The following is a 55359-nucleotide window of genomic DNA, read 5'->3' as shown; positions in this document are numbered from 1 at the left end:
GGTGCAGCCACCAGCGCGAGGCGCCGCCCATCGCACGGTGCTTCGCCGTCTCGTCGTCGAGCACATAGACCGGGATCACCGCCCCTTCCTCTACCGCGGCGACGAGCGCGGGTTGATCGGCAAGGCGGAGGTCGCGGCGGAACCAGAGCAGGACGGGTGCAGTCATGGGCGCAGAAACGCGCAAGTCCCTTCGAAGGCGACCTGTCCGCTGGAACAGGGGGCATGGACCCGATCGGCGCGTGCGGGCGTTACGCTGCCGTCATCAATTCAGGGGGTCCCATGGCATTCAAATCGGCGGCGATGGTCGTCAACACCAAGTCCCGCCACGGCCAGGACTGGTTCGACCGCGCCTGCGCCCGCTTCGGCGAGCAGGACATGCCCGTCGACGCCCATGCGGTCGACGATCCCGATCGGCTGGAGGCAGTGCTGGACGAAGTACTGGCCAAGAAGCCCGAGCTGGTGATCCTCGGCGGCGGCGACGGCACGATCAGCGGACTGGTCGACACGCTGGTCGGCATGGGCGTGACCCTGGGCGTGCTGCCGCTCGGCACCGCGAACAGCTTCGCCCGCTCGCTCGGCATCCCGCTCGACGTCGACGGCGCGATCGATGCGATCCTGCAGGGCAAGCCGAAGCGGATCGACCTCGGCATGATCGACGACGATTATTATGCCAGCACCGCCGCGATCGGCCTCTCTCCGCAGATCGCCGAAACCGTGCCGCACAACGCCAAGCGCTGGTTCGGGCGGATGGGCTATCTCAGCTGGGCAGCGCTGCAGTTCGTGAAGTTCAAGCCGTTCACGGTGATCGTCGGCGAAGGCAAGGACGCCAAGCGGCTGCGCGCGGTGGAGGTGCGGATCTCGAACGGGCCGTTTCATGGCGGCACCGAACTGGTCGACGAGGCCGGCGTCGCCTCGGGCGAGATCGTGGTTCAGGTGGTGAAGGGCCCGACCAAGTCCCGACTGGTACGCAACTGGGCGGCCTCGGTGCTGCGGCTCGAAGCGCGCAAGGAGGATACCGTGACCTTCCGGGGCACGTCGCTGCGGGTAGCGACCGAGCCGTCGCTGCCGATCTCGATCGACGGCGAGGTGCTGGCCACGACGCCAGTTACCGCGAAGGTGGCGCCGGCGGTGATCGATGTGATGGTGCCGGTGGACGCCTAAACCTAAGCCAGTCCCCCTCACCCTTCCCACCGCCTTCGGCGGCGGGCCCCTTCCCTCTCCCACAAGGGGAGAGGGAATTCAGGTGCCGCTTCTCCCTCTCCCCTGGTGGGAGAGGGAGGGAGCGCCGAAGGCGCGGAAGGGTGAGGGGGACTTGGTCTGGATTACCCCAGCCGCGCCAGCGCCGCCGCCAGCCGCTCGGCCTCGGCCGCCTTCTCGGCATGATCCGCCCGCGCCTTCTCGACCGCCTCGGGCTTGGCCCGCTCGACGAAGCTCGGATTGCCGAGGCGCCCGGCAAGCCCGTCACGCTCCTTCTCGGCTGCTGCGATCGCCTTGGTCAGTCGCGCGCGCTCGGCCTCCAGGTCGACCACGTCGCCCAGCGGCATCACGAAGGTCGCTTCGTCGACAACGAGCTGCAGCGCGCCGCCCGCAGGGGCATCCCCCTGCGCCTGGTCGACGCGACCAAGCCGCGCCAGCGCCGCTTCCTGCCGCGCCAGACGCGCGACCGTCTCGGCCGACGCATCGCGGACGTGCAGCGCCAGACGCGCACCCGGCGGCACGTTGAGCTCGGTTCGCGCCGCGCGGATCTCGCTCACCAGTCGGATCAGCCAGTCGATCTCCTGCGCCGCCGACGGATCGAGCGCCCGCGCATCGGCCATCGGCCACTTCGCCACGATCAGGTCATGGTCGCGCGGACCCATCTTCGACCACAGCTCTTCGGTGATGAAGGGCATAAACGGGTGGAGCATGACGAGGATCTGGTCGAGCGCCCAGCCGGCAACCGCGCGGGTCTCTTCCGCATCGGCGGCGGCAACGCCCTCGCCCTGCAGCACCGGCTTGATCAGCTCGAGATACCAGTCGCAGAAGCGGCTCCAGACGAACTGGTAGATGCTGTTCGCAGCCTCGTCGAAGCGCAGATCGGCCAGCGCCAGGTCCAGCGCCTGCACCGTCGCAATGGTTTCCGCGAAAATCCAGCGATTTACCGCCAGTTCCGCAGTCGGTGCCTCAAGATGCTTGCTCGCGACGATGCCGTTGGACTGGCAGAAGCGCGCGGCGTTCCACAGCTTGGTCGCGAAGTTGCGATAGCCCTCGAGCCGCTTCTCATCCATCTTGATGTCGCGGCCTTGGCTTTCCATCGCCGCCATGAAGAAGCGCAGCGCATCGGCGCCGTACTTGTCGATCATGCCCAGCGGATCGACCGTGTTGCCCTTCGACTTGGACATCTTCTGGCCGTCCGCAGCACGGACGAGACCGTGCAAATACAGGGTCTTGAACGGCACTTCCTTCATGAAGTGCAAACCCTGCATCATCATCCGCGCATCCCAGAAGAACAGGATGTCGAAGCCGGAAATGAGCACGTCGTTCGAGTAGCGCCCGCCAAGCGTGGGATCGCCATTCTCGGGCCAGCCAAGCGTCGCGAACGGCCACAGCGCTGAGGAGAACCAGGTGTCGAGCACGTCGGGATCGCGAGTGAGCGCAACACCCTCGCCCGCCTGCGCCTGCGCCTCTTCCTCGGTCTCGGCGACATAGGCGTTGCCGTCGGCATCGAACCAGGCCGGGATGCGATGGCCCCACCAGAGCTGACGGCTGACGCACCAGGGCTGGATGTTCTCCATCCAGTTGAAATAGGTCTTTTCCCAGCTCTTCGGCACGATCCTGGTCGCGCCGGAGCGGACCGCCTCGATCGCCGGCTTGGCGAGCGTCGCGGCGTCAACATACCATTGGTCGGTCAGCCACGGCTCGATCACTTGGCCCGAGCGATCGCCATAGGGCGTCTGGATGGTGCGGGGCTCGGCGTCGTGCTCGGCGCCTTCCTTGTCGATAAAGGGCACGAGGAAGCCCTCGTCCTTCAGCCGCGCCACGATCGCCTTGCGCGCTTCGAAGCGATCGAGCCCGACCAGCTCGGCGGGGACCACCCCGTCCTGCGTCTGGCAGATCGCCGCCTTGGCATCGAGCATGTTGAGCATCTCGCCGGCCTTGATGCCGGCGCGAACACCCACTTCGAAGTCGTTGAAATCATGGCCCGGCGTGATCTTCACCGCGCCCGAGCCGAGCGCCGGATCGGCATGCTCGTCGCCGACGATCGGGATCAGGCGGCCGGTGATCGGCAGCTGGACCTGCTTACCGATCAGCGCCTTGTAGCGTTCGTCCTCCGGATGCACGGCGACCGCCATGTCGGCCAGCATCGTCTCGGGCCGCGTCGTCGCGACCTGGATGAAGCCCGAGCCGTCCGCCAGCGGATAGCGCAGGTGCCAGAAATTGCCGCGGACTTCCTTGGTCTCGACCTCGAGGTCCGAAATCGCGGTGCCGAGGCCCGGATCCCAGTTTACCAGGCGCTTGTCGCGGTAGAGCAGGCCCTGACGGTGGAGCTCGACGAACACCTTGAGGACCGCCTTGGAGAAACCCTCGTCCATGGTGAAGCGCTCGTTCGCCCAGTCCATCGAGCAGCCGAGCCGGCGCAGCTGGCGGGTGATCTGGCCGCCGCTCTCCGCCTTCCACTCCCACACCTTGTCGACGAAGGCCTCGCGGGTGAAGTCGGTGCGCTTGCTTCCCGCGGCGTTGAGCTGGCGCTCGACCACCATCTGCGTGGCGATGCCGGCATGATCGGTGCCGACCACCCAGCGCGCATCCTTGCCCTTCAGCCGCGCGTGGCGGACGAGGATGTCCTGCAGCGTGTTGTCGAGCGCGTGGCCGATGTGCAGGCTGCCAGTCACGTTGGGCGGCGGGTTGACGATCGTCCAGGGCTCGGAGCCGGTGCGCTCGGGGCGGAACAGGCCTTCGTCTTCCCAATGGGCGTACCAGCGGGATTCGATTTCGGCGGGGTCGAAGGTCTTGGGGAGTTCGGTCATGATGCAGGGGCTTTAGCGTCGCCCCTGCCCCGCGCACAACCCTTGGCCGTCAGCTCAGCTGAGGTTGCTGAGCACCTTGTCGACGCGGTCCAGCGTGAACGGCTTGGAGAGCACCGGCCGGTCGCGGTGCGAATGTGCGATGCTGTCGTCGGCGCCACCGGTCGCGAGCACGAAGGGAATGCCGAGTTCGGCGAGCTTGTCGGCGATCGGCCAGCTCTGCTCGCCGCCGCGCAGATTGACGTCGAGGATCGCCGCATCAATGCCGCCCGCCCCGATCCGGTCGAGCGCCTCGGCAACATTGTCGGCGGTGCCCGCCGGCACCCGGTCGAGCGCGTCGAGGAAATCCTCGAGCATCATGGCGATCAATGGCTCGTCTTCGACGATGAGAATGTTACGCGGACCCTGCATGCTGCCCCCTTTGCAGGAAAAGTTGTTTCGTGCCAAGCACTTATTTGGCCACCAGGATCTCCTGAACCGCTTCTGCAAGTTGTTGCACGGAAAAGGGTTTAGGCAGAAAGGCGACATTGTCCAGATCGATCGAACGTCGCAATTGTTCCTCCGCATAGCCGGACATGAACAGGATCGGCAGGTCGGGCCAGCGCTCGCGGACCTTGCGCGCCATGCTCGGCCCGTCCATCACCGGCATCACGACGTCGGAGACGAGCAGGTCCGGCTTGTCCATCGTCTCAATCGTTTCAAGCGCGACCTCGCCATTTTCGGCGGTGACCACCGAATAGCCCTGCCGGGTCAGCGCGCGCTCGGCGATCGCGCGGACCATGTCCTCGTCCTCGACGACGAGGATCGTGCCGGTGCCCCACAGATCGGCCGGCTTTTCCTTGACCACCGGCAGCTTGGCCACCGCGGCCTCTGGCGCGGTATGGACCGGCAGGTAGATGGTGAACGCCGCCCCGCCGCCTGGATTGTTCTCGGCGAAGATATAGCCGCCCGACTGCTTGATGATGCCGTAGACGGTCGAGAGGCCCAGCCCGGTGCCCTTGCCCACTTCCTTGGTGGTGAAGAAGGGCTCCCAGATCTTGGGCAGTATCTCGGGCGGAATTCCGGTGCCGGTGTCGGAGATGCGCAGCGCGGTATAGTCGCCGATCGGCAGCACGTCGTCGTCCATCCGCCGGACATCGGCCGAGGAGACCGACAGCGTCTCGATCGTCAGCGAACCGCCGCCGCTCGGATTCTTGCTGAGCATCGAATCGCGGGCGTTGACCGCGAGGTTGACGACCACCTGCTCCAGCTGCCCCGGATCAGCGCGCACCGGCCCCAGGTTGCGGCCATGCTTGACGTCGAGCGACACCGTCTCGCCGAGCAGCCGCTTGAGCAGGTTGGACACCTCGGAGATGATGTCGGGCAGCTGCAGCACCTGCGGGCGCAGCGTCTGCTGGCGCGAGAAGGCGAGCAGCTGGCGGGTCAGGCTGGCGGCGCGGTTCGAATTGGCGCGGATCTGCTGGATGTCATCATAGTCGCTGTCGCCGGGCGAATGGCGCATCAGCATCAGGTCGCAGTGCCCGATGATCGCGGTGAGGATGTTGTTGAAATCGTGCGCGACACCGCCGGCGAGCTGGCCCACGGCCTGCATCTTGGTCGCCTGGGCGATCTGGCGCTTGAGCTTGCCCTCCTCGCCCGAGTCCCGCAGGCTGAGCAACACCGCGGCATCGCCCAGCCCGCGCGCACCGGCGATGGTGATCGCCACCGGCTCTTCCGAGGCATCCTTCAGCCGGACGGTGATTTCCAGCGATTGCGGCGCGCCGCCGGCGAAGCGGCGCACGGCATCCGCCAGCGTCGCCTTGTCCTCCCGCACGACCAGATCGCCCGGATAGAGCGGCGGGGCGGCGGGGTTCACGCGCGCGGTGCGGACGAACGCGTCGTTCATCGTCAGGAAGCGGCCGTCGCGGTCGATCAGCGCGAGGCCGGTGGGCAACAGCGAGATCAGCGAATGGACGTGCGCCGATGCGCTGCCGGCCAGCGCGGGGCTCGCGATCGCGGTGGGCTCCTCGTCGAGCAGCGCGACGAGCAGCGGTGCCTCGTCGCCTTCGAGGAACGGGATCTGGAGGACGCGCAGCGGCGTGCCTTCCATGCCTTCGCGCTGGAACCGCACCTGGCCGATCGAATCCGTGATCAGCAACCCGGCAAAATCACGACCGTCGGTGACGGCATCGGCGCTACCGAGCGCCCGGTGGCGGAACACCCGATTGGCCGATCGGACGCGGCCATCGGGCGCCACCAGCACCACCATCACCCCTGCCCCACCCAGCCGGTCGCCGGTAGGTCCCGCGAGCAGCCCCTGCACCTGCACGGCAAGATCGAGCGCATGGATGCCGATGAAGCGCCAAACCAGCGACTCGTCGCCGACACGTGCGACCCGGACCGCCACTTGTGCCCCGAACACTTGCACATCGTTGCAACGGCTCTCGCCGTCGCGCCAGGCCGCACGGGCACAGGCACCAAGCGCCCGCTCCCCCTCCTCGCCGATCGGCAAATTGGGCGGGGTCGGCCAGCCGCCGAACAATGCCTCGTACCGCGGATTGGCGCATACCATCCGGCCACTGCGGTCGGTCACCGCCAGCGCATCATCGCTGGCCGAGGCGAGTGCATGGGCGATCGCCCAATCGGTGTAGCGTTCGATGCTGGTCGTCGGCGAGCGGAACAGCCGCCCCAACGCCAGCATCACCCCGGCGGCCAGCAGCGCCGCGGCGAGAAAACCCATCGCGATCGCGCGATCGTTGAGGCTGGTGAGGATGATGCCCGCCGCTGCAACACCGGTCACCACCACCGCCACGATCGGTAGCAGCAGCGACGGCTTGGGCAATTCGGCGTCGGGCAGACTAGCCATGGTGCACCGATGTTCCGTCCCCGGCCCAGCGTCAAGCGCCCATTCGCCCGTGCGCCGCGCACGGCGCGCCTTTGCTCAAGTAAACCGGATTGCAGCGGCAAAAGGGCGCCCGCGTGCCTCGAAATATATCGATATCGAAACAAATGGCGCTGCAACATGGGCAGTATCAAATCGCCGTGCCACGCTGACGTTACGGGGGACGCAAGCGCAGCATTGCCGCGGCTGCGCGCGACAGGGCCATCGATCGCATCGGGAACGGAGCGTTCGATGTGCACCGGCTGTTCGGCGCGCCTCTATCCTTGCGACCTCGCCGCGCGTCCGCCGCCAACTATAGCTGGGACAGGGACCATGTACGACCTCACGCAGACGACATTTCTCTTTTCCTATTTCGTAAACGCCGGCGCGCAGGTGACCGGCACCGCGCCGCAGATCGCCGCCTTTCTGGATCTCGCGCTCGATCACGGCGGCAAATGGAGCAACGGCGCCCAGACCTTCTCGGTCAGCGGGCTGCTCGACAAAATCGGTGACCAGTTGATTGGACAGGACTGGAAGGTCGCCTGGGGACCGGCGGTCTACCAAAGCCGGCAGGATGCCCGCGCCGACAATGCGATGGCCGTACTCCATAGTGCCTCGCAAGACCTCTACGTCGTGGCAATCGCCGGCACCGATCCCAACGACGCCTATGACTGGCTCAAGGAGGATTTCCCCGTCGGCCCCAACGACATGGTAGATTTCCCGCTCGCCGACCCGGCGATCCCGCCCGTGGGTCACAAGGCCGATGCAAGCCGATCGCAGGTCTCGCTGGGCACGGCGCGTGGGCTCCACCATCTGCTCGAAAACTTGGTCGATCAGGACGGCAACAAGGCGTCGCTGATCGCCTATCTGCAGACGCTGGCACCGAGCGGAAACGGCACGCCTCGGATCATTTTCGCCGGCCATAGCCTCGGCGGCGCGCTGTCCGCCGCCTTGCCGTTGCAGGTCCTGTCGATGATCGAGGACTGGACGTGGACGGGCCAGGGAGGCGTGGTCAACATCCTGCCAACCGCCGGGCCGACGCCCGGCAACGCGGTGTTCGCCGAGGCCTGGGGGGCGGCTTTCCCGGCCGCGCCGGTCGCGGGCCTCAATGCCGGCAACCAGGTATCGGCGCTCAACGTCCCCATCGCCAACGACAAGGATCTCGTTCCTCACGCCTGGACCGCCATCTACGCTACGACGCCGGACAGCGCCGATCCCTTCTATTTCTTCGATTTCAGGCCGCTGGCGCAGACGCTGCAATCGCTCACGGTGACGATCGGCCCAGGCCTGTGCGACGTCGTGCATCACTTCGCCACGCGCGCGCAGACCGACGGCAACGGCGCCAACGCCGCCGTGCTGCCCGGACGCACGTGGCTGCCTGCCAGCTTCCCGATCAGCTATTTCGACAAGGATACCGGGACTTTCAGCTCCTATTCCCTCCCGACCGGCGAGGTCATCGACCCCTTCACGCTGCTGAAGGTCGTCGGCAACGTCCATGTCTGGGGTTATTTCCCGTTCTTCGGGATCAAGGCCACGGACCTGCCCTTCCCGACGGCCGTGGAGGAGGGCCAGAGCGTGTTCGGGAAAGCGCAGGTGATCGCACCCGAAGCGGTGTAGCGAAAGCGGCGGCAGCCGCGGTCAGTCGATTGCGGCTGCCGCGGCTCGCGCGCGCTGTCGCCGCCGCCACTTGCCGGCGATCCACCAGCGCCAGAGCAGCGCGCTGCCGACATACCCCAGCAGCGCCAGCGCGGCGGTGAGCGTCAGCAGCCCTACCAGAATCGCAGGGCCCAGATCCTGCAACAGCCAGTCGAGCCAGCTCGGGCCCGCGGCCGACGTAACGGCCACACCGGGGCCGAGGATCTTGCTGCCGAGCCAATAGGCGGCGAGCCACAGCGGCGGCGTCGTCAACGGATTGGTGAAGAACGTGGTAGCCGCCGCCGCCGGGATGTTGGCACGCAGCGGCAGCGCGAGGAATGCCGAGGCCGGGATCTGCCCCATCGGCACGAGAATGCCGGTGACCATGCCGAGCGCGACGCCACGCGGTACCGATCGACGGGTAAAGCGCCACAGCGAACTGTGCATCACCCGGCTTGCAACCGGCTTCAGCCAGCGATTGGTCTCGATCGATTCTCGGCTGGGGATCGCCTTGTCCGCCAGGCGACGCAGGCGGCCCGGCGCAGCCATCTCATCCGCGGTCACGGAGGATGCGCGACTGTTCGCGCTTCCAGTCGCGTTCCTTGATGGTCTCGCGCTTGTCATGCGTCTTCTTGCCCTTCGCCAGCGCCAGCTCGACCTTCGCGCGCCCCTTGCCGTTGAAATAGACCGACAGCGGGACCAGCGTCATGCCCTCGCGGGCAACGGCGCCATGCAGCTTGTTTATCTCGCGCTCGTGAAGGAGCAATTTACGCGGCCGCTTAGCCTCGTGATTGAAGCGGTTGCCGTGGCTGAACTCGGGGATATTGGCGTTGACCAGCCACACCGCCTCGTCCTTCACTTCGGCATAAGCCTCGGCGATCGAGCCCTCGCCGAAGCGCAGCGACTTGACCTCGGTGCCGGTCAGCACCAGGCCGGCTTCATAGGTCTGCTCGATGAAATAGTCGAAGCGGGCGCGCCGGTTCTCGGCGACGGTTTTGACTTTGTCGAAGGTAGCGGGACGCGGACGGGCCATAAGAGGGCGGGATGTAGGGATGCTCGGCCCGGAGCGCCAGACGTTTGTTGGCGCCCCGGCACGAAGCTCAGATCAGCCCGGCGAATTCCAGCGCGGCGTCGACCGCCTTGCGGCTCGCCTCGCCCGCCTCGGTCATCGGCAGGCGGAGTTCCTGCGGGAAGCCCGGACGCACCCGACTCATCGCATACTTGACCGGGCCCGGCGAGGCATCGGTGAACATCGCGATGTGGAGCGGGTAGAGCTTGTCGTGGAGCGCCAGCGCGCGCGCATTGTCGCCCGCCGCCCATGCTGCCTGGAAGTCGGCGCACAGCTTCGGCGCGACATTGGCGGTCACCGACACGCAGCCGACGCCGCCCATTGCGTTGAACGCCAGCGCCGTCTCGTCATTGCCCGAGAGCTGGACGAAGTCGGTGCCGCAGCCCGCACGCTGCTCGGAGACGCGGCTGAGGCTGCCGGTCGCATCCTTCACGCCGACGAACGTCTCGGGAAAGGCCTTCACGATCCGCGCCATGGTGGCCGGCTGGATGTCGGTGACGGTGCGGCCGGGCACGTTGTACAGCACGATCGGCAGGTCGGTCGCCTCGGCCACCGCGGCGAAGTGGCGGAAGATGCCTTCCTGGCTCGGGCGGTTGTAATAGGGCGGCACCATCAGCGCGGCATCCGCGCCGGCATCCTTTGCGGCATGGACATTGTCGATCGCCACCTTGGTGTCGTTCGAGCCGGCGCCAGCGAGAATCTTCACCCGGCCTTTCGCCTGATCGGCACAGACCCGCACGATGTGGAAATGCTCGTCCTTGGGCATGGTCGCGGCCTCGCCGGTGGTGCCGCAGGGCACCATCGCCGACGAGCCTTCGGTAATCTGCCATTCGACGAGCGCGCGGAAATCCTCCTCCGCGAACGCGCCGCTACGGAACGGCGTGACGAGCGCAGGGATCGATCCAGAAAACATCGCGCGGAATCATCCTCTTTTTTCGGTAGAAACGGGGTGGCAGATACGGGCGGATCTCCTATCATGTCCAGATGGTCGGTACGGTACTCAAAGGCGCGTTGGTGTTCGCCGGTGTTTCGGGACTGGCGGCCTCCTCGCAGGTGACCCCTGCGATGCTGGCGGCCCTGGCAGGCGGCTTCGTGCCCCACGCACAGGCCCAGTTCGATCCGGTGAGTAGCGCGCTGGTCGAATGGAAGCGCCTGCAGCAGTCGGACAATTACGCCTTTTCCGACTATGCCAATTTCCTCCTCGCGCACCCCGGCTGGCCCGGCGAGAAGAGCCGGCGCGCGGCCGCCGAGACGATCCTCGACAGCGGCGCGACCATGCCGGACCTGGCCGTCCGCTTCTTCACCCGCTTCCCGCCGATCACGCCTGCCGGACGCCTGCGCTATGCCGAGGCGCTCGCCGCCACCGGACGCCGCGCCGAGGCAGAGGACCAGGCACGCCGCGCCTGGCGCGCCGGCATCCTGCGCACCGTCGACGAGAGCAAGCTGCTCACGACCTTCGGCACCGCGCTGCGACCTGCCGATCACGACGCCCGCGAGGACATGCTGCTCTGGCAGGGCGCGACCAGCATCGCGACGCGGCAGCTGGTCTATACCTCGCCCGAGCTCCGCCCGGTGTTCGACGCGCGGATCGCCTATCGCACCAACGCCTATGATGCGGCGACCAAGGCGAGCCTGGCGGAGGCGCGCGGTGGCGCCGACCATGGCTATATCGCCGATCGCGCGCGCTGGTTGGGGCAGACCGGCCAGACGCAGCTGATGCGGTCGTACCTCGCCCAGCCGCGCCGCATGGCCGGCTTCCCGGGCGATCCGGAAAAATGGTACGAGGTGCTGCTTTCGGCCGCACGCGGCGCGCTGGCGGACGGGCAATACGACCTTGCCTACCGCATCGCCTCGCAGGTCGACGACGCCTTCCCCTCGGGCACCGACGTCAGCGAGCTCTCGCTCGGCGTGCGCGACGATTATACCAGCCTCACCTGGCTCGCGGGCACGGTGGCGCTCTACAATCTCGGGCGGCCGAACGATGCCGTGGGCATGTTCGCCCGCTATGGTCATGGCTCCAAGACGCCGGGCACGCAATCGAAGGGTCTGTACTGGGCGGGTCGCGCTGCCGAGGCGGCGGGCAACGCCACCAGCGCGCGCACCTATTACGCCAGCGCCGGCGGCTTCCCGGACCTGTTCTACGGCCAGCTCGCGGTCGAGCGGCTCGGCCAGCCGCTGCGGGGCCCGCGCGACCTCACCGGCAAGACGGCCTCCCCCGGCGCCCGCGAGGCTTTCTACCGCAGCGAGCTCGTCCGCGCCGCCCAGCTGCTCGGCCAGATGGGCAACCGCAGCGACCAAAGCCTGTTCCTCCGCAAGATCGCCGAGGATGCGACCACCGAGGACGACCACCTCCTTGCCGCCGATCTCAGCCGCACGCTCGGCCGTCCGGACCTGGGGGTGATGGTCGGGCGGAGTGCGCTCCAGAACGGGCTGTCCGACTATAGCGCCGCGGGCTATCCGTCGGTGAAGGTGCCCGAGGGGCAGCGCGATTACTGGACGATCATTCACGCGATCGCCCGCCAGGAAAGCCAGTTCAACCGCGACGCGGTCAGCCGCGCGGGCGCCCGCGGGCTGATGCAGCTGATGCCCGGCACCGCGCGCGAGACCTCGCTCAAGATCGGCAGAAGCTATGATCCCAGCGCGCTCAACGCCGACACCGACTACAATATCGAGCTGGGCTCGAACTATTTCCAGCGGATGCTGAACTACTATGGCGGCTGCTATCCGCTGGCGGTCGCCGCTTACAATGCCGGCCCCGGCAACGTGAACAAGTGGCTCAACGCCTATGGCGACCCGCGCCTGCCCGGCGGCGACATGGTCCGCTGGATTGAGCAGATCCCGATCTTCGAGACCAAGAACTATGTCCAGCGCGTGCTGGAAAATGCCGTCGTGTACGACCTGATGAATCCCTCCTATGCGCGCAGCAAGGGGACGGCAAACCTCAGCTGGTATCTGGGCAAGAGCCGGCCGGGCTGATAGCGCGGGCTGATCATGAACGATCGCCCCAACTATATCACCCCCGCCGGCTATGCCGCGCTCAAGGCCGAGTACGACCAGCTGTTCGGGCAGGAACGCCCCAAGCTGGTCGAGACGATTTCTTGGGCGGCGGGCAATGGCGATCGCTCGGAAAATGGCGATTACATCTATGGCCGCAAGCGGCTGCGCGAGATCGATCGGCGGCTGGGTTTCCTCGCCCGGCGGATGAAGGCAGCCAAGGTTGTCGATCCCAGCCGGCAGGAGGATCGCAGCGGCGTGTTCTTCGGCGCCTGCGTGACCATCGCCGACGAGGACGACAACCACCGCACACTCACCCTGGTCGGCGACGACGAAGCCGATGCCGCCAAGGGCTTGGTCGGCTGGAACGCACCGCTCGCCCGGGCACTGCGCGGCGCGCGGATCGGCGACCTGCGCCGCGTGACCCTGCCCGCGGGCGAGCGCGAATATGAAGTGATGGCGATTACCTACCCCTGACGCGCCGGGGTCTGCCGGGTTTGCGGCGGACCGTGCCCCCGCCCCGCTCCGCATCTGTCCCGGACTGCTACAGATACTCCCGGCCCGACATCATGGGCGTGTACAAAGGGAGCATATGGCGCAGCAGCGAATCCTGGTTTCGGGACGGGTACAGGGGGTCGGCTATCGCGACTGGGTAGTGCGCACCGCGCAGCGCGGCGGGCTAACCGGTTGGGTGCGCAATCTGCGGGACGGGCGTGTGGAGGTGCTCGCCGCGGGTGAAGACACCGCGCTAGGCCTCTTCGTCGAGGCATGCCGCGAAGGCCCTACCATGGCGCGGGTCGAGCATGTCGAAAGCGTCGCCGTGCCCGAGGACAAGCCGCACAAGGGCTTCACCAAGCGGTTCACCGCCTGATCCAAGCGGATCAGGGTTCGGCCAGCGCGCTGCAATCGCCGCCGAGATGCTGGCCGAACATTGGGGTTTCGGTGCCCAGTTCCGCCGCCGGGTTCTTGCCGATCTGGTAGCGGACGATGCGGCCGTTGCCGGCATCGGCATCCACCAGCCAGGCATCCTGGCCTTCGACCTTCGCACTGCCGACCACCTTGAGGGTGAAATGCCCAAGACCCTTGTCGTACTGGAAGAAGGGCAATTCGTAGCTCTGCCCCTCGGCAAGCGGCAGCGCGGCGAAGGTCAGCCCCCATAGATTGCCGTCCCACACCGCGCCGGGGGCCGAGACCTGCGTATCGGCCTTGTCCGGCCGCGTCACCTGGATCGTCGTGCCGTCATAGCGGACGCGGACATGCTCCACGCCGTCGCGGCGGCTATCCATGCGCAGCGGCCGCAGGTCGCTACGCCGCAGCACGAAATGGTCGCGCATGTCGAACTTGCCGTCGCCGACGCGCTGGTGGACGATGATTTCCCAGACGGGGTTGCCGCCGTCCGTCGCGGCGCGGACACGCTGCCAAGTCTCGCCGATCGGCTTGCCCTCGCGGGTGAGCGCATAACAGGCGCTGCCTTCGCGGAGCCGGGAGCCGTCGGGCACCGCTGCCTCCGGCAACGGCATGGCGGCGATCAGCATCAGTGCAAGCATCCTACGGCTCCCCTCTGGTCGAGGGCCGTACTATAGCAGCAATACACCGCGGAAAAGCAAGCGCCGGATCGAGCCGGTAGGGCTCGATCCGGCGCGTTCAGGCTCAGCGCGTCAGCTTCTTGTAGGCCAGCGCGGTCGGACGATCGGCGGCGTCGCCCAGGCGACGGCGCTTGTCTTCCTCATAGGCTTCGAAGTTACCCTCGAACCATTCGACATGGCTGTTGCCTTCGAAGGCGAGGATATGGGTGGCGAGACGATCGAGGAAGAAGCGATCGTGGCTGATCACCACGGCGCAGCCCGCGAAATTCTCGATCGCCTCTTCCAGCGCGCCCAGCGTTTCCACGTCGAGATCGTTGGTCGGTTCGTCGAGCAGCAGCACGTTGCCGCCGCGCTTCAGCATCTTGGCGATGTTGACGCGGTTGCGCTCACCACCCGAAAGCTTGCCGACGATCTTCTGCTGATCCGCGCCCTTGAAGTTGAACGCGCCGACATAGGCACGCGTCGACTGGTCGTGGCCGTTGATCTTCATGTAATCGAGGCCGTCGGAGATTTCCTGCCAGACGTTCTTGCTGTCGTCGAGGTGGTCGCGGCTCTGGTCGACATAGCCGAGGCGCACGGTCGAGCCGATGTCGATCTCGCCCGAATCCGGCGTTTCCTGGCCGGTGAGCAGCTTGAACAGCGTCGACTTGCCCGCGCCGTTCGGCCCGATCACGCCGACGATGCCGCCCGGCGGCAGCATGAACGAGAGGTTCTCGAACAGCAGCTTGTCGCCATACGCCTTGGAGATGTTCTTGGCCTCGATCACCTTGCCGCCCAGGCGCTCGGGCACCTGGATGACGATCTGGGCCTTGCCGGGCGTGCGGTTCTCCTGGCTGGCGACCAGCTGCTCGAACTTGGCGATACGCGCCTTCGACTTGGTCTGGCGGGCCTTGGCGCCCTGCCGGATCCATTCGAGCTCGTCCTTGATCGCCTTCTGGCGGCCGGTGGCCTCGCGGTCTTCCTGCTCGAGGCGCTTGGCCTTCTTCTCGAGATAGGTCGAGTAGTTGCCTTCGTACGGGAAGTACTTGCCGCGATCGATCTCGAGGATCCATTCGACGACATTGTCCAGGAAGTAGCGGTCGTGGGTGATCATCAGCACCGCGCCGGCATATTCCTTGAGGTGGTTTTCCAGCCAGTTGACGCTTTCGGCGTCGAGGTGGTTGGTCGGTTCGTCGAGCAGCAGGATCGACGGCTTCTGGATCAGCAGGCGGGTGAGCGCGATGCGGCGCTTTTCACCGCCCGACAGGTTCTCGACCGGCCAGTCCGACGGCGGGCAGCGCAGTGCTTCCATCGCGATCTCGAGCTGGTTGTCCAGGCTCCAGCCGTCGACCGCGTCGATCTTGGCCTGGAGATCGCCCATCTCCTCCATCAGCGCGTCGAAATCGGTGTCCTCCTTGGGATCGCCCATCTCGGCCGAAATGGCGTTGAAGCGATCGACCATGTCGGCCACTTCGCGCGCGCCGTCCTTGACGTTCTCGAGCACGTTCTTGGTCGGGTCGAGCTGCGGCTCCTGCGGCAGATAGCCGACGGTGATGTTCTCGCCCGGCCATGCCTCGCCGGCGAAATCCTTGTCGATGCCGGCCATGATCTTCATGAGCGTCGACTTACCCGCGCCGTTCGGACCGACGATGCCGATCTTGGCGCCCTGGTAGAATTGCAGGTTGATGTTGTTGAGCACCGGCTTGGGGGCGCCGGGGAAGGTTTTGGTCATGTCCTTCATGACGAAGGCGTACTGCGCAGCCACGGTGGCGGATCTCCGTTGCGAGAATTCTAAATGCTGGAAAGACGCGTGGCATGTAGCGATGCGGGCGCGCGTTGGCAACGCGGGGGTTCGCGGAGGGACTGTGTCTCACGGAGACCAACAAATGGTCTGGAATCCCTCCACCCCAACCCCCTCCTCCGAGGAGGAGGAGCTTAAACATGCTTCACAAACCGCTCATCCCCCATTGCAATCGTTCCACCGCTGGTTAGCATCCGCAGCATGACCAAGCGCCTCCTGCTTGCGGCCGCTGCCGCGCTAGCCCTTCCCCTTCCCGCCGTCGCCCAGACTGCCGACCAGGTTGCCAAGGTGCGCGACGCCGCGCTGCAGGACACTGTCGCCTGGGACGTGGTCGAAGGCCTCACCACCGAGATTGGCCAGCGCCTCGCCGCCACGGAGGCCGAGGCGCGCGCCCGCGCCTGGGCCGTCAAGAAGCTCACTGCGCTGGGCTTCCAGAACGTCCATATCGAAACCTACCGGATGCCGGTCTGGGTCCGCGGCGTGGAAACGGCCGAAGTGCTCGGCGGCGCCGCGCAGAAGCTGACTATCGCCGCGCTCGGCTATTCAGGCTCGACGGGCGCGCAGCCGCTGGAGGCAGAGGTGGTCTATTTCGCCTCGCTTGCCGAGCTCCAGGCCGCGCCCGCCGGCAGCCTCAAGGGCAAGATCGCCTTTATCGACCATGCGATGGTGCCGACCCAGGATGGCTCGCAGTACGGCTATTACGGCGCCGTCCGCCGCGCCGGCCCGAGCATCGCCGCGACCAAGGGTGCGGCCGCGGTGCTGATCCGCTCGATCGGTACCGACCATCACCGCAATCCGCACACCGGCGTCACCACCTGGGCGAAGGGCGTCTCGCCGATTGCCGCCGCCGCGCTCTCGGTACCCGATGCCGAGCAGCTGGTGCGCCTCGTCAAGCGCGGCCCGGTCAAGCTGCGACTGAGCGTCACGCCGCAGTTCAAGGGCGAGGCCGAGTCCGGCAACGTGATCGCCGACATTCCCGGCAGCGATCCCAGCGCGGGCATCATCGTCGTCGGCGGCCATCTCGACAGCTGGGACCTCGGCACCGGCGCGATCGACGACGCCTCGGGCGTGGCGATCACCACTGCCGCAGCACTCCAGGCCGCCAAGCTCGGCCAGCCGCGCCGCACGATCCGCGTCGTCTGGTTCGGCGCGGAGGAAGTCGGCGGCTTCGGCGGCGCGGCCTATGCCAAGGCGCATGCCAAGGAGCGCCATGTGCTCGCGATGGAATCCGATTTCGGCGCCGACCGCGTCTGGAAGTTCGAGACCAACCTGCCGCAAGGCGCCAAGGCGATCGGCGACCGGCTGGAAACCGCGCTCTACCCGCTCGGCATCGAGCGCGGCCGCGGCACCGCGCATGGCGGCACCGATGTCGAGGGCATCCTGGCGCTCGGGGTCGGCACGATCGGGCTCAACCAGGACGGGCTGCGCTATTTCGACCTGCACCATACGCCCGACGACACGCTCGACAAGATCGATCCCGCGCAGCTGCGCCAGAACGTCGCCGCCTGGGCTTCGATGCTGGCGATCGCGGCCAACGCACCCGAGGATATCGCCGCTGTCCCCGCCGAAAAGGAAGAGTGAGGGCACGTCCCGAATTCGGGCGGAAACATGGCAAAGTCACGGCGATGCGACATATTTGCGTTTGACGCGTTGCTCGCCGTGCCCCATGCAGCGGGCTGACGCGCGGCCTCTTTCGGTTGCGCAACGAATTTGAACGTAGGAGCAACCGGATGACCAAGCTTCGCCTGATGGCCGCGGCAGCCCTGCTGACGTCGCTTGCGGCATGCGGCGGCGGCGAAGGCAATCTGTCCGACGGTGCGAACGTCGCGCCCGAGGCCAATGCGATGATCTACCAGAACGACGCCGAGGATCGCGCCAATGCCGAGGCCGAGGCGATGATCGGCAACGCCGCGCCCGACAACGGTGCCGATATGCCGGCCGCCAACGCGCAATAAGCCGTACCGGCCGAACCGATCAGGGGCGTTCCTCCAGGGGCGCCCCTTTTTCGTGGCTCAATAGCCGGCTTCGATCGCCATCCGCACGGCATCCGCCGCGGTGCGGACGCCTAGCGCGCGGAACATCGCCGCGCGGTGCATCTTGATCGTCCGCTCGGTCAGGCCGAGGTCATAGGCGATCTGCTTGTTGAGCTTGCCCGCCGCCATCGCGATCAGCACCGAGCGCTGGCGCGGCGACAGTGCGCCGATCTTGTCGCGGGCGATCGTGGCGCGGTGGGCGGTGCCGTCCTTCGGCCCCTCGACTTCCATCTGCGAGCCGAGGAAATATTCGAGCTCGCCATCCTCGCCGAAGATCGGCGCCACCAGCAGCGCGTTGCGGAACGGCGTGCCGTCCTTCTTGTAGTTGAGGATCTCCACCATCACCGGCCGCTTCTCGCGCACCCCGGCGCTGAGCGCTTCGCTGAGCCACGGCTCGGTCTTGTCGCCGGCAAGGAAGCGGCAATTGCGGCCGAGGATCTCGTCGCGTCGATAGCCGGTCAGCGCCACGAAGGCGTCGTTGCAATCGATGATGGGATTGTCGGGGAGTCTGGGGTTGCTGAGCACCGCGGCGACGGCGCTTCCGGCGATCATGTCGGTCAGTGGCATTGGTCGGCTTTCCGCATCCTTTTGGGGCCGCAAATCTGCATACCCTTTTGTCCATGTTCCCGGTTTCCCCCGGGTTCCTCATGTGGAGGACACTCGATGCCGGCGCGCCACGCAAATGCTGCCGGTGAAACGAAAGGTAGGCCCGATGAACTTCTTCTGCAACGATATAGAACGGGCCGACAACGAACCTGCGCAGGAAATGGTCCCCGAGGAAGTGCAGGAAGCGGTCCGCACCCTGCTCCGCTGGGTCGGCGAGGACCCGGAGCGCGAAGGGCTGCGCGACACGCCGATGCGCCATGCCAAGGCCTGGCGCGAATATTGCGCCGGCTATGACGAGGACCCCGGCATGCACCTCGCCCGCACCTTTGAGGAAGTGGCGGGCTATGACGAGATCGTGCTGCTGAAGGACATTCCCTTCCAGTCGCACTGCGAGCACCATCTCGCGCCGATCACCGGCAAGGCATCGATCGCCTATCTGCCGAAGGACCGGGTGGTCGGCATCTCGAAGCTCGCCCGCGTGCTCCACGGCTATGCCCGTCGCCTGCAGATCCAGGAGCGGCTGACCGCCGAGATCGCCCAGGCAATCTGGACGCATCTCAAGCCCGCCGGCGTAGCGGTGGTGATCGAGGCGCAGCATGGCTGCATGACCGGGCGCGGGGTGAAGACCCACGGCGTCGGCATGGTCACCAGCAGGATGCTGGGCTGTTTCCTCGAGGATCGCAGCAGCCGGGCCGAGCTGATGTCGCTGATGGGCTATTGAGCGGGATCGCGACGATGGACGTCGTGATCCTCGGCGCCGGCATCGCCGGCCTCGCCTGTGCCGATCAGCTGCGTGCCGCCGGGCACCGGGTGACGCTGTTCGACAAGGGTCGCGGGCCCGGCGGGCGGATGTCGACCCGGCGGGTGGAGGTCGATGGCCAAACGCTCCAGTTCGATCACGGTGCGCAATATTTCACGGTCCGCGATGACCGCTTCCGGCGCCTCGTGCAGGATTGGCAGGCGCAAGGCGTGGCCAGCCCGTGGAGCGAGGCCGGCCCCGACGCCTGGGTCGGCACACCGACGATGAACGCGCCGGTGCGCCACATGGCGTCGGCGCATAAGGTGCATTTCGGCCATCATGTCGTCGGGCTCACCCGCAACGCGCAGGGCTGGCACGTGCGGCTCCAAGAGCAGCAGCACGGGCCGTTCGACGCCGCGATCGTCGCGCTGCCGGCCGAGCAGGCCGCCGCGATCCTCGGCACGCATGACCTGATGATGGCGGCCGACGCGATGGCGGCGCGCTCGCAGCCCTGCTGGACGGCGATGATCGCGTTCGAGGGGCGCGTGCCGATCGCCGCGGACAGCATCCGCCAGCACGGAATCATCGGCTGGGCGGCACGCGACGGTGCCAAGCCTGGGCGCCACGATGGCGAGACCTGGGTGGTGCAGGGCCATGGTTCCTGGTCGACCCAGCATCTCGAAGACGCCGCCGACACCGTGGCGCAGGCACTGCTCGACGCGCTGCTCGCACATGCCGAGGGCGATGTGCCGGCGGTCCGCTATCTCGCCGCGCATCGCTGGCGCTTCGCGATGACGCCGGGGATCGACAAGGGCGCCTTGTGGAACGGCGCGCTCCAGCTGGGCGCCTGCGGCGACTGGCTGCAGGGGCCGCGCGTCGAGCTGGCCTGGCTCTCCGGCCACCGGCTAGGCACGATGATCGGCAGCGCGGCCGCCGCCGCTTGATCAGAGGAGGGCAAGCGCCAGCGTCAGGGCGCCGAGCCCGGTGGAAAGCTGGAGGCGCAGCGCGATCCAGCCGTTCACACTCTGCCGCTTGCGGGCCAGCGCCAAGTCGACGATCGGCGAGAGCAGAATCGCCGCACCCAGCGCCAGCAGCGCCTCTTGGGTGGTCCAGCCGAGCAGCCGGAGCAGCATCAGCCCCCAGGCGATCAGCGACGGCACCACCGCGACAGCGAACAGCGTCGGAGATGCCTTGCCGCGCGCGACGCCCTGCCCCCACCACAGCCCGCCGAGAAAGCTGAAGATCAGCGCGGCATAGCCGAAGCCAGCGTCGAGCAGGACCGAGCGGTGCATCGGCAGCAGCACCAGGCCGGCGACACAGCCGATCAGCGGCAACAGTCCGGCATAGCCGAGCATCCGCGCGGCGGGGGCGAGCGAGGCATGGTTTTCCATTACATCGGGATCGCTCGGGCGCCGCCAGTGCTCAACCTGTCCGAAAAGACATCGCGTGCGCAGGCGACCCCTGCCCCACATGACCGTGCATGGCCCGGCTGATCCTCATCCTCGGCGACCAGCTCAGCGCTGGCCTTTCCTCGCTCGCCGACGCCGATCCGGCCGAGGACGTGGTGCTGATGGCTGAGGTCGCCGAAGAGGCGGGGTACGTCCCGCACCACAAGAAGAAGCTCGCCTTCGTCTTCTCGGCAATGCGGCACTTCGCTGAGGAATTGCGCGCCGAGGGCTGGCAGGTCCGCTACACCCGTCTCGACGATCCGGAGAATGCCGGCAGCCTCGTCGGCGAGATCGAGCGTGCTCGCGGGCAACTCGACGGGGAAGAGATCCTCTGCACCGAACCGGGGGAGTGGCGCCTCCGCCACGCTCTCGCGGCGGTGTCCGGTCTCACTCTGCTTCCCGATACGCGCTTCCTGATCGACCCCGCCGGCTTCCGCGCCTGGGCGCAGGGTCGCCGCCAGCTGCGGATGGAGTATTTCTACCGCGACATGCGCCGCCGCACCCGGCTGCTGATGGACGGCGACCAGCCCGCCGGCGGCGAATGGAACTATGATCACGACAATCGCGGCACGCCGCCCCCGGGCACCAAGCCGCCGGCGCTTCCGGCGTTCGAGCCCGATGCGATCACCCGCGAGGTGCTCGACCTGGTCGCGCGCCGCTTCCCCGACAATTTCGGCGACCTGCAGCCCTTCGCGCTCGCCGTCACCCGCGTCGACGCCGAGAAGGCCCGCGACCATTTCCTCGCCCACGCCCTGCCCCGCTTCGGCGACTATCAGGACGCGATGCGCCGCGGTGAGCCAGTCCTCTTCCACGCCCACCTCGCGCTGTACATGAACATCGGCCTGCTCGATCCGCTCGATCTCTGCCGCCGCGCCGAGGCCGAATGGCGCGCCGGGCGGGTTCCGATCAACTCGGCCGAGGGCTTCATCCGCCAGATCCTCGGCTGGCGCGAATATGTGCGGAGCATCTACTGGCTGCATATGCCCCGCTATGCCGAGGCCAACGCGCTGGAAGCCCACCGTCCGCTCCCCGACTTCTACTGGACCGCCGAGACGGACATGGCCTGCATCCGCGACGCGGTGGAGCAGACCCGCGCGCATGCCTATGCCCATCATATCCAGCGGCTGATGGTCACTGGCAATTTCGCACTGCTCGCCGGCATCGACCCATACCTGGTCCATGTCTGGTACATGGCGGTCTATGCCGATGCCTATGAATGGGTGGAGATGCCCAACACCATCGGCATGGCGCTGTTCGCGGATGGCGGGATCATGGGCTCCAAGCCCTATGCGGCGAGCGGCGCCTATATCGATCGCATGTCCGATTACTGCGCCGGCTGCCGCTACAAGGTGAAGCTGAAGGCGGGGCCGGACGCCTGCCCGTTCAACTATCTCTACTGGGACTTCATCGCCCGCCACCGCGACCGCTTCGCGCGCAACCAGCGGATGGGACCGATCGTCCGCAACCTCGACCGCATGACGGAGGAGCGCAAGGCCGAGATTGCCGACGATGCCGCGCGCTTCCTCGACGCGCTGGTGCCCGCTGGGAGCCGCTGGAATGGCTGAACCGCTCACCGTCTGGTACGATGGCGGCTGCCCCCTGTGCATCCGCGAGATCGCGCTGATGCGTCGGCTCGATCACCGCGGGCGGCTCCGCTTCGTCGACGTCAGCGACGACACCAGCAGCTGCCCGCTCGACCGGGGCGACCTGCTCGCGCGCTTCCATGTCAGCGACGCGCAGGGTCGCTTCTATAGCGGCGCGGCGGCGTTCGCGGCGATGTGGCGCGCGGTCCCGCTGCTGCGGCCCTTGGGCTTGCTGGCGCTGCTGCCCGGGGCCACCTGGGCACTCGAACGGCTCTATCGCGCCTTTCTGCGCGTTCGACCCAGACTCCAGCGCTGGATGCGCGAAAGGGAACGGCATGGCGGATGATAGTGGATATGACGGCCGCTCGCGTGCGGTGCCCAAGGGGCGGCTCGCCCGCTTCGGGGTGATGGGGCGGCTGGCCGGCGGCGTGGCCGGCAACGTGCTGGCGGAGGGCGCCAAGCGGCTGGTCGCCGGCGAGCGCCCGCAGCTGCGCGACCTCGTCCTCACCCCCGGCAACGTCGCCCGCGCCACCGAGCAGCTGGCCCAGCTGCGCGGCGCGGCGATGAAGCTGGGGCAGATGATCTCGCTCGACGCCGGCGACGTGCTGCCCGACGAACTTACCCAGATCCTCGCCCGCCTCCGCGACCGCGCCCATCACATGCCCCCTGCCCAGCTCCAGCAGGTGCTGGCCAAGGAATGGGGTGCCGACTGGCGCCGCCGCTTCGCGCTGTTCGAGGCGCATCCGATGGCGGCGGCTTCGATCGGCCAGGTCCACCGCGCCCGGCTGCCCGACGGGCGGATGCTGGCGATCAAGGTGCAATATCCCGGTGTGCGCGAGAGCATCGACGCCGATGTCGACAATGTCGCGACCCTGCTCCGCCTCTCCGGCCTACTGCCAAAGGGTCTCGACATCGCGCCGCTGCTCGGCGAGGCCAAGCGCCAGCTGCACGACGAGGCGGATTATGTCCGCGAGGCGGGGATGATGACGCGCTATGCCGATCACCTCGCCGGTGACGACCGCTATCTGGTGCCGCGCCCGGTGCCCGAACTGTCGACCACCAACGTGCTGGCGATGGACTATATCGCCGCCAAGCCAATCGAGACTGTCGAAGCGGCCGACCAGGACGAACGCAACCGCGTCACAACCGCGCTGATCGATCTGGTGCTGCAGGAGCTGTTCGCCTTCGCCTTCATCCAGACCGATCCCAACTTCGCCAACTATCGCTACCAGCCCGAATCCGGGCGACTGGTGCTGCTCGATTTTGGTGCAGCCATGCCGGTTTCGGAAGCTATTGCATATGGATATCGGAGCCTTCTGAAAGCTGGACTTAACAGTGATCGTGCTTCCGTACGCGATGCCGCACTGGAGCTCGGCTTTTTCAGCCCGGCCGCGCTGGAGCGCCACCCGGCCGTGATCGACCGCATGATCGGACTGATCCTCGAACAGACCGACCGTGCCGACGATTTCGACTTCGGCGACCGCAGCTTCCTCCAGGCGGTCAGGGGTGAAGGCATGCAGATGGTCGAGGATCGCGCGGTATGGCACGTGCCCCCGGCCGACACGCTGTTCGTCCAGCGCAAGATCAGCGGCATGGCACTGCTCGCCGCCCGGCTCAAGGCACGCGTGTCGCTGCGCGGGCTGGTCGAAGCGCGTCTCGCTCAATAGGGGATGTGCGCGCCGTCCCAGGCAAACAGCCCGCCGCTATCCTCAGGCATCAGCTTGCTGAGAACCTCCAGCAGATATCCGGCACTTCTCTTTGCATCGAATAGCTTTTCTGGAACAACCCCACGCTGGAACGGTGCCGAGAGGCCGGTATCGACCGTACCCGGATGCAGCGCCGCGACCACCGCGTGCGGGTGCGTCCGCCGCAGCTCGATCGCGAGGTTGACCATCAGCATGTTGAGCGCCGCCTTGGACGCGCGATAGCTGTGCCAGCCGCCGAGCCGGTTGTCGGCGATCGACCCGACCCGCGCCGACAATGCCGCGATCACGCCCCGGCGATCGCGGGGCAGCAGCGGCGCGAAGTGCTTGGCGATCAGCGCCGGTCCGATGGTGTTGACCGCGAACAGCTCCGCCATCGCCGCGCCGTCCAGCGCCCGCAGCGCCTTTTCCGGCGACGGGCCGCCGGAGCGGTGCAACATGCCCGTCGCCACGAACACCAGGTCCACCTGCCCCTCCACGGCGGCGGCCGCGGTGGCGATGCTCGCCTCGTCGGTCAGGTCGAAGGCGAACGGCACCAGCTTCGCGTCCGTCGATGCGCCAGGGCGGCGGCTGCCTGCATAAATCCGCGCGATCGAAGGATCGGCGGCGAGCTGCGCCACGATCGCGCCGCCGATCCCGCCCGAAGCCCCGAACACCACTGCCTGTTTTTCCATAGGCACCACCGTCTGCGCCTCATCACCGCCTCGCAACCTGTCCGCGGGGCCGCCGCTGAGCCCATGCGTGGTGCGGATGCGACCGCCTGCCCTTTTTGCGCCGCGAAATCATGGCTAGGACGAATGCGTGATGCGTGCCCTTCTCCTTGCCTTTCCGCTCCTGCTCGCGAACGCCGAGGATCCGCCGATCCCGCCGACGATCAAGGCGATGCTCGACGCCGCGATGAGCTCTGGCAACGAGGCGGATGTTGCCGTCATCGTTAAATACGCCAAGACCGCCGATCCGGCGAGCGCGCCGCTGGTCGCCAAGATTGCCGGCGAGTGGCGCTCCAGCCGCCGCGAGGTGGCTCAACAGGCGCTGCGCGAGGCGCATTTCCTGCAGCTGGTGAAGGGCCATGTCGAACTCGGCGGCTATGTGCAGACCGGCAATTCGGAGAATATCGGCGTCACCGCGGCCGCCGAGGTGAAGCGCGAAGGCATCGAATGGCGCCACAAGGTCCGCGTCCAGGCCGATTATCAGGAGAGCCTGGGCCTCACCACGCGCGAGCGCTACCTCGCTGCTTACGAGCCCAACTGGAAGTTCGACAGCCGCGCCTATATGTACGGCGCCGCGCAATATGAAAGCGATCGCTTCTCCGGCTTCGGCGACCGCGTCTCGCTGTCAGCCGGTGCCGGCTACAGCGCGATCAAGAGCTCGGCGATCAAGCTCGATGTCGAACTCGGCCCTGCCTATCGTTATACCCGCTTCATCGGCGCGCCGAGCGAGAACAATATCGCCGCGCGCGGCTCGCTCGATTTCTCGTGGCGCCTATCGCGCGGCATGACGGTAACGCAGCAGGCTTCGGCCTATGTCGAAAAGGACAACAGCACCGTCGCGACCAAGTCGGCGCTGCTGGCCAAGCTGATCGGGCCGCTTTCGGCGCAGTTCAGCTATACGGTGCAGTATGAAAGCGCGCCGCCGCTCGGCCGCCTGACCACCGACACCACCAGCCGCGCGGCGCTCGTCGTCGATTTCTGACGGCTGCGCCGCCGGGGGTGTTCAACTGCCCCGGTTCCGCGCTACCACGGCCCCATGACCATGCTATCCGCGATCGAACGGACGGCGATCGAGCGCGCACAAGCCGCGCCGATGCTGGAGAGGACCTTGGAGTGGGCGGCGATCAACAGCGGCACCCGCAACCTGGCGGGGCTGTCCGCCATGGCGGCGACGCTGGCGGACGCCTTTTCGGTGTTGCCGGGTGCGCTGGAGCTTGTCGCGCCCGAGCCGGTGGAGACGGTAACACCCGGCGGTGTCGTCGAGCCGCTTGCCCATGGCCGCCACCTGCTGCTGACGGTGCGACCCGAGGCACCGGTGCAATTGCTGCTTACCGGCCATATGGACACGGTGTTCGCCGCCGATCACCCCTTCCAGCAAGCGCAGTGGCTCGCCGATGGCAGCCTCAACGCGCCGGGTGCCGCCGACATGAAGGGCGGCCTTGCGCTGATGCTCGCAGCACTCGAAGCGGCCGAGGCAAGCCCGCTGGCCGAACGCTTCGGCTATACGGTGCTGATCAATTCGGACGAGGAGACGGGGTCGCTCTCCTCCCGCGCGCTGATCGCCAAGGTCGCGCAGGGCAAGACGGCCGCGCTCACCTATGAGCCCGCGCTGCCCGACGGGACGCTTGCGGGCGCCCGCGGCGGCACGGGCAATTTCTCGCTCGTCGTCCATGGCCGCAGCGCGCATGCGGGCCGCAACCCCGAAGAGGGCCGCAATGCGCTCGTCGCCGCAGCGGCGCTGGCGGTGCTGCTGGCCGACGCCAAGGCGCCCGGCCTGTCGGTGAACCCGGCGCGGATCGATGGCGGCGGCCCCAACAATGTCGTGCCGGACCTCGCTATCCTGCGGGTGAACTTCCGCCCTGGCGATGCCGCCGCGACCGCCCGCGCCCAAGCCGCGCTCGATGCTGCGATCGCACAGGTGTCGGCCGCGCACGAGGTCCGCATCGAGCTGCATGGCAGCTTCAACCGCCCGCCCAAGCCGATCGACCCCGCCGCCGCGCGCCTGTTTGATCTCGTCCGCGATGCCGGCGCCGATCTCGGCATCCCGATCGCCTGGAAGGCGACCGGCGGCGTGTGCGACGGCAACAACATCGCCGCCTGCGGGGTGCCGGTGGTCGACACCATGGGCGCCCGCGGCGGCGCCATCCATTCCACGGAGGAATTTCTGATCCCCGAAAGCCTGCCCGAGCGCGCCGCGCTCTCGGTCCTCACTCTCCTCCGCCTTGCCGAGCGGGGCCGGCAATGAGCAGCTTCCGCATCCGCGCCGCACGCGACGAGGATCTTCAGCATTTGTATGAAATGGCGAAGCTAACTGGTGGCGGGTTCACCAATTTGCCGCCGGACAAGCCCGCCCTGCGCGCCAAGCTCGATCGCAGCCACGCCGCCTTCGCGCGCGGCGAGGATGCCGAAGTCGCCGACGACCTGTTCGTGCTGATCCTCGAAAATGTCGAGACCGGCGACGTGCGCGGCACTTGCCAGATCTTTACCCGGGTGGGCGACAAATGGCCCTTCTACAGCTACCGCATCGGCACGGTCACCAAGCATAGCCAGGAACTTAAACGTACCTTCCGTGCCGAAATCTTAAGTCTCGTCAACGATCTGGAAGGCTGCAGCGAGGTAGGCGGGCTGTTCCTTCATCCGGGTGAACGCGCCGGAGGCCTAGGGCTGCTGCTCGCCCGCGCGCGCTATTTGTTCATCGCCCAGCACCGCGCGCGCTTCGCCGACCGCATTCTCGCCGAACTGCGCGGGGTAATCGACGAGGCCGGCGGCTCCCCCTTCTGGGACGGGGTCGCCGGCCGCTTCTTCGGAATGAATTTCCAACAGGCCGACGAGTTCAATGCCACCCATGGCAACCAGTTCATCGCCGATCTGATGCCCAAGCATCCGGTCTATACCGCGATGCTCTCCGAAAGCGCCCGAGCGGTGATCGGCCTGCCCCACCCTTCCGGCCGCGCAGCCATGCGGATGCTGGAAAATGAAGGGTTTGCGTTCGAAAGCTATATTGACATCTTCGATGGCGGACCGACCATGACCGCCCGCACCGACCAGGTGAAGACCGTCCGTGACGCCCGACGCGCTACCATCGCGGCGATCGCCGGCGGCGGTGAGCCGGCGCTGGTGGCATCGGGCACGCTGTCCGAGTTTCAGTCGGCGCTCGCGCAGATCACGCCCTCCGAAGGCGGCATTATTCTCGACCCGGTCTCGGCCGAGGCGCTGGGCCTGTCGGTGGGCGACAGCGTGCTGTGGGTGGCGCGCTGATGCTGGTCGAGATCAATTTCGACGGCATCGTGGGGCCCAGCCACAATTATGCGGGGCTCAGCCCGGGCAACCTCGCCGCCACCCGTAACCGCGGTGCGGTGTCGCACCCGCGCGCCGCCGCCTTGCAGGGCATTGCCAAGATGCGCGCCAATCTCGCGCTCGGGCTGCACCAGGGCATTCTCCTTCCCCACGCCCGGCCCGACCATCGCTGGCTGGCCCAGCTCGGGCTCCGCTACGAGCAGGCGCCGCCGCATAGCCAGGCGCAGGCGCTTTCCGCCTCGCCGATGTGGGCGGCCAATGCCGCGACCGTCTCGCCCGCGCCGGATACCGCAGATGGTCGCTGCCACCTGAGCGTCGCCAATCTGGTGACGATGCCCCACCGCAGCCACGAATGGCCCGAGACGCTGGCGCAGCTCCGCCTCGCCTTTGCCGATCCTGCCTTCGCGGTCCACGGCCCGGTACCCGCACCCTTCGGCGACGAGGGCGCGGCCAACCATATGCGGCTCGCGCCCGCGCACGACGCGCCGGGCGTCGAGGTATTCGTCTACGGCATCGCCGGCGGCCCCTTCCCGGCCCGCCAGCACCCCGATGCCAGCGCCGCGGTCGCACGGCGGCACCTGCTCGATCCCGAGCGCACCCTGTTCGTCCAGCAGTCCGAAGAGGCCATCGCCGCCGGCGCCTTCCACAACGATGTCGTCGCCGTGGCCAATGGCCGGGTGCTGTTCGCGCACGAGCAGGCCTTTGCCGACAAGGGGCGCTTCTACGATCGCCTCCGCGCCGCGATGCCCGAGGTCGAGATCGTCGAGGTGCCCGCCGACCAGGTAAGCCTTGCCGACGCCATCGCCTCCTATCTGTTCAACGCCCAGCTGGTCACCGTGCCGGGTGGCGACACCTTGCTGATCGTGCCGAGCGAGGCGCGCGACACGCCCGCCGTGTGGCACTGGCTCGAGGCGCATGTCGCAGGCAACGGACCGATCCGCCGGGTTGAGGTGGTGGACGTCCGCGAATCGATGGCCAATGGCGGCGGCCCCGCCTGCCTCCGCCTGCGCGTCGTCGCCGATCCGGCGACCATCGACCAGCGCTTCCTGGTCGATGCCGCCAAGCTCGATCGGATCGCCGCGGTCATCGAGGCGCATTGGCCCGAGGCGATCGACCCGAACGCCATTGCCGACCCGGCGCTGGTCGCCCGCATCGAAGCTGCGCGCGCGGCACTGTTCGAGACGCTCGACCTTGTCGGGTTAATTGACACTTTACCATGATCGCCGGCTGAAAACCGACGCTTTTCCGGGCTTGGCACGCGGCTTGCTGCGTGCCGGCCATGCTGTACCGCATCGGCCGCCTCTTCGTGATCAAGTCGAAGTTCGAAGCCTTTCTGGTGATCTTCGGGCTCGCCAACGGCGCGGTCGAGCGCGGCTTCCATTATATGAGCCTGTATCCGGGCGTGGGCGGCAAGCTGCTGTTCGCGGTGTGCCCGATCGCGGTGTTCATGGCCGGCGGCAAGATCCTCGACAGCCTCGAAGCGCGCGCCTGATCCCCAGAAACACAAACCCCCGCCGAGCAGCTGCTCTGGCGGGGGTAATGGCGCGCCCGGAACGATTCGAACGTCCGACCCTCAGATTCGTAGTCTGATGCTCTATCCAGCTGAGCTACGGGCGCTTGGTGGAGGCGAGCGTTTATCGGCGGAATTCGGAGAGCGCAACCCCGTTGCGCCAAGTTTTCCACAAGCATATGGCAAGCCCATGCGATCGCTCCCCCTTCTCGCCGCCGGCGCCGCTTTGCTCGCCGGCTGCGCCCAGCCCGCCACGCGCTATCCCTCGCTGCTGCCGCGCGCGAACGAAGGGCTGAACTTCACCGAGCCCGAGCGGCCAACGCCGCAGGCCACCCCCGATGCGGCGTTGGATGGGCAGATTGCGGCGCTCATGGCGAAGATCGATGCGGCCGATGGCGAGTTCCAGACGGCAGCGAAGGATGCCGAGGCGAAGGTCGCCCGCGCCCGTCGCCAGGCGGCGGGTACCAGCCCGTGGCTCGATGCGCAGACCGCGCTCAGCGTGCTCGACGGCATCCGCTCGCGCACTGCCGTTACGCTGGCCGACATGGACCAGCTGCGGATCGAGCGCGCCCAGGGCGGCCAGCCCGATTATCCGGCGCTCCAGGCTGCCATGGACCGCGCGGGCGCCATCGTCGCCGCGCAGGAAAGCCGCGCGCGGGCGCTGGAGGCGGCGATCGCCCCCAGCTGAGCCCGGCTCAGGGCTTGGCCGCTTCCTTGGGCGCGTTGTCGTTGGCCGCAACCGGGGTCGGCGTCGGCGGCGGGCCCTTGGCGATCGTCGCGGCGAGCGTGGTCGCATCGGCGCAGCCCGTCTTGCAGATCGTCTTGATCTTGGCGAGATTGTCCTTGGCGCGCGTCATCGCACCCTTGACGACCATCGCCTCGCCCTGGCCGCGCAGCGCGGTCACGTCGTTGGGATCGAGCTTGAGCGCCTCGCCGTAAAAGCGGATCGCCTTGCCGGGCAGGTTCTGCGTCCGCGCGATGTCGGCGATCAGCACGAACGCCTCGCGGTTGCGCGGATCGACCGCGAGCGCGCTTTCGAGCAGGTCATTGGCCCCTCCAAGGTTGCCCGCCGCCTGGGCACTGCGCGCCTGGCGCACCAGCTCGACCGAGCGGGGTTCGAGCTGGCTGTCGGGCCGCTGCGCGCTCAGGCTGGTCGAAACCGTCAGCACCAGCAGCGCCGCCGCTACCGAGATCGTCGTGAACCGCATCAACATCTCCGAAACTCCATGGCCACGGGCTAGCATTGCCGCACCAGCTTCGCGACAAAAAACCCGTCGGTCGTGTCGTGCAGCGGCGTGAGCCGCAGCCCCTCGCCGCGCGGACGCCCTGCGGGGGCATCGAGCGGCACGGGCGCCCAGCCCGGCTGCGCTGCCACGAACCGCTCGACCTGCCCCGCCCCCTCGGCATCGAGCAGCGAGCAGACGATGTGCACCAGCGCCCCGCCCGGCCGCACCAGCCGCGCGGCGACATCGAGCAGATGCGCCTGGGTATCGACATAGCGATCGAGCTGCGCCGGGGTCAGCCGCCAGCGCGCCTCCGGGTTGCGCCGCCAGGTGCCGGTGCCCGAACAAGGCGCGTCGACCACGACCAGATCCGCCTGCTCGCGCCAATCGGCCAGCGCTTCGGCCTCGCGCGCAGGGTTGAGCAGCAGCGTCTCGGCAATGGTGACGCCCGCGCGCTCGGCCCGCGGCATCAGCTTGGACAGCCGCGGCCGGTCGACGTCGCAGGCGAGAATCCTGCCCTGGTTGGCCATCGCGACGGCCAGCGCCAGCGTCTTGCCGCCGCCGCCCGCGCAGAGATCGATCACGGTCATGCCGGGTGCTGCGCCTGCCAGCGCGCTGACCAGCTGGCTGCCGGCATCCTGCACCTCGAACGCGCCCTCGGCATAGGCCGCGGTGCGATCAACCTGTGTCTCCTCGGGCAGCCGCAGCGCATCGGGGGCGAAGCCGAGCGGCTCGGCGCCCTCGAAGAGCGCAGCCACGGCTTCGGGCGTCGTCTTGAGCCGGTTGACCCGCAGATCGAGCGGGGCGCGGTCAAGGAGCGCCGCGCGCTCGTTCGCATCGAGCCCCGAAGCCTCGAACGCGGCCTCGAGCCAGGCCGGCGCGACACCCTGCCCGGCCACCGGCTCGCCCTCGGCGATCGCGGCAGGACCATAGTGCGAGCCATCGAACAGGTCCGCCAGCGCCGGTTGGGCGCGCGCGACCGCCAGCATCGCCGCCCGCCCGGACACCGGCACCTCGCCGCAGAGCCGGATCGCATCATAAACGAGGCCGCGCACCGCTCGCCGGTCCTTGGAGCCGGCGAAGCGCCGCTCGGCGAACCAGCGCGCGAGGATCACGTCGGCGGCGGCGCCGCGGTTACGCGCGGCCGCGATCACCTGATCGAGCAGGTCGATCGCCATCTGTACACGTGCGGCAGGAGTCATGTCGGCAGCGCTAGGCCGAACGCCTGCGGAATGCAAAGCACCCGCGCGTGATGCCGGATAGCCAGCGAGCGCAATCCTTTGTACACCCGTGGTTTCGCATGGGGTGCGATGTGGGGATCGTGGGGAAGCGTTCGGTGCGTGGCGTGGCAGCGTGGGTCTTGCTTCGCGGGTGGCAGGTATTGCTGCTCGGGTGGATGCTCGCGCCCTGGACAGCGTTCGCGGTCCCGGTCCCACTCGATTCGCGCGTTTGTCACGCCGTGTCGCCCACCGATGGGCCCAGCGACTTACCGCCCGCGACCGGTTTCCACTGCGGGGAAAAGCCCGTCGGCTATCAGGCAGCGCGGCTGTGGCTGCAGCTGGCGCCGCAGCGCTACGGCATTCGCGACGAAGCCCCGACGCTGCTCGTCCACCAGACGCGGTTCGATCGGCTGGCGGTCGCCTTCCGCCACGCCGATGGCAGCATCGAATGGCAGGAGGTCCGCGCGGGCGATTTCGGCGATCATTGGCGGCCAGGGGCGCAGATCGCCTTCACGCCGCGCGACCAGAAGACCGCCCTTACCGCGATTACGCTGCGCGTCGATCGGCTGGCGAGCTACCCGCTGCTGCGGCTCCGGCTGGTGCCGGCGGGCGAGGCGGGCATCGAAACCGCCGTGCTCGGCGCACTGATCGGCGCGGCGCTCACGCTGTTGCTGGCGGGGGCGGCCTATAACCTGTCGCTCGCCATCGGCACGCGCCGCGCCTACCTCGCCTGGCAGGGCGCCTGGGCGGCCACCGTCTTCCTGTGGGGCGCGATCTGGTCGCAATTCGGGCTGCTGCTCGTGCCCGGCATGGCGGGAACGACCGCGGCGCAGACCAGCACCGCGCTTTCCGCCCTCTCCATCCTGCTGGCCACGCTGAGCGCGACCAGCGCGCTGGAGAAGGGCCGCATTCCCGGGCTGCTGCGCGCGAGCGCGCTCGCCCTGGGCATCGCCGTCGCGGTGATCGGCATCCCGGCGACGCTGGCGCGCGGGCCGCTGATCGAAAGCGTCGGTCCGCCCCTCGCCGCCGCCGTGTTGGGCAATCTGGTTGCGGTGCTGGCGTGCCTGATCGTCGGCGCCCGCCGCGGCAGCGTCGAGGCGCGCGACCTGATCGCGGCCTGGTCGGTGCCGATGGCGGCGCTGGCGCTGACGCAGCTGGTCAATCTGGGCACGCTGTTCTGGGGCGGCGGTTCACAGATCCTGGTGCTGTTCGCCTCGGCTTGGCAGACGCTCTGGCTGTCCTTCGCCGCCAGCCGCCGGCTCGCCAGGATGCGGACCGAGCGCGACCTTGCCCGCGCAGCCGAAGCGCGCGCCAGCCGGCTCGCGGTCCATGATCCGCTGACCGCGGTCCGCAATCGCCGGGGTTTCCTCGAAGCTGCCGACGCGCTGGTCGCGACGGCGGCGCGCACGCAAGCGTCGGCGGCATTGCTGTTGCTGGATATCGACCGCTTCAAGGCGATCAACGACGAGCACGGCCATGACGCGGGCGACATCGTGCTGTGCACGATTGCTGCCCGCCTCGCGCGCTGGGAGAGCACAGTTTGCACCGTTGCCCGGCTGGGCGGCGAGGAGTTCGCGCTGTTGACGATCGCCGCGGGGCAGGCCGCGCTAGACTTCGCCGAACTCGTGCGCGAGGAGATCGCTGCCTGCGATCATCGTGCGGCAATCGGCGACCAGCGCGTGACGGTCAGCATCGGGCTCGCGGAGGCGCGGGGCCGCATCGATCTCGCCAAGCTGTACCGCGACGCAGATCGCGCGCTCTACGCGGCGAAGCGCGGCGGCCGCAACCAGGTCCGCCATGCCGACAAGGTGCCGGCGCCGGTCGCGAGCGCGCAAAGGCCCGCTGCGACCGGCTAGCGCACTCAGCGCGTCGGATAGTTGGGCGCCTCGCGGGTGATCGTTACGTCGTGGACGTGGCTTTCCTTGAGGCCCGCATTGGTGATGCGAACGAAGCGCGCCTTCTTCTGGAACTCGGGCAGCGTCGCCGCGCCGACATAGCCCATCGACGCCTTCACGCCCCCGACCAGCTGGTGGATCACGTCGCGCGCCGGACCCTTGTACGGCACCTGGCCCTCGATGCCCTCGGGGACGAGCTTGAGCTGGTCCTTGATGTCCTGCTGGAAATAGCGGTCGGCCGAACCCTTAGCCATCGCGCCGACCGAGCCCATGCCGCGGTACGACTTGTAAGCGCGGCCCTGGTACAGGAAGGTCTCGCCCGGTGCTTCCTCCGTGCCGGCGAGCAGCGAGCCGATCATCGCGGCGCTGGCGCCGGCGGCAAGCGCCTTAGCGATGTCGCCCGAGGTGCGGATGCCGCCATCGGCGATCACCGGAATGCCCGACTTGGCGGCTTCGTTGGCGGCGTCCATCACCGCGGTGAGCTGCGGCACGCCGACGCCGGCGACGACGCGGGTGGTGCAGATCGAGCCCGGGCCGATGCCGACCTTGAGCCCGTCCGCACCCGCACCGATCAGCGCGCGTGCGGCCTCGGCGGTGGCGATGTTGCCGGCGATCACCTGGACGCGGTTGGAGAGCTTCTTCACCCGCTCGACCGCGCGGCTGACGTCCTTGTTGTGGCCGTGCGCGGTGTCGATCACGATCAGGTCGACTTCGGCATCGACCAGCGCCTCGGTGCGGGCAAAGCCCTTCTCGCCCACCGTGGTCGCCGCGGCGACGCACAGGCGGCCGGTCGCGTCCTTGGTGGCGTGCGGATAGGTGACGGCCTTTTCAATGTCCTTCACCGTGATCAGGCCGACGCAGCGATAGGCGTCGTCGACCACCAGCAGCTTCTCGATCCGGCGCTGGTGGAGCAGCCGGCGCGCCTCTTCCTGCGCGACGCCCAACTTCACGGTGGCGAGGTTCTGGTGCGTCATCAGCTCCGAGACGAGCTGGTTGGGATTCTCCGCGAAGCGGACGTCGCGGTTGGTGAGGATGCCGACCAGCTTGCCGTCGGCCTCGACGATAGGAATGCCGCTGATCCGGTGGCGCGCCATCAGCGCCTGCGCTTCGGCGAGGGTGCCGGTGGGTGCCATGGTGATCGGGTTGACCACCATGCCGCTCTCGAAGCGCTTGACCAGGCGGACCGCCTCCACCTGCTCCTCTACTTCCATGTTGCGGTGGAGCACGCCGATGCCGCCGAGCTGCGCCATCACGATCGCCATGTCGGTTTCAGTGACGGTGTCCATCGCCGAGGAGAGGATCGGGATGTTGAGCGCGAGGCCCTTGGTCACCTGGGTGCGCGTATCCGCCATGCTCGGCACGATTTCGGATTCGCCCGGATAGAGGAGGACGTCGTCGAACGTGAGGCCGAGAGGGATTTCCATGGGGGTGCGCCAAATCCTTGAGTCGAATGTTGGCGGCCCATGTAACCGCAAGGGTGCGGATGCGCTAGGGGGCAGCGTCAGGCGTCGACGCGCGGCTGTTCCGGATAGAGCAGCGCGCGTTCCGCCTCCACCTGCCGCCGGATCACCGCGGCGAGCTTGCGCGAGGCGGCGACATAGGCCGGCCACTCGGCCACGGCGCGCGCGGTGGGCCAGGCGATGGTGTGATCGGTGTAGAACATCCGCATCTCGAAATTGCCGGCACGGAGCGACTGCACTGCCTCGGCGCGTGCGCCGCCTTCCGCCATTGCGCCGTTGAACAGCAGGTCCATCGCTCGGCGGCGGGCTGCTACGGCGCGCGCGGTCTGGTAGCGGATACGGGAGAGCTCGGCGACGTCGCAGCAGGGCAAGGCGAGCAATGCCTCGATCGCCCCGATCGCCTGGAGCAGCGTCCTGTCGAGCTCGTGCAGATTGCCCATACAATAGACATAGATGAACCGCGGGCAGAGCGGTTGCGGGATCCGCGATTTATTCGGCTTCGCCAGCACGTTGAAGAAGAAGTCGGGCTTGCGCCACGTGCATCGCCTCGATCATCCGGTCGCGGAACCGCTCGGCACCGCCCTGGGCGGCGGCGAGCAACGCACGCGCATCGGCGATCTCCTCGGCGGACGCGCCAAAGGCCTCCGCGGCGACCGCGATCTGTCCGGGATGGATCAGCGTCTTGCCGTCATAGCCCAGCGCCCGCCCCTCGCGGCATTCGGCGGCGAGCCCCTCGGCATCGGCGAGCGCGTTAAACACGCCGTCAAGCGCCCAGGCGTTCCCGGCCCGCGCCGCCAGCACCACGGTCTGCAGCGCCAGCGACAGCCCGCCCCGCCCTGCCGCCGACGGGATGCCGAGACTGGCCTTGAGGTCGTTGGTCCCGGCAATCAGCCCTGCGACGCCCGACAGTGCAGCGATGGCCGCGGCGGCCAGCACCCCGGCCGGCGTCTCGATCATCGCCAGTAGCGGCTTGCCGACCGTCGCGGCGATCCGCGCGGCGCTCGCGGCATCCTCCACCTTGGGAACGACGATCAGATCCGCCGCCGAGCGCGCGGCCGCGGCAAGATCGGCCTCGTGCTCCGCCGCATCGACGCCATTGATCCGGATGGCGGCGATCCGTTCTCCAAAGCCCTCCGCCATCGCCGCAACGGCCGCTTCGCGGGCCGCGTCCTTGTCCTCGGGCTTCACCGCATCCTCTAGGTCGAGGATCACCATGTCGCAGGCGAGCGTGCGCGCCTTGGCAATCGCGCGCGGGTTCGACGCGGGCAGGAACAGGGCGGTGCGGGGGGCGAGAGCCATGCTGGTCATGGACGTTCTCTATGCTAGCACTAGGACCCATTGCGAGGGGAGTCGGGGCGTATGGACGTGCTTTTCGTGTTTCTGGCCGGGCTGGTGGCGCTGGTGCTGTTCTACCTGCTGGCCAGCGTCAAGATCGTGACCCAGGGCTATCAGTACACGATCGAGCATTTCGGCCGCTTCACCACCGTCGCCGCGCCCGGCTTCAACTTCTACCCCGCCTTTTTCTATCGTGTCGGCCGCAAGGTGAACATGATGGAGCAGGTGATCGACATCCCCGGCCAGGAAATCATCACCAAAGACAATGCGATGATCTCCACCGACGGGGTGGTGTTCTTCCAGGTGCTCGATGCCGCCAAGGCCGCCTATGAAGTGTCGGACCTCTATGTCGCGCTGCTCCAGCTGACGACGACCAATTTGCGCACCGTGATGGGCTCGATGGACCTGGACGAGACGCTGTCCAAGCGCGACGAGATCAACGCGCGGCTGCTCTCGGTGGTCGACCACGCGACGACGCCCTGGGGCGTGAAGATCACCCGCGTCGAGATCAAGGACATCCGCCCGCCGGCGGACATCGTCAACGCGATGGGCCGCCAGATGAAGGCCGAGCGCGAGAAGCGCGCCAACATCCTCGAGGCCGAAGGCAGCCGCCAGTCGGAGATCCTGCGCGCCGAGGGCCAGAAGCAGGCGCGGATCCTGGAGGCCGAGGGCCGCCGCGAATCCGCCTTCCGCGACGCCGAGGCCCGCGAGCGCGCCGCCCAGGCGGAGGCGGAGGCGACCCGGCTGGTGTCGGACGCGATCGAGTCCGGCAGCGCCGCCTCGCTCAACTATTTCATCGCGCAGAAGTACGTTGAGGCAGTCGGCAAGTTCGCGACCTCGCCCAACGCCAAGACGATCCTGTTCCCGGTCGAGGCGACGCAGTTGATCGGCACGCTGGGCGGCATCGGCGAGCTGGCCAGGGATGCGCTGTCGGGTGGCGCGCCCAAGCCCCCTGCCCCGCCCGCGCCGCCGGCCCGCCGCCCGGGCCCGTTCGACCAGCAGGATTGATCGCAGCGTTGGACTGGCTGCAGCACCCGCCTTTGCTCTGGTTGATCGCCGCGGTGGCGCTGGGGATCGCCGAGCTGGTGGTGCCGGGCGTGTTCCTGGTGTTCCTCGCCGTTGCTGCGGCGATCACGGGCGCGTTGGCATTGCTGTTCCCGGACCTGCCGATCGCCGGGCAGTTGCTCGGCTTTGCCGGCTGGTCGGCCGTCGCCGTGCTGATCGGCCGGCGCTGGTATCAGGACTTTCCGGTGCAGAGCGCCGATCCGCTGCTCAACGATCGCGTCGCCCGGCTGGTCGGCGAGGTCGTCACCGTCGTCGAGCCGGTGAGCGATCATGGCGGCCGCGTGAGCGTCGGCGATGGCGAATGGCCTGCACGGGGTCCCGATGCCCCCGCCGGCAGCCGCGTGCGGATCACCGGCGCCACCGGCGCGACGCTGCGGGTCGAGCCGCTTCCCACCCTTCCCCAGAACTGAAAACAAACCGAGGTCGAATTGATGCAAACTACCCGTCGCGACGTGCTGCTCGGATCGAGCGCCCTGCTCGCCACTTCCGCCGCGGCACACCCGGCGCTTGCCGCCAGCCCTGCCGAAGCCCAGGCCCAGGCCCAGGCGCTGATCGATCGTACGGCCGAAGCGCTGCTGGTGCTCAACCCCGAGGGCGCGACCGGGCTCGGCATCGACAAGGGTGCGCGCGCCGCCCTCAAGCACCGGCTTGGCGACCGCACGCCCGCGGGCGTCGCCAAGATGGCCGCACACCTGAAGGCAACGCTCGCCGACATCGCGCGGATCGACGTCAACGCGGTCAGCCCCGAGATGCGCGTCCATCTCGACGTGATCCAGACCGCCTATGAAAACGGCCTCAAGGGCATGGCCTTCCCCTATGGCGACGTCGCGGTGGGGAGCTGGCGGAACACGCCCTATGTCGTGATCCAGAATGTCGGCGCCTATATCGACGTGCCCAAGACGCTCGACAGCGACCACCAGATCGCGACACGCGATGACGCCGATGCCTATTGCGACCGGCTCGTCGCCTATGCCGCCGCGCTCGACGGCGAGACGGTGCGGCTCCAGCAGGCGGCGAGCGTCGGCGTGATCGCGCCCGACTTCCTACTCGACAAATGCCTCAAGCAGATCCGCCTCGCCCGCAGCGGCGATCCGGCAAAGTGGGACGTGGTGACCTCGCTCGCCAAGCGGACCGCCAAGATGCCGGGCGATTACGAGGCCCGCGCGACCAAGATCGCCGCCGAGCAGGTCGGCCCTGCCCTAGACCGCCAGATCGCCGAGCTGGAGAAGCAGCGCGCCCGCGCCACCTCCGATGCCGGCGTGTGGAAGTTCAAGGACGGCGACGCCTATTATGCCTGGGCGCTGAGCGCCGGCACCACCACGACGATGTCGCCCGACGAGGTCCATGCGATGGGTAAGGCGCAGCTCGCCGAGCTCCAGGCCGAAATGGACACCATCCTCAAGACGCTCGGCTATACCCAGGGTTCGGTCGGCGCACGGATGCGCGGGCTCGCCACCGACAAGCGCTTCGCCTTCCCGGAAAACGACGCGGGCCGCGCCGAGATCATCCAGATCCTCCAGAAGAGCATCGACGACATGCGTGGCCGCATGCCGCAGGCGTTCCACACGCTGGTGCCGGGCAATGTCGAGGTGAAGCGCATTCCCCTGGTGGAGGAAGCAGGCGCGGCAGGCGCCTATGGCGGCCCCGGCACGATCGACGGCAAGGTGCCCGGTCGGCTCTGGGTCAACCTGCGCTCGACCGGCATCTGGACGCGGTTCAGCCTGCCCGACCTCGCCTATCACGAGGCGATCCCCGGCCATGCCTGGCAGGGCGAATATACCTTCAAGATGCCGCTGATCCGCTCGCTCCTGCAGTTCAACGCTTATTCGGAGGGTTGGGCGCTCTATGCCGAGCAGCTGGGCGACGAGTTGGGCGTCTATGCCGAGAACCCGGCGGCCAAGCTCGGCTATCTCCAGTCGCTGGGCTTCCGAGCGTGCCGGCTGGTGGTGGACAGCGGGCTCCACGCCAAGCGCTGGACGCGCGAACAGGCGATCCGCTGGTTCGTCGAGGCCAATGGCTCGTCCGAGGACGAGGTGCAGGGCGAGGTCGACCGCTATTGCTCCTGGCCGGGCCAAGCCTGCGGCTACAAGGTGGGCCACACCGCGATCAACCGGCTGCGGACGCAGGCCAAGACCGCGCTCGGCGACAAGTTCGACTTCCGCGCCTTCAACGACGCGCTGCTGCTCGGCGGCAACGTGCCAATGACCGTGCTCGGCCATGTGATCGACCGGCACATCGCGCAGCGGAAAGCTTAAACCCTCGTCATCCCGGCGAAAGCCGGGATCCATTGGGGTCACCGCTGAGGCGCTTGCTAATAAGGAGAGGCGACTGGATCCCGGCTTTCGCCGGGATGACAGCAGAAGAAGCGCTTACGCGTGGCGCCAGCGCCAGAGCAGCATCGGCCGGGCCAGCGCTAGGCCGAGCAGGAAGCCGCCGATATGCGCCCAGATCGCGACGGTCACGCCGCCCTGGAGGAACGCGAAACCCATCAGCAGATTGACGCCCACCCAGGCCGCGGCGAGCCAGGCGATGTGGACGACCTGCGCCGGGATCGGCCCGATCGCCTTGGCGCGCTGGCGGCCGTAGAGCAGCGAATAGGCGCCGACCACCGCCGAGCTCGCCCCGCTCGCGCCGATCATCGGTGCGGTCGACATCGGCCCCGCCAGCCACTGCGCCCCGCACGCGGCATAGGCGCCGATCAGGTAGAGCGTCACCAGCCCCTTGGCGCCGATCGCCCGCTCGGCCTCGCGGCCGGTAAAGGCAAGCATCAGCATGTTCATGCCGAGATGGGCGAGGCCGCCATGGATCAGCGCCGAACTGAGCGGGGTCAGCCATACCGGCACCACCGGCCCCGGCAGGATCAGCCCGCCGGAAAGCCGCGCCGGGATGAACCCCGCCGCGTACTGGATCTGCGCCGCATTGGGCGCGAAATTGGCGATCAGGCTCACCGCCACCGTGACGGCGACGATCACCGTCGTGGCGCTGACCCTTCGCATCGCAGGCCTCAGATGAATTCGACCTTGGAGACCAGATAATAGCGGTCGCCCGCCGGCACCGACACCTCGACCTCTTCGTCGACCTTGCGGCCGATCAGCGCGCGGCCGATCGGCGAGTTGTACGAGATGCGGCCCTTGCTCGCATCCGCCTCGGTCTGACCCACGATCTGGTAGGTGACCGGCTTGTCGTCCTCGTCGAGCAGCGTCACGGTCGCGCCGAACACGACCTTGTCGCCCGAAAGCTCCTTGGGATCGATGATCTGGGCGCGGCTCAGCTTGTCCTCGATGTCGGCGATGGTCGCCTCCACCTGGCCCTGGCGCTCCTTGGCGGCGTGATACTCGGCGTTTTCGGAGAGATCCCCGTGCGCGCGCGCTTCCTCGATCGCATCCACGATCAACGGCCGCTCGGCCTTCAGCCGCTTCAGCTCTTCGCTGAGCTTCTGATAGCCTTCCGCCAGCATCGGCATCTTCTCGACGGTCGCCATAACGCCCTTGTCCTTCAATACGCCCCCGGCACCGACCGTCGCCCGAAAACGACGTCCGCACACTTACATCGGTTGGGGAAATCCATTGTGCGAACGCGAATAGTAAGTCGCGAGGCGAAAAACATCAAGGCGGGGGGCGGAAAACGCAAGATTTAGCCAACTAAGCCCCTCCCCTTTAGGGGAGGGGTTGGGGTGGGGCTGTGTCTCACCGAGACCGACCAACGTTCTGGAATCCCTCCACCCCAACCCCTCCTCCAAGGAGGAGGGGCTTAGAAGCAGACCTTACCCCCGCGACGCGAAGTACGCCTGGATCGGCTGCACCTCGATCGGATTGCTCCGCATCGCCGCGATCGCCCGCGCTGCGGCGACGCTGCCCGGCGCGGTGGTGAAATACGGCACCTTCTGCGCCAGCGCCGAGGCGCGGATGCTCATCGAGTCCTTGAGCGACTGCCAGCCTTCGGTGGTGTTGAAGATCAGCGCGACGTCGCCGTCCTGGATGCGGTCGACGATGTGCGGACGGCCCTGGGCCACCTTGTTCACCGTCTCCACCGCGATGCCCTCGGCGGCGAGGAACTCGGCCGTGCCGCTGGTCGCGATGATCTTGAAGCCGAGATCGGCCAGGATCTTCACGCCGGGCAGCACCACCGCCTTGTCGCCCTGCTTGACGCTGACGAACACCGTACCGCCGTCGGGCAGCACCGTGCCCGCGCCGAGCTGCGACTTGGCGAAGGCGGTCGCGAAGTCCTTGTCGATGCCCATCACTTCGCCGGTCGACTTCATCTCGGGCGACAGCACCGGATCGACGCCGGGGAAGCGCGCCCAGGGGAACACCGCTTCCTTGACCGCGATATAATCGATGTCGCGGTCGATCTTGGGCAGGTTGGCCAGCTTCTCGCCCGCCATCACGCGGCTGGCGATCTTGGCGATCGGCGCACCGATCGCCTTGGCGACGAACGGCACGGTGCGGCTGGCGCGCGGGTTGACCTCGATGAGGTAGACCTCGCCGTCCTTGACCGCGAACTGGATGTTCATCAGCCCCTTGACCTTGAGCGCACGCGCCAGCGCCACGGTCTGGCGCTCGATCTCGGCGATGATCTCGGCGGGCAGGCTATAGGGCGGGATCGAGCAGGCGCTGTCGCCCGAATGGACGCCGGCTTCCTCGATATGCTGGAGCACGCCCGCGACCACCACATCGGTGCCGTCGGCGATCGCGTCCACGTCCACCTCGATCGCATCGCGCAGATACTGGTCGATCAGCACCGGCGAGTCGCCCGAGACCTGCACCGCGGTCTGGATATAGTCGTCGAGCTGCTGGAGGCTGTCGACGATCTCCATCGCCCGGCCGCCCAGCACATAGCTCGGCCGCATCAGCACGGGGTAGCCGATCCGCTCGGCCACCCGCACCGCCTCGTCGCGGCTGCGCGCGATGCCGTTCATCGGCTGCTTGAGGCCCAGCTTGGCGACGAGATCGGCGAAGCGCTCGCGGTCCTCGGCCAGGTCGATCGCATCCGGGCTGGTGCCGAGGATCGGGATGCCCGCATCCTCCAGCGCCTTGGCGAGGTTGAGCGGGGTCTGGCCGCCGAACTGGACGATCACGCCGACCAGTTCGCCCTTGGACTTCTCGACCTCGAGGATCTCGAGCACGTCCTCGGCAGTCAGCGGCTCGAAATAGAGCCGGTCCGAGGTGTCATAGTCGGTGCTCACCGTCTCCGGATTGCAGTTGACCATGATCGTCTCATAGCCCGCATCCGCCAGCGCGAAGCAGGCGTGGCAGCAGCAATAGTCGAACTCGATCCCCTGCCCGATCCGGTTCGGGCCACCACCGAGGATCACCACCTTGCGACGGTCGCTCGGCTCGGCCTCGTTCTCGGGCTCGCCGAAGCTGGGCGCCTCATAGGTCGAGTACATGTATGGCGTCTTCGCCTCGAACTCGGCCGCGCAGGTGTCGATCCGCTTGAACACCGGGCGCACGCCCAGCCGGTGGCGCAGCTTGCGCACCTCGGCCTCGGTCACGCCGCCGGAGATGGCGTTGGCCACTTCGCCGATCAGCCCCGAGCTGCGCGCCATGACTTCGCTGCCCGCGCGGAGATTGACCGACTTGAGCGCCAGATAGGCGAGCCGCTTGTCGCTGAAGCCCATCGCCTTGAGGCGGCGCATGCCGGCCGCGTCCTGCGGCAGGCCGTTAGTGGCGACGTCCTTCTCGGCGTCGAGGATCTCGGCGATCCGCTCGAGGAACCAGGGGTCGTAGCTGGTGAAGCGCTGGACGTCCTTCAGGCTGAAGCCCTCGCGCATCGCCTGCGCGGCGATCAGCAGCCGGTCGGGCGAGCGGACGGTCAGCGCCGCCTCGATCACGTCGCGCGGCGCGCCGACCAGCCGGTCGACATCGTTGAAGCCGCTGAGGCCGGTCTCCAGCCCGCGCAGCGCCTTCTGGATCGATTCGTGGATCGAGCGGCCGATCGCCATCACTTCGCCGACCGACTTCATCGCCGTGCCCAGCACCGCCTCGGCGCCCTTGAACTTCTCGAAGGCGAAGCGCGGGATCTTGGTGACGACGTAATCGATCGTCGGCTCGAAGCTCGCCGGTGTCGCGCCCGTGATGTCGTTGTCGATCTCGTCGAGCGTATAGCCCACCGCCAGCTTGGCGGCGACCTTGGCGATCGGGAAGCCGGTCGCCTTGGAGGCCAGCGCCGAGGAGCGGCTGACGCGCGGGTTCATCTCGATCACGATCAGGCGGCCGTCCTTCGGATTGACCGCGAACTGCACGTTCGAGCCGCCGGTCTCGACGCCGATCTCCCGGAGACACGCGATCGATGCGTTGCGCATGATCTGGTATTCCTTGTCGGTCAGCGTCAGCGCCGGCGCGACGGTGATCGAATCCCCGGTGTGCGTGCCCATCGGATCGATATTCTCGATCGAGCAGACGATGATGGCATTGTCGTTCCGATCCCGGACGACCTCCATCTCATATTCCTTCCAGCCGAGCAGCGATTCCTCGATCAGCACCTCGGTGGTCGGCGACAGGTCGAGGCCCGAGCGCACGATCGCGATGAACTCCTCGCGATTATAGGCGATGCCGCCGCCCGATCCGCCCATGGTGAAGCTGGGGCGGATGATCGCCGGCAAGCCGACATAGTCGAGCGCGGTCAGCGCCTCGGCTTCGGTGTGCGCGATTGCCGAGCGGGCGCTTTCGAGCCCGATCTTGGTCATCGCGTCCTTGAACTTCAGCCGGTCCTCGGCCTTGTCGATCGCATCGGCATCGGCGCCGATCATCGTCACGCCGAACTTCTCCAGCGTGCCGTCGCGGAACAGCGCCAGCGCGGTGTTGAGCGCGGTCTGACCGCCCATCGTCGGCAAGACGGCGTCGGGCCGCTCCTTCTCGATGATCTTGGCGACGACCGCGGGCGTGATCGGCTCGATATAGGTCGCGTCGGCCAGCTCGGGATCGGTCATGATCGTCGCCGGGTTCGAATTGACCAGGACGATGCGATAGCCCTCTTCCTTGAGCGCCTTGATCGCCTGCGTGCCCGAATAATCGAACTCGCACGCCTGACCGATGACGATCGGCCCGGCGCCGATGACGAGGATGGACGAGATGTCGGTACGCTTGGGCATCAGTGTTTCATTCCAGTTTCAGCGACGCATCCCCAGCCATCATATTCGAGGCCGAAATGCGCTTCTATGCGCAGACAAAGTTCGGTCAGGGCACGGATCGAGGTTTCGTCGGTCGGCTGGGTGCGCTCCAGGAAGAGCCATCGACCGCCGCCCTTGGAGGTCTCGTCGCCCAGCACCGTGAAGCCCAGCTCCTCGGCCGCATCTTCCAATGCGGCGAGTGCGTCCGCCGAGCCCTTGAAGCTCACATCGATCGGCCGCGCGACGGCTGCGTTATCGCCATTGGCAGCGAGATTCTCGAGAACGTCCCTGTCGGCCGCCCACTCCTCTTCGAAGCGGGCCGGATCGAACGGGGGGAGGTTCACGCCATCATCCCCACGAACCGCTCGAACAGATAGAGGCTGTCCTGCGGGCCGGGGCTGGCCTCCGGGTGATACTGCACGCTGAACGCCGGGCGGTCGGTGAGCTCGATGCCGGCGTTGGAGCCGTCGAACAGCGATACATGCGTCTCGCGGGCATTGGCCGGCAGGCTCTCGCGCTCGACGGCGAAGCCGTGGTTCATGCTGGTGATCTCCACCGCACCGTCTTCCAGCCGTTTGACCGGATGGTTGGCACCGCGATGGCCCTGGAACATCTTGGTGGTCTCCGCACCCACCGCGAGACCGAGCAGCTGGTGGCCGAGGCAGATACCGAACAGCGGCTTGCCGGTCTCGAGCAGCTGGCGGATCACCGGCACTGCATATTCGCCGGTCGCGGCGGGATCGCCCGGGCCGTTGGAGAGGAAGAAGCCGTCCGGATTGAACGCCATCACCTGCTCGAAGGTCGCGGTGGCGGGGAGCACGGTCACGTCCGCGCCGGCCTGGACCAGATTGCGGAAGATGTTGCGCTTCGAACCATAGTCGATCGCGACGACCTGCGGGCGCTTGGTCTCCGGGCGGCTGGTGTCATAGCCGGCGCCGAGCTTCCACACGCCGCCTTCCCAGCCGAAATGCGTCTCGCACGACACGGTGATCGCGAGATCCATGCCCTCCAGCCCCGGCCAGGCGCGTGCCTTCTCCAGCAGCGCGTCGATGTCGAAAGTGCCCGACTTCGAATGCGCGATCACGCCGTTCGGCGCGCCGCCCAGGCGAATGCGGCGGGTCAGCGCGCGGGTGTCGATGCCCGAGAGGCCGATGCGGTTGTGCTTCGCCATCCATGCATCGAGATGCTCGGTGCTGCGGAAGTTCGACGGCTCGGTCACGTCCTCGCGGACGATCATGCCCAGCGCGTGCGGATCATCGGCCTCGATATCGTCGGGGTTGGCGCCGACATTGCCGATGTGCGGGAAGGTGAAATTGATGATCTGACCGGCGAAGCTCGGGTCGGTCATGATCTCCTGATAGCCGGTCATCGCGGTGTGGAAGCACACTTCGCCGACGGCATCGCCTTCGGCACCGAATCCTCGACCCCACAATATCTCGCCGCTCGCCAGAACCAGAACGCCCGTGGCTCCAACGGGCATGGACAAGGGTTTGGCGTCGGCCATTTGGGGCGGGCACTCCTGCTTTGGGTTTGCGATGTTGCTAAGGGCCGCCCGCTAGACCCCGATGGCCGCAGCGTCAATCTGTTAAGTTTTTTGCAGGTCCGCTATGGTTCCCGGCTTCCCGTACAAAGATCGAGAGAAACGATGATTCGCGACGACATCAAGGCTGCGCTGGTTACCGCCATGAAGGGCGGCGACAAGGCGTCGACCGCCACGATCCGCCTGATCCAGAGCGCGATCAAGAACCGCGACATCGAAGCCCGCACCGGCAAGGCGCCCGAGGATGACGACGTGCTGGTCGTCGAGGTGCTGCAAAAGATGGTCAAGCAGCGTCGCGAATCGATCGACATGTATGTGAAGGGCAACCGCCAGGAACTCGCCGATGCCGAGGCCGCCGAGGTGGTGGTGATCGAGCGCTTCCTGCCGCAGCAGATGAGCGAAGCCGAGACCACGGCGGCGATCGAGGCGATCAAGGCCGAGCTGGGCGCGTCGGGCATGAAGGACATGGGCCGGGTGATGGCCGAGCTGAAGGCGCGGCATGCCGCGCAGCTCGACATGAGCAAGGCCAGCGCGCTGGTGAAGGCGGCGCTTTCGTAAGATGGACGACGGGGGCAGCTCTGCGCTCCCCCTCCCGCCAGCGGGAGGGGGCCGGGGGGTGGGCCCCCGCTTCCGGCTGGACAGGCCGACCGAGCGGGCGCGCAAACTGCGGAACGATCCCACGGCAGCGGAGGAGCTGCTGTGGTCGAAGCTGCGGAAGTCGCAGCTTGGCGGGTTCAAGTTTAGCCGGCAGATGCCGATTGCTGGCCATTTCGCGGACTTTGCGTGCCGGAAGGCGAAGCTGGTCGTGGAACTGGATGGCAGCCAGCACGCCGAGATGACCGCAGCCGATGCCGAGCGCACGCGGCGGATCGAGGCGGAGGGTTATCGTGTCCTGCGCTTTTGGAACAATGATTTGACGTCGAATATGGAGGGCGTGTTGCAGGCCATTCTTACGGCCGCCTCGCCTGGTGGTGAGCGGGGGCCCACCCCCCAGCCCCCTCCCGCAAGCGGGAGGGGGCGCGACTAATGTCCCTCACCCCCGCCTTTCTCGACGAGCTCCGCGCCCGCACCACGCTGTCCACCCTCATCGCCAAATCGGTGAAGCTGCAGCGCGCCGGCAAGGAATTCCGCGCCTGCTGCCCGTTTCATAACGAGAAGACGCCCAGCTTCTACGTCAACGACGACAAGGGCTTCTACCATTGCTTCGGCTGCGGCGCGCATGGCGATGCGATCCGCTGGATGACCGATCAGCGCGGCCTGCCCTTCATCGATGCGGTGAAGGAGCTGGCGCAGGCCGCCGGGCTCGACATGCCCGAGCAGGACCGCCGCGCCGCCGAAAAGGTCGAGCGCGCCAAGGGCCTGCACGAGCTGATGGGCGAGGCCGCGACCTGGTTCACCGAGCGGCTGAACGGCATCGAAGGCGCCGAGGCGCGCGCCGTGCTCCAGCGCCGCGGCATCGCGCCCGAGACCGCCCGCAGCTTCGGCCTCGGCTTCGCACCCGATTCGCGCGGCAAGCTCAAGGAGGCGCTGAAATCCTATGGCGATCCGATGCTGGTCGAGTCCGGCATGCTGATCGCCGTCGAGGGGAAGGAGCCGTACGACCGCTTCCGCGGGCGGCTGATGATCCCGATCCGCGACGTGCGCGGGCGGACGATCGCGTTCGGTGGAAGAATCATCGGAGAAGGCGAGCCCAAATACCTGAATTCTCCGGAGACCCCGCTCTTCGACAAGGGCCGCACGCTCTACAATCTCGATCGCGCCCAGGCAGCCTCACGCAAGGCGGACCGGGTGATCGCGGTCGAGGGCTATATGGACGTGATCGCCCTCGCCCAGGCGGGCTTCGGCGAAGTCGTCGCCCCGCTCGGCACCGCGCTGACCGAACACCAGCTCGAACGGCTGTGGCGGCTATCCGAAGTGCCCCTGCTCTGCTTCGACGGCGACAGCGCCGGGCAGAAGGCAGCCCTCCGCGCCGCGCATCGCGCGCTGCCGATGCTCGCCCCCGGCCGCAGCCTCGCCTTCGTCACCCTCCCCCAGGGCCTCGACCCGGACGACCTCGTCCGCGCGCAGGGCCCGGCCGCCTTCGAGGCGCTGCTCGCCAGGCCCGAACCGCTGGTCGATCGCCTCTGGGCAAGCGAAGTGGCCGCCGGCCCGCTCGACACGCCCGAGCAGCGCGCCGGGCTCAAGCGCCGCCTCACCGAACTTGCCGAGCAGATTCAAGACCCGAACGTAAAGCATGAATATATCGCGGAATTTCGCGCCCGTGCCGACCAGCAGTTCGGCCGCGGCCCGCGCGAGTTCCGGCGCGACCAGCGCGGCCCCGCCCCTGCCCGCCAGCAGCAGCGCGGCACCCGCAACGCCCGCGGCGGCTGGCAGCCGCCCGAGGCCCCGCCCTCGCACCTGATCAAGGGCGTGCAGGCGAGCGGGCTCGATCCCATATTGGCACGCGCGGTGCTCGCCGGGCTGATCCGCCACCCGGTCGAGATCGCCCGCCACATGGAGATATTGGGGAGTCTGCGTAGTGCATCGGGGGCGCTGGGGCGGCTATTCGAAGCCGTTGTCGAGGTGGCGCTCACCAATCCGGCGTCGCGTCAGCTTGATAGCGCGGATTTCCTCACCATATTGGCGTCGTCCGGTTTCGATTCAGTGGCAAGCGAGTTGCTCCGCGCAGACACGCTCCCCTTCACCTTCACGCGGCCCGCGGCCGACGTGACGAAGGCGCGCGAGGATCTGGGCGAGGCGATCGCGGTGATGGCGGCACAGCCCGCCGTCGATGTGGCGCTCGCCGAGGCGACTGCTGCGCTGATGCGCGACGGCACCGAGGAAGCGTTCGCCCGCCAGGTGGCGCTTTCGCGGCAACGGCAGGAGCTTCAGGAACGGCTTGCCAATCTGATGCTTGCGGAAGACGGCGTTTTTGAGGAATAGAGGCGGTGTAAAATTGCCGCCATCTGAGTTTCGAGGGATTTGATGGCGAAGGCGAACATGGCAGACGTCACGGACACGGCAGACACGAGTGACGCGCCGCTGATCGATCTGAACGAAGGTTCGATCAAGAAGCTGGTCGCGCGTGCGAAAAAGCGCGGGTACATCACCGTCGACCAGCTCAACGAGATGCTGCCGCAGGACCAGATGTCCTCGGAGCAGATCGAGGACGTGATGGCCGCGCTCAACGACATGGGCATCAACGTCGTCGAGAATGAGGACGCCGGCGAGGATTCCGAATCCGAGGACGATTCGGCGGACGATTCGGAAAGCGCCGACACCAGCGACGATTCCGCACCCGCCTTCGAGATTGCGAAGAAGAAGGAAACCGTCGATCGCACCGACGATCCGGTGCGCATGTATCTTCGCGAAATGGGCGCCGTGGAGCTGCTCAGCCGCGAGGGTGAAATCGCCATCGCCAAGCGCATCGAGGCCGGCCGCGACACGATGATCCTGGGGCTCTGCGAGTCGCCGATCACGTTCAACGCGATCATCGGCTGGTCGACCGCGCTCAACGAAGGCACGATGCAGCTGCGCGAGATCCTCGATCTCGATGCCATGCTCTCCAAGGGTCCGTCGGCCGAGCAGGTCGAGGGCGCCGAGGACGACAATGGCGAGATCAGCGAATCGAGCACCGGCCCGACCTTCAAGGAAGAGGAAGAGCCCGAGGAAACCGCATCGGACGAGGATGACGAACTGACCGAACGCCGCGCGCGGCGTCCGTCGGACGACGAGGAAGAGGACAACACCCTCTCGCTCGCCCAGATGGAAGAGCAGCTCAAGCCGCAGGCGCTCGAGAAGTTCGCCAACATCACCGCGATCTACAAGAAGTTCGGCAAGGTCCAGCAGCAGCGGCTCGACACCATGTCGGCCGGCGAGGACTTCCCGGCGGCGGAAGAGAAGAAGTACAACAAGCTCCGCGAGGAGCTGACCGCCGAGGTGGAGAGCGTCCAGTTCCACCAGGCGAAGATCGAGTATCTTGTCGACCAGCTCTACAGCTTCAACCGGCGCCTGACGGCACTGGGTGGCCAGATGCTGCGTCTCGCCGAGCGCCACAAGGTCAGCCGCAAGGACTTCCTCGACCGCTATGTCGACCACGAGCTCGACGAGAACTGGCTGCCGACGGTGGTGGGTCTCGACAAGAAGTGGAAGGCCTTCGTCGAGAACGAGAGCAGCTCGGTCGATCGCATCCGCACCGAGATGAGCGAGATCGCCCAGTCGACGGGCATGACGCTCACCGAGTTCCGCCGCATCGTCAACATGGTGCAGAAGGGCGAGCGCGAGGCCCGCATCGCGAAGAAGGAGATGGTCGAGGCCAATCTCCGCCTCGTGATCTCGATCGCCAAGAAGTACACCAATCGCGGCCTGCAGTTCCTGGATCTCATCCAGGAGGGCAATATCGGCCTGATGAAGGCGGTGGATAAGTTCGAATATCGCCGCGGCTACAAGTTCAGCACCTATGCGACCTGGTGGATCCGCCAGGCGATCACCCGCAGCATCGCCGATCAGGCGCGCACCATCCGTATTCCGGTGCACATGATCGAGACGATCAACAAGCTGGTCCGCACCAGCCGCCAGTTCCTCCACGAGCAGGGCCGCGAGCCCACACCGGAGGAAATGGCGGAGCGCCTGAGCATGCCGCTCGAGAAGGTGCGCAAGGTGATGAAGATCGCCAAGGAGCCGATCAGCCTCGAAACGCCGATCGGCGACGAGGAAGACAGCCACCTGGGCGACTTCATCGAGGACAAGAACGCGATCATCCCGGTCGACGCGGCGATCCAGGCGAACCTCAAGGAAACGGTCACCCGCGTCCTTGCGAGCCTCACCCCGCGCGAGGAGCGCGTGCTGCGCATGCGCTTCGGCATCGGCATGAACACCGATCACACGCTGGAAGAAGTCGGCCAGCAATTCTCGGTGACGCGCGAACGTATCCGCCAGATCGAGGCCAAGGCATTGCGCAAGCTCAAGCATCCGAGCCGCAGCCGCAAGATGCGCAGCTTCCTCGACCAGTAAGCGCATCGGCCAAGAACAGGAACAACGGCCCCGGGCATCCCCCGGGGCCGTTTTCTTTTGGGACAGCGGTGCGTGGGGAGCCGAAATCCTGTCTTTCAAGATTAATTCTGGCGTAACCATCTTTCTATGCGCTTCGGTATCGTCGCTGTGCGATCTCCTCTGAACCGGCCGATGGCGGGCGGTACTGTCCAGATGAGGAAGGTCATGCTCGTGGATACCGCACCGTTGGAGCATTTGTCGGGCGCGTGGGGCCCGATGGGCGCACTGGCCGGGACCGACGGCAGCGCCCGCCACCCGCATCTGCGCGCCCTTCGCGCCGCCGCCCTGCCCCGCCGCGACCTGGCCGACGCGGTCCACCATATCGCGCGGCTCCATGGCCGCCACCCGGGGCTGGTCGACTATGCCGCCGGCCATGGGCGCCATCCGATCGAATGCGAGTGGCTGGAAGCCGCCGCCGACGCCTTCGTCGCAGAGCGCGCCTATCTCGTCCGGCTGGTCGCCGCGGTAGGCCCCCTGCCCAGCACCCCAGGCCATGCCGAGAGCGAAGCCGCCGCCGCCGCGCAGCGCCACGCGCTCGACATGCTCGCCCAGTCCGACCGCGCCGGCTGCGCGACCGGGGCCGCGATCGCGCTGGCGATCGAATGGGTGGCGATCCGCGCGGTGCTCGATCGCGCCGCGACGAGCTTTGGCATCGATCCCAAACCGGCAAGCCTGCCGATCCCCGAGGAGACGGTCAGCGTGGTCGACGCCCTCGCCCGCGAAGCCGCGCACGAGCGCGCGATGCTGTTCGGCGCGCAACAGGTCTTCGCCCAGCATCGCGGCCTGTGGGACCTGCTCGAGGCTCGCGCGAGCGCCCGCAGCCGCGGCTGACCTGCCCCTCGGGATGGGTTGCATCCCGCCACTGTTCGGCCCACCTTCTGCGTATGCGCTTCGAAGGTACCCAGAGCTATGTCGCCACCGCGGACCTGAAGGTCGCGGTCAACGCCGCCGTCACGCTGCGCCGCCCGCTGCTCGTCAAGGGCGAGCCCGGCACCGGCAAGACCGTGCTGGCGACCGAAATCGCCAGGGCGGTGAACGCGCCGCTGATCGAGTGGAACGTCAAGTCGACCACCAAGGCGCAGCAGGGCCTCTACGAATATGACGCGGTGGCGCGGCTGCGCGACGGCCAGCTCGGCGATCCGCGGGTGCACGACATCGGCAACTATATCCGCAAGGGCAAATTGTGGGAGGCGTTCACCAGCCCCACCCTCCCCGTGCTGCTGATCGACGAGATCGACAAGGCCGATATCGAGTTCCCGAACGACCTGCTCCAGGAACTCGATCGCATGGAATTCCATGTCTACGAGACCGGCGAGAATGTCCGCGCCGCCGAGCGCCCGATCGTGGTGATCACCTCGAACAACGAGAAGGAGCTGCCCGACGCGTTCCTGCGCCGCTGCTTCTTCCACTATATCAAATTCCCCGATCGCGACACGATGCAGGCGATCGTCGACGTCCACTTCCCCGGCATCCAGAAGCTGCTGGTCAGCCGCGCGATGGACCTGTTCTACGAGATCCGCGAAGTGCCCGGCATCAAGAAGAAGCCCTCGACCAGCGAGCTGCTCGACTGGCTGAAGCTGCTGCTCCACGAGGAGATGCCGCTGGAGGTCCTCCAGTCTCGCGACCCGACCAAGGCGATCCCGCCGCTCCACGGCGCGCTGCTCAAGAACGAGCAGGACGTGATGCTGTTCGAACGGCTGGCCTTCATGGCGCGGCGACAGAAATGAGCATGCGGCGGGCGCATGCCCTCCGGCGCGCAACGTAATGGACGCGCCCCGTCCCGCAGGCCTAGTCTAGCGCCATGTTCCTCGCCTTTCTCGACGAACTGCGCGCCGCGGGCATTCCTGCCAGCCTCAAGGAACACCTCCTGCTGCTCGAAGCGCTCGACGCGCAGGTGATCGAGCCGACCCCCGAAGCCTTCTACTTCCTCGCCCGCGCCACCTATGTGAAGGACGAGGGGCTGCTCGACCGCTTCGACCAGGTCTTCGCCAAGGTATTCCGCGGCATCGCCTCGAGCTACGGCGTCGCCCCGGCCGATATCCCCGAGGAATGGCTCCGCGCGATCGCCGACAAATATCTCAGCGACGAGGAAAAGGCGGCGATCGAAGCGCTCGGCTCGTGGGACAAGCTGATGGAGACGCTCCAGCAGCGGCTGAACGAGCAGCACGAGCGGCACCAGGGCGGCAGCAAATGGATCGGCACCGGCGGCACCTCCCCCTTCGGCAATGGCGGCTACAACCCCGAAGGCGTGCGGATCGGCGGCGAAGGCAAGCACCAGCGCGCGGTGAAGGTGTGGGAGGCGCGCGACTATCGCAATCTCGATTCCACGCGCGAGCTCGGCACCCGCAACATCAAGGTGGCGCTGCGCCGCCTGCGCCGCTTCGCCCGCGAGGGCGCGGCGGAAGAACTCGATATCGACGGCACGATTGCCGGCACCGCAAGGCAAGGCTGGCTCGACGTGAAGATGCGGCCCGAGCGGCACAATGCGGTGAAGCTGCTGCTCTTCCTCGACGTGGGCGGATCGATGGACCCGTTCGTCAAGCTCTGCGAGGAGCTGTTCTCGGCGGCGACCAGCGAGTTCAAGAACCTGGAATTCTTCTACTTCCACAACTGCCTCTACGAGGGCGTGTGGAAGGACAATCGCCGCCGCTTCGCCGAGCGCACCCGCACCGCCGACCTCCTCCACAAATATGGCCCGGACTATAAGGTGATCTTCGTCGGCGACGCGTCGATGAGCCCCTATGAGATCACCCAGGTCGGCGGCTCGGTCGAGCATCTGAACGACGAGGCCGGCGCCATTTGGCTGCGGCGGGTGACCGACACCTGGCCCGCCACCGTCTGGCTCAACGTATTGCCCGAGGCGCAATGGGGCTATTCGCACTCGGTGTCGATGATCCGCGAACTGATGCGCGATCGCATGTATCCTCTCACGATTGCAGGGATCGATGCGGCGATGCGCGAGTTGAGTAGAAAGCGATGAGTACGATCCGCGACATGCTCCACCGTTGGCACCGGCGCCTGTTCGGTAGCTACACCATCGCCGACCCCCGGCCGATGGCCGAGGCCGCGCCCTACACGTTTTTTCTGCCCAGCGAGAACGAGGTGCTGGCGCTGCGCCCCGGCGATCTCGCCAAACTGATCTTCCAGTCCAGTCCGCCCTCGCGCGACTATGCCGCCGAGCGGATGTGGGTGGAAATCACCCGCGCCGAGGGCGAGAAGCTGTGGGGCCGGCTCGACAATGTGCCGCTCGACATGCCCCAGCTCCGCCCCGGCCGCGAGGTGGCGTTCCGCCGCGGCGACGTGATCGACCTGCGCTGGGGCGAGGACCGCCCGGTCCGCCCGCCCTCGGCCCCGGCACGGCGCCATTATGACGCGCGTTGCCTGGTCGACAGCTGCGTGCTCGAACAGGGTGCGGCGGTCCATTATCTCTACCGCGAGCTGCCGCTGCCCCCCAGCGTCGGCGACGCGCCCGACAGCGGATGGCGCATCCGCGGTGACTATCGCGGGCTGGAAGACGAAGCGATCGGCGCCCGCGCGATCGAATGCGTTGCGCTCGGCCGGGTGCTCAACATCGACGATAGCTGGGTCCACCTGATCGATGCCCCCACCGGCTCGGCCTATGTGCGGAACTGGGAGAAGGATGTGTTCGAACCGGAGTCCGCGGCGGCGGATTGAGGCGCGACGATCAGGGCGTGTCTGCTGCCGCCCCAACTTCAGCCATTCAGGCCGTCCGGCGTCGGTCCAAAAAGCGGCCGTTGATTCCTTCGGCCGTGCAGTCGGGGGCTCGGACATCCTGCGGATGGCAGTGATGACCCAAGTCGTAGCTCTAGAGCATCTTCACGATGGGCGGAATCGCGAGGGATTCCCTTTTCGGTGGTCGTGTGATTCATAGGCGTCCGTCACGACGGAGGCGGCAATGGGT

At 67.4% G+C, this 55359-nt stretch carries 52 protein-coding genes and 1 tRNA gene (1 of these 53 only partly in view); 30 read left to right on the top strand and 23 right to left on the bottom strand.

Features of this window, described 5'->3' with window-relative positions:
- Window positions 1-166, bottom strand: the beginning of a protein-coding gene (locus ABIC35_RS04120; protein WP_121076917.1) for a cryptochrome/photolyase family protein. Its footprint begins 1208 nt before the window's first position; the window shows 166 of its 1374 coding nt (coding positions 1-166); its start codon is at window positions 164-166; its stop codon lies beyond the left edge, outside the window.
- Window positions 167-279: 113 nt separating this feature from the next.
- Here ABIC35_RS04120 and ABIC35_RS04115 point away from each other — a divergent pair, with 113 nt between their 5' ends.
- Window positions 280-1161, top strand: coding sequence for a diacylglycerol/lipid kinase family protein (locus ABIC35_RS04115; protein ID WP_121076915.1), 882 nt, complete (start codon window positions 280-282; stop codon window positions 1159-1161).
- Between the two features lie 161 nt (window positions 1162-1322).
- On the opposite strand, the gene ABIC35_RS04110 is transcribed toward ABIC35_RS04115, so the two are convergent.
- From ABIC35_RS04110 to ABIC35_RS04100, 3 genes are read right to left on the bottom strand one after another with little or no spacing between them, the layout of a single operon-like run.
- Window positions 1323-4007 carry a valine--tRNA ligase gene (locus ABIC35_RS04110; RefSeq protein ID WP_121076913.1) on the bottom strand — a complete coding sequence of 895 codons (2685 nt, stop codon included), beginning with the start codon at window positions 4005-4007 and terminating at the stop codon, window positions 1323-1325.
- Between the two features lie 54 nt (window positions 4008-4061).
- Window positions 4062-4415: a response regulator gene (locus ABIC35_RS04105; protein WP_093292654.1), complete on the bottom strand. Its 354-nt coding sequence runs from the start codon at window positions 4413-4415 to the stop codon at window positions 4062-4064.
- Between the two features lie 40 nt (window positions 4416-4455).
- The gene (locus ABIC35_RS04100; RefSeq protein WP_121076911.1) at window positions 4456-6849 is read right to left on the bottom strand and encodes a hybrid sensor histidine kinase/response regulator; all 2394 of its coding nucleotides are present in this window, start codon (window positions 6847-6849) and stop codon (window positions 4456-4458) included.
- Between the two features lie 348 nt (window positions 6850-7197).
- Between ABIC35_RS04100 and ABIC35_RS04095 the strand changes: the two genes are divergently transcribed.
- A complete protein-coding gene (locus ABIC35_RS04095; protein ID WP_121076909.1) occupies window positions 7198-8481 on the top strand; it encodes a hypothetical protein in 1284 nt (427 codons plus the stop codon).
- 21 nt (window positions 8482-8502) lie between these two features.
- Here ABIC35_RS04095 and ABIC35_RS04090 read toward each other — a convergent pair whose 3' ends face one another.
- The 3 genes from ABIC35_RS04090 to dapA all read right to left on the bottom strand — a co-directional run bounded on the left by ABIC35_RS04090 (window position 8503) and on the right by dapA (window position 10481).
- A complete protein-coding gene (locus tag ABIC35_RS04090; RefSeq protein WP_121076907.1) occupies window positions 8503-9048 on the bottom strand; it encodes a DUF2062 domain-containing protein in 546 nt (181 codons plus the stop codon).
- Between the two features lies 1 nt (window position 9049).
- A complete protein-coding gene (smpB, locus tag ABIC35_RS04085; RefSeq protein ID WP_010545579.1) occupies window positions 9050-9532 on the bottom strand; it encodes an SsrA-binding protein SmpB in 483 nt (160 codons plus the stop codon).
- 67 nt (window positions 9533-9599) lie between these two features.
- Window positions 9600-10481, bottom strand: coding sequence for a 4-hydroxy-tetrahydrodipicolinate synthase (gene dapA, locus ABIC35_RS04080; protein WP_121076905.1), 882 nt, complete (start codon window positions 10479-10481; stop codon window positions 9600-9602).
- Between the two features lie 71 nt (window positions 10482-10552).
- Between dapA and ABIC35_RS04075 the strand changes: the two genes are divergently transcribed.
- The 3 genes from ABIC35_RS04075 to ABIC35_RS04065 all read left to right on the top strand — a co-directional run bounded on the left by ABIC35_RS04075 (window position 10553) and on the right by ABIC35_RS04065 (window position 13433).
- Window positions 10553-12544 carry a lytic transglycosylase domain-containing protein gene (locus tag ABIC35_RS04075; protein WP_121076903.1) on the top strand — a complete coding sequence of 664 codons (1992 nt, stop codon included), beginning with the start codon at window positions 10553-10555 and terminating at the stop codon, window positions 12542-12544.
- Between the two features lie 15 nt (window positions 12545-12559).
- Window positions 12560-13039 (top strand): transcription elongation factor GreB, encoded by a 480-nt coding sequence (gene greB, locus ABIC35_RS04070; protein WP_121076901.1) that lies wholly within the window; start codon window positions 12560-12562, stop codon window positions 13037-13039.
- A gap of 115 nt (window positions 13040-13154) precedes the next feature.
- Window positions 13155-13433 (top strand): acylphosphatase, encoded by a 279-nt coding sequence (locus tag ABIC35_RS04065; protein WP_121076899.1) that lies wholly within the window; start codon window positions 13155-13157, stop codon window positions 13431-13433.
- A 10-nt stretch (window positions 13434-13443) separates the two neighbouring features.
- On the opposite strand, the gene ABIC35_RS04060 is transcribed toward ABIC35_RS04065, so the two are convergent.
- Window positions 13444-14109, bottom strand: a complete 666-nt coding sequence (locus ABIC35_RS04060; protein ID WP_121076897.1) for a DUF3108 domain-containing protein — start codon at window positions 14107-14109, stop codon at window positions 13444-13446.
- 103 nt (window positions 14110-14212) lie between these two features.
- Window positions 14213-15892 (bottom strand): energy-dependent translational throttle protein EttA, encoded by a 1680-nt coding sequence (ettA, locus tag ABIC35_RS04055; protein WP_121076895.1) that lies wholly within the window; start codon window positions 15890-15892, stop codon window positions 14213-14215.
- A gap of 237 nt (window positions 15893-16129) precedes the next feature.
- Here ettA and ABIC35_RS04050 point away from each other — a divergent pair, with 237 nt between their 5' ends.
- Window positions 16130-17509: a M20/M25/M40 family metallo-hydrolase gene (locus ABIC35_RS04050; protein WP_121076893.1), complete on the top strand. Its 1380-nt coding sequence runs from the start codon at window positions 16130-16132 to the stop codon at window positions 17507-17509.
- Between the two features lie 149 nt (window positions 17510-17658).
- Entirely contained in the window at window positions 17659-17883 is a 225-nt protein-coding gene (locus tag ABIC35_RS04045; RefSeq protein ID WP_121076891.1) for a hypothetical protein, read from the top strand.
- Window positions 17884-17940: 57 nt separating this feature from the next.
- On the opposite strand, the gene ABIC35_RS04040 is transcribed toward ABIC35_RS04045, so the two are convergent.
- Window positions 17941-18528 carry a PAS domain-containing protein gene (locus tag ABIC35_RS04040; RefSeq protein WP_183049373.1) on the bottom strand — a complete coding sequence of 196 codons (588 nt, stop codon included), beginning with the start codon at window positions 18526-18528 and terminating at the stop codon, window positions 17941-17943.
- 145 nt (window positions 18529-18673) lie between these two features.
- On the opposite strand from ABIC35_RS04040, the gene folE reads away from it, so the two are divergent.
- Window positions 18674-19288: a GTP cyclohydrolase I FolE gene (gene folE / locus ABIC35_RS04035; protein WP_121076889.1), complete on the top strand. Its 615-nt coding sequence runs from the start codon at window positions 18674-18676 to the stop codon at window positions 19286-19288.
- Between the two features lie 14 nt (window positions 19289-19302).
- On the top strand, window positions 19303-20250 hold the full coding sequence (locus tag ABIC35_RS04030) for an NAD(P)/FAD-dependent oxidoreductase (RefSeq protein WP_121076887.1): 948 nt from the start codon (window positions 19303-19305) through the stop codon (window positions 20248-20250).
- On the opposite strand, the gene ABIC35_RS04025 is transcribed toward ABIC35_RS04030, so the two are convergent.
- Window positions 20251-20697, bottom strand: a complete 447-nt coding sequence (locus ABIC35_RS04025) for a DUF3429 domain-containing protein (protein ID WP_121076885.1) — start codon at window positions 20695-20697, stop codon at window positions 20251-20253.
- Between the two features lie 89 nt (window positions 20698-20786).
- Between ABIC35_RS04025 and ABIC35_RS04020 the strand changes: the two genes are divergently transcribed.
- The 3 genes from ABIC35_RS04020 to ABIC35_RS04010 are packed head-to-tail and all read left to right on the top strand — an operon-like array spanning window position 20787 to window position 24004.
- Window positions 20787-22319, top strand: a complete 1533-nt coding sequence (locus ABIC35_RS04020; RefSeq protein WP_121076883.1) for a cryptochrome/photolyase family protein — start codon at window positions 20787-20789, stop codon at window positions 22317-22319.
- Window positions 22312-22683 (top strand): thiol-disulfide oxidoreductase DCC family protein, encoded by a 372-nt coding sequence (locus ABIC35_RS04015; RefSeq protein WP_121076881.1) that lies wholly within the window; start codon window positions 22312-22314, stop codon window positions 22681-22683. The genes ABIC35_RS04020 and ABIC35_RS04015 overlap by 8 nt, the downstream gene beginning before the upstream one ends.
- Entirely contained in the window at window positions 22673-24004 is a 1332-nt protein-coding gene (locus tag ABIC35_RS04010; protein WP_121076879.1) for an ABC1 kinase family protein, read from the top strand. Before ABIC35_RS04015 ends, ABIC35_RS04010 begins: the two co-directional genes overlap by 11 nt.
- Here the strand turns inward: ABIC35_RS04010 and ABIC35_RS04005 are convergent.
- Complete coding sequence (locus ABIC35_RS04005) at window positions 23998-24714, bottom strand: SDR family NAD(P)-dependent oxidoreductase (protein WP_121076877.1); 717 nt, start codon at window positions 24712-24714, stop codon at window positions 23998-24000. The genes ABIC35_RS04010 and ABIC35_RS04005 overlap by 7 nt on opposite strands.
- A 130-nt stretch (window positions 24715-24844) precedes the next feature.
- On the opposite strand from ABIC35_RS04005, the gene ABIC35_RS04000 reads away from it, so the two are divergent.
- Genes ABIC35_RS04000 through ABIC35_RS03980 form a run of 5 tightly spaced genes read left to right on the top strand, consistent with a single transcriptional unit; the run spans window position 24845 to window position 29539 of the window.
- Window positions 24845-25732, top strand: a complete 888-nt coding sequence (locus tag ABIC35_RS04000; RefSeq protein ID WP_121076875.1) for a DUF481 domain-containing protein — start codon at window positions 24845-24847, stop codon at window positions 25730-25732.
- 54 nt (window positions 25733-25786) lie between these two features.
- A complete protein-coding gene (locus tag ABIC35_RS03995) occupies window positions 25787-26995 on the top strand; it encodes a hydrolase (protein WP_121076873.1) in 1209 nt (402 codons plus the stop codon).
- The gene (locus ABIC35_RS03990; RefSeq protein ID WP_121076871.1) at window positions 26992-28008 is read left to right on the top strand and encodes an arginine N-succinyltransferase; all 1017 of its coding nucleotides are present in this window, start codon (window positions 26992-26994) and stop codon (window positions 28006-28008) included. The genes ABIC35_RS03995 and ABIC35_RS03990 overlap by 4 nt, the downstream gene beginning before the upstream one ends.
- Window positions 28008-29267 (top strand): N-succinylarginine dihydrolase, encoded by a 1260-nt coding sequence (locus tag ABIC35_RS03985; protein ID WP_436286771.1) that lies wholly within the window; start codon window positions 28008-28010, stop codon window positions 29265-29267. Before ABIC35_RS03990 ends, ABIC35_RS03985 begins: the two co-directional genes overlap by 1 nt.
- A gap of 59 nt (window positions 29268-29326) precedes the next feature.
- Window positions 29327-29539, top strand: coding sequence for a hypothetical protein (locus tag ABIC35_RS03980; RefSeq protein ID WP_121076869.1), 213 nt, complete (start codon window positions 29327-29329; stop codon window positions 29537-29539).
- A gap of 48 nt (window positions 29540-29587) precedes the next feature.
- Here the strand turns inward: ABIC35_RS03980 and ABIC35_RS03975 are convergent.
- Window positions 29588-29664 (bottom strand) — tRNA-Arg (locus ABIC35_RS03975).
- Window positions 29665-29747: 83 nt separating this feature from the next.
- On the opposite strand from ABIC35_RS03975, the gene ABIC35_RS03970 reads away from it, so the two are divergent.
- A complete protein-coding gene (locus tag ABIC35_RS03970) occupies window positions 29748-30245 on the top strand; it encodes a hypothetical protein (RefSeq protein ID WP_121076867.1) in 498 nt (165 codons plus the stop codon).
- Between the two features lie 7 nt (window positions 30246-30252).
- Here ABIC35_RS03970 and ABIC35_RS03965 read toward each other — a convergent pair whose 3' ends face one another.
- Together ABIC35_RS03965 and ABIC35_RS03960 are read right to left on the bottom strand one after the other, a co-directional pair.
- Window positions 30253-30765, bottom strand: coding sequence for a tetratricopeptide repeat protein (locus ABIC35_RS03965; protein ID WP_183049489.1), 513 nt, complete (start codon window positions 30763-30765; stop codon window positions 30253-30255).
- A gap of 29 nt (window positions 30766-30794) precedes the next feature.
- Window positions 30795-31982: an RsmB/NOP family class I SAM-dependent RNA methyltransferase gene (locus ABIC35_RS03960; protein WP_121076863.1), complete on the bottom strand. Its 1188-nt coding sequence runs from the start codon at window positions 31980-31982 to the stop codon at window positions 30795-30797.
- Window positions 31983-32239: 257 nt separating this feature from the next.
- Here ABIC35_RS03960 and ABIC35_RS03955 point away from each other — a divergent pair, with 257 nt between their 5' ends.
- Entirely contained in the window at window positions 32240-33856 is a 1617-nt protein-coding gene (locus ABIC35_RS03955) for a GGDEF domain-containing protein (RefSeq protein WP_354278315.1), read from the top strand.
- Between the two features lie 5 nt (window positions 33857-33861).
- Here ABIC35_RS03955 and guaB read toward each other — a convergent pair whose 3' ends face one another.
- The 3 genes from guaB to ABIC35_RS03940 form a co-directional block, all read right to left on the bottom strand.
- Window positions 33862-35319 (bottom strand): IMP dehydrogenase, encoded by a 1458-nt coding sequence (gene guaB / locus ABIC35_RS03950; protein WP_121076859.1) that lies wholly within the window; start codon window positions 35317-35319, stop codon window positions 33862-33864.
- 77 nt (window positions 35320-35396) lie between these two features.
- Window positions 35397-35795, bottom strand: coding sequence for a hypothetical protein (locus tag ABIC35_RS03945; protein WP_121079360.1), 399 nt, complete (start codon window positions 35793-35795; stop codon window positions 35397-35399).
- 49 nt (window positions 35796-35844) lie between these two features.
- Window positions 35845-36663: an HpcH/HpaI aldolase/citrate lyase family protein gene (locus tag ABIC35_RS03940; RefSeq protein ID WP_121076857.1), complete on the bottom strand. Its 819-nt coding sequence runs from the start codon at window positions 36661-36663 to the stop codon at window positions 35845-35847.
- 51 nt (window positions 36664-36714) lie between these two features.
- Here ABIC35_RS03940 and ABIC35_RS03935 point away from each other — a divergent pair, with 51 nt between their 5' ends.
- From ABIC35_RS03935 to ABIC35_RS03925, 3 genes are read left to right on the top strand one after another with little or no spacing between them, the layout of a single operon-like run.
- Complete coding sequence (locus ABIC35_RS03935; protein WP_121076855.1) at window positions 36715-37698, top strand: SPFH domain-containing protein; 984 nt, start codon at window positions 36715-36717, stop codon at window positions 37696-37698.
- The gene (locus ABIC35_RS03930) at window positions 37695-38165 is read left to right on the top strand and encodes an NfeD family protein (RefSeq protein WP_354278314.1); all 471 of its coding nucleotides are present in this window, start codon (window positions 37695-37697) and stop codon (window positions 38163-38165) included. The genes ABIC35_RS03935 and ABIC35_RS03930 overlap by 4 nt, the downstream gene beginning before the upstream one ends.
- Window positions 38166-38186: 21 nt before the next feature.
- Complete coding sequence (locus ABIC35_RS03925; protein WP_121076851.1) at window positions 38187-40010, top strand: DUF885 domain-containing protein; 1824 nt, start codon at window positions 38187-38189, stop codon at window positions 40008-40010.
- Between the two features lie 114 nt (window positions 40011-40124).
- On the opposite strand, the gene ABIC35_RS03920 is transcribed toward ABIC35_RS03925, so the two are convergent.
- The 5 genes from ABIC35_RS03920 to carA form a co-directional block, all read right to left on the bottom strand.
- A complete protein-coding gene (locus ABIC35_RS03920) occupies window positions 40125-40751 on the bottom strand; it encodes a rhomboid family intramembrane serine protease (protein ID WP_121076849.1) in 627 nt (208 codons plus the stop codon).
- 8 nt (window positions 40752-40759) lie between these two features.
- The gene (greA, locus tag ABIC35_RS03915; RefSeq protein ID WP_121079359.1) at window positions 40760-41236 is read right to left on the bottom strand and encodes a transcription elongation factor GreA; all 477 of its coding nucleotides are present in this window, start codon (window positions 41234-41236) and stop codon (window positions 40760-40762) included.
- A 282-nt stretch (window positions 41237-41518) separates the two neighbouring features.
- Window positions 41519-44848, bottom strand: coding sequence for a carbamoyl-phosphate synthase large subunit (gene carB / locus ABIC35_RS03910; RefSeq protein WP_121076845.1), 3330 nt, complete (start codon window positions 44846-44848; stop codon window positions 41519-41521).
- Window positions 44848-45210, bottom strand: coding sequence for a ribonuclease E inhibitor RraB (locus ABIC35_RS03905; RefSeq protein ID WP_121076844.1), 363 nt, complete (start codon window positions 45208-45210; stop codon window positions 44848-44850). The genes carB and ABIC35_RS03905 overlap by 1 nt, the downstream gene beginning before the upstream one ends.
- Window positions 45207-46370, bottom strand: a complete 1164-nt coding sequence (gene carA / locus ABIC35_RS03900; RefSeq protein WP_121076842.1) for a glutamine-hydrolyzing carbamoyl-phosphate synthase small subunit — start codon at window positions 46368-46370, stop codon at window positions 45207-45209. Before carA ends, ABIC35_RS03905 begins: the two co-directional genes overlap by 4 nt.
- Window positions 46371-46511: 141 nt before the next feature.
- On the opposite strand from carA, the gene ABIC35_RS03895 reads away from it, so the two are divergent.
- The 8 genes from ABIC35_RS03895 (at window position 46512) to ABIC35_RS03860 (ending at window position 55112) form a co-directional block, all read left to right on the top strand.
- Window positions 46512-46964 carry a GatB/YqeY domain-containing protein gene (locus ABIC35_RS03895; protein ID WP_121076840.1) on the top strand — a complete coding sequence of 151 codons (453 nt, stop codon included), beginning with the start codon at window positions 46512-46514 and terminating at the stop codon, window positions 46962-46964.
- Between the two features lie 58 nt (window positions 46965-47022).
- Complete coding sequence (locus ABIC35_RS03890) at window positions 47023-47433, top strand: endonuclease domain-containing protein (protein WP_354278313.1); 411 nt, start codon at window positions 47023-47025, stop codon at window positions 47431-47433.
- A complete protein-coding gene (dnaG, locus tag ABIC35_RS03885) occupies window positions 47433-49328 on the top strand; it encodes a DNA primase (RefSeq protein WP_121076836.1) in 1896 nt (631 codons plus the stop codon). Before ABIC35_RS03890 ends, dnaG begins: the two co-directional genes overlap by 1 nt.
- Window positions 49329-49370: 42 nt before the next feature.
- On the top strand, window positions 49371-51398 hold the full coding sequence (gene rpoD / locus ABIC35_RS03880; protein WP_121076835.1) for an RNA polymerase sigma factor RpoD: 2028 nt from the start codon (window positions 49371-49373) through the stop codon (window positions 51396-51398).
- A gap of 204 nt (window positions 51399-51602) precedes the next feature.
- Window positions 51603-52268, top strand: a complete 666-nt coding sequence (locus ABIC35_RS03875) for a DUF6975 family protein (protein WP_121079357.1) — start codon at window positions 51603-51605, stop codon at window positions 52266-52268.
- 53 nt (window positions 52269-52321) lie between these two features.
- On the top strand, window positions 52322-53164 hold the full coding sequence (locus ABIC35_RS03870) for an AAA family ATPase (protein ID WP_121076833.1): 843 nt from the start codon (window positions 52322-52324) through the stop codon (window positions 53162-53164).
- Between the two features lie 74 nt (window positions 53165-53238).
- On the top strand, window positions 53239-54417 hold the full coding sequence (locus ABIC35_RS03865) for a vWA domain-containing protein (RefSeq protein ID WP_121076831.1): 1179 nt from the start codon (window positions 53239-53241) through the stop codon (window positions 54415-54417).
- The gene (locus ABIC35_RS03860; RefSeq protein WP_121076829.1) at window positions 54414-55112 is read left to right on the top strand and encodes an immunity protein Imm33 domain-containing protein; all 699 of its coding nucleotides are present in this window, start codon (window positions 54414-54416) and stop codon (window positions 55110-55112) included. The genes ABIC35_RS03865 and ABIC35_RS03860 overlap by 4 nt, the downstream gene beginning before the upstream one ends.
- The last annotated feature ends 247 nt before the right edge of the window (window positions 55113-55359 follow it).

Origin of the sequence: Sphingomonas trueperi (assembly GCF_040545965.1) — a bacterium.
Lineage (GTDB): Bacteria > Pseudomonadota > Alphaproteobacteria > Sphingomonadales > Sphingomonadaceae > Sphingomonas > Sphingomonas trueperi_C.
This window is presented reverse-complemented; position numbering and strand designations above follow the sequence as displayed.

Excerpts from the sequence above, each read along its gene's own strand:
- ABIC35_RS04115 (WP_121076915.1), top strand. The coding sequence starts at position 280 with ATGGCATTCAAATCGGCGGCGATGGTCGTCAACACCAAGTCCCGCCAC.
- ABIC35_RS04110 (WP_121076913.1), bottom strand. The coding sequence starts at position 4,007 with ATGACCGAACTCCCCAAGACCTTCGACCCCGCCGAAATCGAATCCCGC.
- ABIC35_RS04105 (WP_093292654.1), bottom strand. The coding sequence starts at position 4,415 with ATGCAGGGTCCGCGTAACATTCTCATCGTCGAAGACGAGCCATTGATC.
- ABIC35_RS04100 (WP_121076911.1), bottom strand. The coding sequence starts at position 6,849 with ATGGCTAGTCTGCCCGACGCCGAATTGCCCAAGCCGTCGCTGCTGCTA.
- ABIC35_RS04095 (WP_121076909.1), top strand. The coding sequence starts at position 7,198 with ATGTACGACCTCACGCAGACGACATTTCTCTTTTCCTATTTCGTAAAC.
- ABIC35_RS04090 (WP_121076907.1), bottom strand. The coding sequence starts at position 9,048 with ATGGCTGCGCCGGGCCGCCTGCGTCGCCTGGCGGACAAGGCGATCCCC.
- smpB (WP_010545579.1), bottom strand. The coding sequence starts at position 9,532 with ATGGCCCGTCCGCGTCCCGCTACCTTCGACAAAGTCAAAACCGTCGCC.
- dapA (WP_121076905.1), bottom strand. The coding sequence starts at position 10,481 with ATGTTTTCTGGATCGATCCCTGCGCTCGTCACGCCGTTCCGTAGCGGC.
- ABIC35_RS04075 (WP_121076903.1), top strand. The coding sequence starts at position 10,553 with ATGGTCGGTACGGTACTCAAAGGCGCGTTGGTGTTCGCCGGTGTTTCG.
- greB (WP_121076901.1), top strand. The coding sequence starts at position 12,560 with ATGAACGATCGCCCCAACTATATCACCCCCGCCGGCTATGCCGCGCTC.
- ABIC35_RS04065 (WP_121076899.1), top strand. The coding sequence starts at position 13,155 with ATGGCGCAGCAGCGAATCCTGGTTTCGGGACGGGTACAGGGGGTCGGC.
- ABIC35_RS04060 (WP_121076897.1), bottom strand. The coding sequence starts at position 14,109 with ATGCTTGCACTGATGCTGATCGCCGCCATGCCGTTGCCGGAGGCAGCG.
- ABIC35_RS04050 (WP_121076893.1), top strand. The coding sequence starts at position 16,130 with ATGACCAAGCGCCTCCTGCTTGCGGCCGCTGCCGCGCTAGCCCTTCCC.
- ABIC35_RS04045 (WP_121076891.1), top strand. The coding sequence starts at position 17,659 with ATGACCAAGCTTCGCCTGATGGCCGCGGCAGCCCTGCTGACGTCGCTT.
- ABIC35_RS04040 (WP_183049373.1), bottom strand. The coding sequence starts at position 18,528 with ATGCCACTGACCGACATGATCGCCGGAAGCGCCGTCGCCGCGGTGCTC.
- folE (WP_121076889.1), top strand. The coding sequence starts at position 18,674 with ATGAACTTCTTCTGCAACGATATAGAACGGGCCGACAACGAACCTGCG.
- ABIC35_RS04030 (WP_121076887.1), top strand. The coding sequence starts at position 19,303 with ATGGACGTCGTGATCCTCGGCGCCGGCATCGCCGGCCTCGCCTGTGCC.
- ABIC35_RS04025 (WP_121076885.1), bottom strand. The coding sequence starts at position 20,697 with ATGGAAAACCATGCCTCGCTCGCCCCCGCCGCGCGGATGCTCGGCTAT.
- ABIC35_RS04020 (WP_121076883.1), top strand. The coding sequence starts at position 20,787 with ATGGCCCGGCTGATCCTCATCCTCGGCGACCAGCTCAGCGCTGGCCTT.
- ABIC35_RS04015 (WP_121076881.1), top strand. The coding sequence starts at position 22,312 with ATGGCTGAACCGCTCACCGTCTGGTACGATGGCGGCTGCCCCCTGTGC.
- ABIC35_RS04010 (WP_121076879.1), top strand. The coding sequence starts at position 22,673 with ATGGCGGATGATAGTGGATATGACGGCCGCTCGCGTGCGGTGCCCAAG.
- ABIC35_RS04005 (WP_121076877.1), bottom strand. The coding sequence starts at position 24,714 with ATGGAAAAACAGGCAGTGGTGTTCGGGGCTTCGGGCGGGATCGGCGGC.
- ABIC35_RS04000 (WP_121076875.1), top strand. The coding sequence starts at position 24,845 with ATGCGTGCCCTTCTCCTTGCCTTTCCGCTCCTGCTCGCGAACGCCGAG.
- ABIC35_RS03995 (WP_121076873.1), top strand. The coding sequence starts at position 25,787 with ATGACCATGCTATCCGCGATCGAACGGACGGCGATCGAGCGCGCACAA.
- ABIC35_RS03990 (WP_121076871.1), top strand. The coding sequence starts at position 26,992 with ATGAGCAGCTTCCGCATCCGCGCCGCACGCGACGAGGATCTTCAGCAT.
- ABIC35_RS03985 (WP_436286771.1), top strand. The coding sequence starts at position 28,008 with ATGCTGGTCGAGATCAATTTCGACGGCATCGTGGGGCCCAGCCACAAT.
- ABIC35_RS03980 (WP_121076869.1), top strand. The coding sequence starts at position 29,327 with ATGCTGTACCGCATCGGCCGCCTCTTCGTGATCAAGTCGAAGTTCGAA.
- ABIC35_RS03970 (WP_121076867.1), top strand. The coding sequence starts at position 29,748 with ATGCGATCGCTCCCCCTTCTCGCCGCCGGCGCCGCTTTGCTCGCCGGC.
- ABIC35_RS03965 (WP_183049489.1), bottom strand. The coding sequence starts at position 30,765 with ATGCGGTTCACGACGATCTCGGTAGCGGCGGCGCTGCTGGTGCTGACG.
- ABIC35_RS03960 (WP_121076863.1), bottom strand. The coding sequence starts at position 31,982 with ATGACTCCTGCCGCACGTGTACAGATGGCGATCGACCTGCTCGATCAG.
- guaB (WP_121076859.1), bottom strand. The coding sequence starts at position 35,319 with ATGGAAATCCCTCTCGGCCTCACGTTCGACGACGTCCTCCTCTATCCG.
- ABIC35_RS03945 (WP_121079360.1), bottom strand. The coding sequence starts at position 35,795 with ATGGGCAATCTGCACGAGCTCGACAGGACGCTGCTCCAGGCGATCGGG.
- ABIC35_RS03940 (WP_121076857.1), bottom strand. The coding sequence starts at position 36,663 with ATGACCAGCATGGCTCTCGCCCCCCGCACCGCCCTGTTCCTGCCCGCG.
- ABIC35_RS03935 (WP_121076855.1), top strand. The coding sequence starts at position 36,715 with ATGGACGTGCTTTTCGTGTTTCTGGCCGGGCTGGTGGCGCTGGTGCTG.
- ABIC35_RS03925 (WP_121076851.1), top strand. The coding sequence starts at position 38,187 with ATGCAAACTACCCGTCGCGACGTGCTGCTCGGATCGAGCGCCCTGCTC.
- ABIC35_RS03920 (WP_121076849.1), bottom strand. The coding sequence starts at position 40,751 with ATGCGAAGGGTCAGCGCCACGACGGTGATCGTCGCCGTCACGGTGGCG.
- greA (WP_121079359.1), bottom strand. The coding sequence starts at position 41,236 with ATGGCGACCGTCGAGAAGATGCCGATGCTGGCGGAAGGCTATCAGAAG.
- carB (WP_121076845.1), bottom strand. The coding sequence starts at position 44,848 with ATGCCCAAGCGTACCGACATCTCGTCCATCCTCGTCATCGGCGCCGGG.
- carA (WP_121076842.1), bottom strand. The coding sequence starts at position 46,370 with ATGGCCGACGCCAAACCCTTGTCCATGCCCGTTGGAGCCACGGGCGTT.
- ABIC35_RS03895 (WP_121076840.1), top strand. The coding sequence starts at position 46,512 with ATGATTCGCGACGACATCAAGGCTGCGCTGGTTACCGCCATGAAGGGC.
- dnaG (WP_121076836.1), top strand. The coding sequence starts at position 47,433 with ATGTCCCTCACCCCCGCCTTTCTCGACGAGCTCCGCGCCCGCACCACG.
- rpoD (WP_121076835.1), top strand. The coding sequence starts at position 49,371 with ATGGCGAAGGCGAACATGGCAGACGTCACGGACACGGCAGACACGAGT.
- ABIC35_RS03875 (WP_121079357.1), top strand. The coding sequence starts at position 51,603 with ATGCTCGTGGATACCGCACCGTTGGAGCATTTGTCGGGCGCGTGGGGC.
- ABIC35_RS03870 (WP_121076833.1), top strand. The coding sequence starts at position 52,322 with ATGCGCTTCGAAGGTACCCAGAGCTATGTCGCCACCGCGGACCTGAAG.
- ABIC35_RS03865 (WP_121076831.1), top strand. The coding sequence starts at position 53,239 with ATGTTCCTCGCCTTTCTCGACGAACTGCGCGCCGCGGGCATTCCTGCC.
- ABIC35_RS03860 (WP_121076829.1), top strand. The coding sequence starts at position 54,414 with ATGAGTACGATCCGCGACATGCTCCACCGTTGGCACCGGCGCCTGTTC.